Consider the following 42700-nt stretch of genomic DNA (forward strand, 5'->3'; position numbering starts at 1 on the left):
AGCGTCATGCAGTGATCTACGTGCGCCAGTCGACACAGAGCCAGGTCATGACGAACCTCGAGAGCCAGCGTCGGCAATACGATCTTGTCGAGATGGCCCGCGGGTATGGCTTTGCCGGGATTGATGTCATCGACGACGATCTTGGTGTATCAGCCAGCGGCTGCCAGGCCCGGCCCGGCTTCGAACGGCTTGTCTCCATGCTGTGTTCTGGGTCGATCGGTGCGGTCTTCTGCCTGGAGGTGTCGCGCCTGGCCCGCAACGGGCGCGACTGGCATCACATGCTGGAGCTTTGCGGCCTGGTAGATGCGCGTGTCGTGGATCATGACGGTGTCTACGACCCGCGCCATCCCAATGACCGACTGCTTCTGGGCATGAAGGGCAGCATCAGCGAGTTCGAGCTCGGCGTCCTACGCACGCGCATGGTTGAAGCCGCAAGGGCGAAAGCGCGCCGAGGCGAACTGCGGTATACGCCGCCGGTCGGCTACCTATGGGATCGTGACGCCGGGGTGATGTTCGATCCTGATCGCCGCATCCAGGAAGTCGTCCGGCAGATCTTCTGCCGGTTCCGCGAACTCGGAAGCGCCCGGCAGGTTCTTCTGTCCATGTCGAGCGAAGGCATTCATTTCCCCAGGCCTTCCGATGGCATTCGGCTGACAAGTTTCGAATGGCAGCCCATTCGCTACCGCAACGTGATCAGCGTGTTGAAGAACATGTTTTATGCCGGGGTCTACGCCTATGGTAAAACCGGGCGGCAAGCAAAAATCCGAGACGGCCGCGCGCATGTCACCTACAAGAACCGGAAGTCCCCCGAAGACTGGGATGTTGTGATCAGGGATCACCATGTCGGCTATATCGACTGGGAAGAATATGAACGCAATCAGGCACAGCTGGCCAAGAACGCTTTCGGACGTGCTGGCGGGGTCAAATCCGGTCGCGGCGGAGGTGCGCTCCTGGCCGGTCTCCTTTGCTGTGCGAGATGTGGGCGGCGGTTGCATGTGGTCTATACAGGCCGCACTCCACGCCCCGTTTACCGCTGTGACAACCCAAACCTTCTTCTCGGACAGAAACGCTGCATCACCTTTGGTGGGTTCCGGCCCGACAAGCTCATCACAGATGCAGTTCTTGAGGCTGTGGCGCCATTTGCCATCGATGCCGCCATCGAGGCACGTGCCATGTTGAGCCAAGCCATCGAAGACAAGCGGTTGGTGCTCGAGATGGAATTGCAGCAAGCCCGATACGATGCATCCTTGGCGGAACGACGCTATGCCGCCTGTGACCCGGATAATCGCCTTATCGCATCAGAGCTGGAGAAACGGTGGGAAGAAGCCTTGGGACGCGTTCGAAGTTTTGAGCAGCGTCTCGATACGGATATTGCAGCAGCACCGGAGCTCGATGTCTCGCGCCTTGAAGGGCTGGCGCAGGACCTTGAGACCGCCTGGACGGCTCCGGCGACATCCATGCGCGACAAACAACGATTGATCAGAACACTGATCGAAGACATCGTGGCGGATATCGACGACCATACAGGAGAAATTGTTCTCGTCGTTCACTGGAAGGGCGGCCGGCACACGGAATTGCGTGTCAAGAAGCCGAAGAGCGGCGAACACAATGCCCGCACCAGTGAAGAGGCGCTGGGGATCATCCGCGAGATGGCGGGACGTTGGCCGGACGAGTCGATTGCTGCCTGTCTCAACCGCATGGGAATGCCGACCGGTCAGGGCAAGACCTGGAATGCAAAACGCGTTTCCTCCATCCGGCGTGTGAATGACATTCACGGATACCTATCTGCTGACAAGGATGGCCCGTGGCGCACCATGACCGAGGCAGCGAAAGAGCTCGGTGTGACCAATCACGTCATCCGCAAGCTGATAAAGGACGGCATTCTGCCTGCAAATCAGGTGGTCGATGGGGCGCCATACCAAATTCAGACAACTGACCTGCATTCGGATAGGGTCAAAAACGCTCTCGCACGGAAAAGACGCCCGTGTCGCGCTGAGCTCGATGACCAGCTATCAATGTTTCCAAGCACTTACGAAGGGGGTGCATAATGACCAACCAACGGCAATTGGACGGATCGTCCGCTCGACGGCGTTGGAATCCAGTTCGATGCGACCATCGCTGAGGAACAGGATCAGCCCATCCCAGTATTTGGCGATGTATTTCAGGGCCTCATCGGTCGGCGATTTCGCTGAGACGCGTGCGCGGTGTTGGGCGAGCCAAAGCTCGAAAGCGTCGATGATGGGTTTTGATCGCTCCTGCCGTGCAGCACAGCGTTGATCGGCGTTCAGGCCGCGCAGGTCTTTTTCGATGCGATAGAGCGCCTGGATTTGCACCAAGCCCTCCTGCGCTATTGGAGCCGCGCCGGACTGCCGCGCCATCCGTCGCCAGTCAGACACCGTGCTGGGGATCAACTCATACCGCCTCGCAACCGCGTTGACCGTCTCGCCTTCGATCAACGTCTCCGCCACGATCCGAGCCTTCAACTCCGGTGGCCAATTCCGTTTGCCGTCTGAACGGCGCGGCAACATTGCCAGAAACTCGTTTATAGCTCCCATACAGAAACTCCCCACAATTCAAAGACACCTCTGAATCGCAGATCAGGCGTCAGCTCGAAAGTGTGGGGTCGGCGCAGCACTTACGATGAACTTTATGCTTGTGCTGTAAAGAGACAGGAACTTCCTGAAGACACCATTCTTCGGAGTGCGGCAAATGACCAAGCATATGTGTGACGAGGGCCATCTCGTGAAGGAAAAGCGCATTTGCCGATTGATGCGCCTGATGGCTCTGATGCCAATCCAAAAGCACTTCCGGTTCGAGAGAAATCAAGAAGATTGAACGTTTTGCAAGAACCGAATGACCCGTTCAAAGTCTAACGAATTGACCATCTCTACACATTTATTCTGAATATTCAAAACTTTCCCTCCACATTCGATAACCAATATTCTCTCAACTGAAGTACTGGAGACAATTTTCGAAAATTCAAACTGGGTTGGTCTTGTGGCCCGATACTTCGGAGAATTGAGAATAACGGCAGCAGGCGTTTGGGCGTAGACGAACTCCATTACGTTGTAGATATTGAAGCCGCTTTGGCGAATTACTTCATTCGTAAACAAATAGCACCGTTGATCGTAATATGTTCCAAGCTCCGCAATTTTTGTCGCAAGGTCGTTGCGATCGCCGGAAAAGCTAATCGCTACATCAAAGTACCCAAGCGTACTTTCGAGTTTATCGAACCAGTTCGACGACTGCATCCCTAAGCACGCCCTCCAGCACTCCCTGAGTTATAAGGCGTTCTGCGGCTTCGATGGCTTCATTTGACAAGGTAACATCGACGTAGTGACCCATGTCTTTTTCCACGATCACACCACTTCGCCGCATTTGCCGCATCAGCTTTTTAAACGGTATTGAGGGGTTTGACTGACCATAAAACCTCTCAAGGTTTTCAAGGTTTTTCTTCCAAAACGCACCTTGACTATGGAAATCTGAAACGAACGATTTCACGTCTTCGACAACACGCGCTTCATCACTTTGAACCTTCTGATTGCCTACAGAGTAAATCTTTTCGAACACATCATCAAAGATACAGTTTGGCTCAAAGTGTGCATCCATAACACCACTGGCCTTATTGTATACGCCTTCACAATGTTGAAACTTACAACCTGAGAATTTCGTTTCGGAGTCAAACTGGCAGCTCCAAATGTCTACTGAGTGGAATAAACATTGATCCCAATGCCTACCCCGGAAATCAATGCGGATGCGTTCCTCCTCTTTGAAGAAACCGTCCAAAATTGCCATCTTGCGAACAACTCCATCCTCCATAAAGATTTCACACACTCCATTCGTGAAGCGTTCGGCATCAAGGCTTCCGCTTTCGGAAACATAGGTTGCAAGCAAACCAACAATCGCAAATGAGAATTGTGCGATCGCACTGTCGGGCCGCAATATATCAAGGTCAGGCGATGGTAGAGTAGCTTCAGCCACAACCCAAGATTCAGCATTCATTTCAAGTAACCGCACGAAGAACGATAGTTCGTCACCATCAAACCTCTGAACGACGCCCTGTGAAAATAGGGAGTTTGAATTGCAATACTTGTTCATTATTCGAATATCGGCCAGTTCAAGGCTTGCGCCATTCATGCAATTCAAACTCGCGTCAATCATCAAAAAATATTCAGGCAGGAAGTCAAAGCGAAATTCAAAAACCTCCCGCTTGTTGTATTCCTCCTGCGAAATAAAGGGGTGGCTCGTCAAGTGATCTACAAGGTTTTCCACGTCCTTTCGCTCAGTTACCTTTTCGAGTATTTGTCGGATAGTTTCATCTCGCGGCGCTCCATTTCCTGCTTCCTTCGTCCGCGCAATCTCGCAAAACACCCGAACCTGCTGATCTACATTAAGAGATCGAAGAGGGTCGGGAACCTTTGATATTTCGCGATTGCAGAACTGACCGACCACACGATCATTGACGTCTGACTCGTTTAGAAATTCCGAATGAAAATGACGCAAAACAACGCCTTCACTTCCATCGGCGTGCTCAAGAACCAGATCCTTCACGAGGCTGAGAACAAACGGCACGTACCTATTGTCGGGTAGCTTCGCCAATTCCTCACTAATAGTCTTTGCATGGTTGATCCGGTTGGGCATCCCTGGAAGTCCATCTTCAAAGAAGATATCACGTCTCTTTCCGTCGAACGCCAATAGCTCCCAACAATCTACAAAGGGAAAGTCCCACAGTGACTCATCCTGATCAAAAAAGATGTTCCGACACGATATCAAGATTTTTGCAGCGGAACCGTACCGAAAAATTGGTTCTATGTCTGTGAAGAAGTCATATGAGTTAAAGCGGGGTCTATTCCGCGCAATAATTTCATCAAAACCATCAACAAAGACGATCAAGCTGCCAAGCTCAATCGCGTTATAGAAAGTTTCCTTGTTCAAAATCTCGGTAGAAACCGAACTCTGACTCGCTACATACAAATCATAAAGTGTAAGCTCGGCGCGGTGTAGAGATGTCGCAGCCAACACCTTGTTCACATCCGTCGATGCAATGAACAAAATCGTTCGATCACCAGGCCTAGTGAAATTTAACTTGGACAACGATGCCTTTTGCCTCAGGTGAAGCATTGCCCATGTCTTGCCAATGCCGCCCTGTCCTTGCATGACGCGAACTCCAGCATTCACTCCCGTGAGCCATTTTTCGACGACACTGAAGGGTTTTGGAGGAGCATCAGTTGCAATGCCATGTCGCACCTGCGGCTCGACGAACTCACGTTCGCCTGAGGTTGACGAGCCGGTTACTCCGACCTTAACGGAAGTACTTATCAACCTCGACACTATGTTCTCGAGATAAACCGCATGGTCGCACTCAAAGGCTGTTTTTACGTTCGCCAACCTTTCGTTCAGACGCACATGTCCAGGCTCAATTCCCAACAACGCATATTTGTTTTTGGAATCCGAAATTTCCGGGTGGTCCCGTTTTAGTCGATCGGATGTGCGTTTCAGAGAAATGCCTTTGTTAAGGTAAATATAGTAGGTGACAGACTCCTTGATACGGTTCGTCGCTGAGAAAACCTGATAGCCAATTTTCTCAGAGCTTTCGCGCAAACCGCCGACTTTTTCCACATCAGAACCGGGTTCGATGGCCTCGATAATCGAACCAACTTTTTCAAATGAGTAAAGCTCTTCCGGTAGGTGTTCTCTATCTGCGATAGTACGCAAAATGCTCCTTACGCTCTCTCGTTCAATTGGCCCATCTTTGAAGTACTGCAGGTCTTTCAACCATGTATTTTCGATATAGGTCAGCGAGTCGTCGTCGATTACCACTGGAATCAATCGTACTTGTGCCATGTCTGATGCAGCCGAACGAATTGCTTGAAGGGTTTCAGGGGGAATTTTCGTTCGCGTCTTTTTACCTGACGCTGGGAAGAAGTCTGATGAAATGACAAGTATGACAGCACCAACGCTCGGGTTCACTAACTGCTGCGACGAATTCGCTTGTTCGAACCCCTCGAGAGACGGGAAGTTGACTAAGACTGGCAAGCCTACTTCCTTAGTCAGCTTCGCGTACTCATTCGCGACTTTGTGGCCTTCTTGTTGGCATATGATGGAGATGTATGGTGTCATGGTCGTGAGACTGTTCCAACGGGGAAGAAAAATTGACTGATACTGTGAAATCCTACGCAGGACGTCCGGCGCAACTTGAAGCCTATCTAGACCTCTGTCAATCAATCGAAAAGAACATTGACAGGCGGATGGCCGCGAACCGGTTCAATCTATCGATCTTGACAGCTCTCGGCGCGATTGCCGGGCTTGTTCTCTCCTCGGAAGTAGACCTCGATACCGCGATAAAAGCTAAGTCGCTCTCAACGGTCGCCTTCGCGGCCCTGTTCGTATGCCTATCTTGGATTTTTCAGGTTCTACGCTTCAGAGAAGTGTCAAGAGTTAAGCACGAAGTAGCGATTGAATTGGAAACACGTCTCGACCTGGAAAAGGTCAATTTAGAGGATGTAAAGTTCAGAAAAAGCAGTTTGATTGTTGAGCAGACGATCTCAGAGATGCTTCTTCCTCTGCTTATAATGGGAGTACTCATCTGGAATCTGCTATTTTAGCTTCAGCCGCGGCCGTCGTCAGACTTTTCACAGCCCGCTTTCTGCGCATAGCCATCGGGCGACGGGGCGGATGACACGCTAAGCGAAGGTCAACAATATCCCGCACAGTGTAAGTTCGCTTGAACCCAGATTTTGCAGTTGCGGCGAATGGCCGATCTGACGAGCAGCACCGCAGCGACTGCGTACCTTGGTTAATGGCCGGTCAGGGCCGTTTCTATCGGTCTACACGATTGGGGGCATCCCCAGATCCGCTTAGACGATCTCCTGCCGCTGAACTTCACGCCGTCAAGCTGATCCTGAGTGGGGCGCAGACGACGCTTGGATCTGACATGACCGCCTCCAAAATGGATTATTGCGATCCCACCTTGGCACAGCAGATGCCGTCGGGGGGCGGTTACATCATCAGAGCCTCTACTACCCAAAGACACCGCCAAGCTCCTCAGGCCGCATAAATACCTGAAATCAATTGGAAACGACGAGGCACCCCTCCAACCACTCTTTGATGGAGCTCTCGCGCCAGCCTATGGCGCGGAGCCCAAGTTTTTGAGGCGGGGGGAAATCACCACGGTTAATCATCCGGTAAATGGTAGAGCGGCTCAAGCCAATGATCTCCTGAACCTCTCGGCAACGTAGTATCCTGTCCGTCATTGAAATTCCTTCTTCAAATGATTGACAAGAACTTAACGGAACAAGGTTTCGGAAAAATTTATTTTTACGATCATGCCTTTGGGGCTGCCTTATTGGCAGCTTTTCCGGTGACGTAATCCCCCCATCTGGCCATGAGCGGGCGGCGAAGTTCGAGATAGTCGGTCCGGTTGTAGGCGCGCGAGACCTTGTTGCCGGTGACATGCGCCAATGCTGCTTCTGCTACATCCTCCGGTGTGACCGTTTTCTCTGCGCACCATGTTCGAAAGCTCGTTCGGAAGCCATGTGGCCGCGCCTCCAAGCCCCGGCGCTCCATCAAGGCACTCATGGTTGCATCAGAGATCACGCCCCTTCTCACGCCGGGAAATAGGAAGCCATCTCGAGATAGCGGCTTTGCTTGCTCGATCACGGCCAAAGCTTCTTCGGAAAGAGGGACACGAAAATCCTGCTCGTAGCCCTTTTTAGCTTTCATGTTTTCGGCGGGCACGGTCCAGACATCCCCCTCCATCTGGTCCAGACGGCAGAAACGAATGGGCTTCGACCGCAAGGCCGTCAAGATCAGCAAGCGAAGCGCCAGTTGCGCAACCGTGCATTCAGACAAACTTTGATAGAATGCAGGGACATCCTGCCAGGTCAGTGCCGGCATGCACTTGGGCTTATGCCGGGTTTTGCCCAAGAGTGCCTTTGCTTTCTCGGTCGCTTGCGTATCGACATCCAGCCCCATGGCGGCAGCGTGTTGAAGCACGATATTCAACCGGTTCATTGCCTTTCGAGCCGTATCCGCCTTGATGTGCCAAATTGGCTCCAAAGTATTTTTGATGTCTCTCTGATCGAGGTCTTCAACCGGGACTTTCCCGAGCTTGGGAAGGACGTGCAATTTCAGGGGCGAAAACCACCGCCCAGCTTTGCCATCTTCTCTGAGCTGAGATTTGCGAGCTTCGAACGCTTCTGCCGCCACGAAGGCCAGTGAGTGGTCTTTGCGAGCAGCCTGTCGCCTTTCTCGCTCACGCTCTTTGATTGGATCCTTGCCGTCTCGCACTACGGCGCGCCAACGCTCGGCTGCCTCTCTCGCTTTCTTCAGGCTGACACTTTGAAGATTGCCCAGCCCCATCTCTCTCCGCCGACCGTGTACGGTTACGCGCAGAACCCATTGCGCACCGCCGTCCTGGCGCTTGTACAGCCAGAGGCCGCCGCCGTCGCAGTAGCGGCCCGGACCTGCATTCTTCACCTTCGCGGCAGACAGCACATTCAGAGCGCCCAAATCCTATCCCCCTCTCAATCCACCCCAAGATGTAGCATACTATGGGATCAGATGCAACATCCTGAAACAATTGAATTGTTTGTTTTCAGATACTTACGGAATATTCGAAACGCACCGATACGCAATGAAACACAAATTGGATTCCTATCACCGGCACCACTAAAACTGCCACGCAGTTGGATGCCCCGTGACCTCGTTCGCAGAGATGGACAATCACCATCGCAGTGACAGCGATACGGGCAAACGCCGCACACCCGCCCTGAACAATCCCCACTTTCGCCCACTGTCACGGCGGCTTGGCTGACATCCTACATCCTGGACCCCGGCATTTTCGCAGAGCGCTCCGAATCCCGTTGCAATCTTGGCGATTGCGGCTATTTCTGGGTCACTTCGGTCCGGACGGTTCGCCGTTCGGTGAAAAGGGAACACGGTGAGGTGTCACACGCAGGCACCAATTCCGCGACTGCCCCCGCAACTGTAAGCGGAGAGCGAAGCCGGACATGTCACTGCCGCAGGGAAACTGCGATGGGAAGACCCGGCCAAGCCCTGACCCGCAAGCCAGGAGACCTGCCGAAGTGATCACCCTGTCCATACGCGGGGCGCGTTATGGGCAACGGTTCTTTCCGTAGTGGTGGCGATTTCACCGTCTGCGGGGACTCTCATGTCTTCCAATGACTATTGCAGTACATTGCATCCCGAAAGGATGCACGGAGGACATCTCGATGACCCGCCAACATTCCGTTATTTTCGCGACCGCAACCGCCATGCTCGCCGCCCCGGCACTGGCTGAAGAGGTCTATGACCTCGGCACGATCGTCGTCTCAGGCAGCCTTTCACCGACCGAGCGCAGCCATACGGGCGCCACGGTCGAGGTGCTGCAAGGCGAGGATGCCGGCAGCAAAGACACCTCGGTCATCGGTCGGCTCGACCGGCTGCCCGGCGTGAACTCGGCCTCGAATGGCGGGCTTGGAGGCGCGACAGCGATCCAGATCCGTGGCCTGCCGGCGAAATATGTCGGCGTGCGAATCAACGGCATCGACATGGCTGACCCGTCAGGCACGCAGACCCAGTTCGATTTTGGCGGGCTGACCGCATCCGGTATCGGGCGGATCGAAGTGCTGAAAGGATCGCAGTCCGCGCTCTACGGCTCCGAAGCAATCGCAGGCGTGGTGAGCATCACCACCTTTCAGCCGGAAGAATTGGGTTTCTCCGGGCAGGCAACGACAGAAGCGGGCAGTTTCGGCACTTATTCCGGTTCGCTGAGCCTGGGCTATAGGTCCGAGCGCGGCTTTGTCGCGTTCAGCTATGGCCGGATTGAGACCGACGGCATTTCAGCGCAGAGCTTCAACACTGAAAAGGACGGGTTCGAACAGAGCACCACCACCCTCAGCGGCGAATATGACATTTCCGATACCGTCACCATCGGCGGCGCGCTGATCCGTCGCGATGGCAAGGTCGAGATCGACCGGGCGCGACCGGGGCCGTTCGTCGCTGCGGATGCAACAGGGGCCAATGATTTCACCGAAACAGGCGCGCGGGTTTTCTCGACCATTCATACAGGTGCAATCAGCCATACGCTCGCCTTCGATTTCTTTGATATCGACCGCAAGGACCCAACCGACCCATATACCATCGCCTTCAGCGGTGAACGGCGCGGGATCTCCTATCTTGGCACTGCCGAGCTGACCGGCAGGACAACGCTCAATTTCGGGATTTCACACACCGAAGAGAAATACGGCACATTGCCCGGCCCCAACCCCTTTGCCGATCCGGCGGCCAGCGGCTCCGAGGACACCACCTCGGTGAATGCCGAACTGCTGTTCGCCCCGACCGACACGTTGGATATTTCGGCGGCCCTGCGCTACGATGACAACTCCAGCTTTGGCGGCAAGACAACCGGACGACTGGCCGCCGTGTGGCGACCGGTCGAAGATCTTGCCTTTCGCGCCTCTGTCGGCAGCGGCTATCGCGCGCCGTCGCTTTACGAGCGTTTCGGACAGTACGGAGATCCGACCATCCAGCCCGAGGAAAGCATCAGCTATGATTTCGGCGTCGAAAAGTCGTTCGGCGCAGCGGGCTATGTCAAGGCGATGGTCTTTTATGCCGATATCGATGACCTGATCGACTTCGACGGCACCTCTCTGTCCTGCGGCAACCCGTTCCCCGGATGCTACAATCAGGTTCCCGGCACGACGACATCGAAGGGGATCGAACTGTCTGGTGAATACCTGCTGACCGGCGCGCTGACCCTCTACGGCGCCTACACCTACACCGATGCCAGCACCGACGGAAAACGCCTGGCACGCGTGCCCAAGCACGATATCACCCTAGGCCTGACCAACGACTTCACCGACCGGTTTTCGGGCTATGTCGACGTGCGCCATGTGGCCGATGTCGTGCCCAGCGCCGCTGCGCGCCCGACGGACAAGGTGGGCGATTACACTCTGGTTGGCGCCGGCGTCTCCTATGATGTGACCGCCAGCACCGCGATTTATCTGCGCATCGAGAACCTCTTTGACGAAGATTACGAAACGGCGGGCGGATACAACCAGCCCGGCCGCGCCGCCTATGTTGGGCTCCGTGCGAATTTCTGACCGCATAAGACACATCATGGCGCGCGCCGTTCTGGTGGGCGCCATGATGACAGTGGGCATTGCCCACGCCGATCCACCCGCGCGGGTCGTATCCATGAACCTGTGCACCGATCAGTTGGCGATGATGTTGGCAGGCGCGGGGCAACTTCTCTCGGTCTCGCAACTGGCAAGCGATCCGCATTCCTCGGCCATGGCGACAGAGGCACGGGCCTATCCCGCCAATCAAGGACTGGCCGAAGAAATCTATCTGATGCAGCCCGATCTCGTGCTGGCCGGGACCTATTCAAAACGTGCCACAGTCTCCATGCTGCAACGTCTCGGCATTCCGGTGGTGCTGTTCGATCCGGCCAATTCGCTGGCGGATGTGCGCGCCCGGATCAAACAGATGGGCGCGGTGCTGGGCCAGCCCGCCCGCGCAGACGCAGCCCTGGCCGCGTTTGACCAGAGGCTGGCCGCGCTGCACGAAGATGTGCAGACCCGCCCGGATGCCGCGCTCTACTACGCCAACAGCTACACGTCCGGAAACCAGACTCTGGCCGGGCATATCCTGCTCGCCGCCGGGTTCGCCAATGCCGCGGATCGCGCAGGCTACGCGGCAGGCATGAAAATGCCGCTGGAGGTGCTGGCGCTGATCGCGCCCGATCTCGTGATCACCGGACAGCGTTATCCCGGTGCCTCGCGTTCCGAAGAAGTGCTGGACCATCCCGTGGTCGCCACCTTTCGCCAGACCGGCGCGACAGCAGCCATCACCGACCGTGACTGGATCTGCGGCACGCCGCATGTGTTGAACGCGATCAAGGATCTGGGCCAGACCCGCCGCACGCTGGAAGGAGTCCGCGAATGATGCGCGTCCATGCCTGTCTTGCCGGGCTGGTTCTGGCGCTCTTTGCAGGCTCGCTGCTGGTCGGCCCTGCCGGGATCGGCCTGCGCGACAGCCTGTCGGCGCTGATCTTCGGTGACTCCGGTCCCATGACGCTGGTGATGCGTGAAATCCGCCTGCCGCGCGCTTTGCTGGCCATGATGATCGGGGCCAGCCTGGGGCTGGCCGGTGCCGCGATGCAGGGCTATCTGCGCAACCCGCTGGCCGAACCGGGGCTGATCGGCGTATCGGGCTCCGCCGCTCTGGGGGCGGTGCTGGCCATCCAGACCGGGCTGGCGGCCAGCTTTGCGCTCGCGCTGCCGCTGGCCGCGCTTGCCACGGCGTTTTGCGGAATGCTGGTGATCGTCTTGCTGGCCGGGCCGCGCGGCACGTCGCTGACGCTGATTCTGGCAGGGATCGCGGTATCGGCGCTGGCGGCTGCACTGACATCTCTTGTGTTGAACTTCTCGCCCAATCCGTTCGCGGCCAATGAAATCGTGTTCTGGATGATGGGGTCGCTGGCTGATCGCTCGATGACCCATGTCTGGGTGGCGCTGCCGCTGACGCTGTTGGGCTGGGGCATCCTCGCCATGCTGGGCCGGGGTCTGAACGCGCTGACGCTGGGCGAGGATGCAGCCGCAGCCATGGGCATATCGCTGCGGCGGCTGCGCCTGCAATTGATCCTTGGCACCTCACTGGTCGTCGGGGCGGCCACGGCGGTTGCCGGCTCCATCGGCTTTGTCGGCCTCGTGGTGCCGCATGTCCTTCGCCCGCTGGTCGGCGCCCGGCCCGCGCATCTGCTGCTGGCCTCGGCCCTTGGCGGGGCAGCGATGGTGCTGGCCGCCGACATCGCCGTGCGGCTGATCCTGCCCGCCCGCGACCTGAAGCTCGGGGTGGTGACCGCGCTCTTCGGCGCGCCGCTCTTCCTGCATCTGATCGTGAAGCTGCGAAAGGAGCGGATATGACCCTGCTCAGCCTGCGCGATCTGACAATCTCGCTGCGCGGGCGCACGGTATTGCGCGACGTCTCGCTGTCGCTTGACGCCGGAGAGGTCGTGGGCCTGATCGGCCCAAACGGCGCAGGCAAGACCTCGCTGATGCGCGCCGCGCTCGGGCTGGTGCCGTTCGAGGGATACAGCTCTCTGGCCGCACTTCCGGCAGAGGCGCGCGCCCGCGCCGCTGCATGGATGCCGCAAAGCCGGGAAATCGCCTGGCCGGTCTCGGTGGAAACCGTCGTCGGTCTGGGCCGCCTGCCGCACCGCGACACCGCCGGCGCGGTCCGCGCCCATATTGACGCGGCCATCGCGGGGATGAACCTCGAGGCGCTGCGCCACCGCGCCGCCACCCGGTTGTCGGGCGGCGAACAGGCCCGCGTCCTGATCGCCCGCGCGCTGGCTCAGGAAACACCGCTGCTGCTGGCGGACGAGCCGATCGCAGGGCTCGATCCGGCGCACCAGATCGCCACGATGCAGACCTTCTCGCGCCTCGCGGCAGAGGGCAAATCCGTGCTGGTGTCCCTGCATGATCTGGGACTGGCAGCGCGCCATTGCACGCGCCTCATCCTGCTGGGCCAAGGGCGGCTGATCGCGGACGGGACACCGCGCGATGTCCTGACACCTGACAATCTGGGCGAGGTCTTTGGCATCAGCGCGTGGTTTCAGGACACCGAGCACGGGCTGGTCTGTCAGCCACTGGGCGTGACACGATGAGCGCGCTGACCCTTGATCGCCCCTGGCTCGAGTTTGATCTGGGCGCACCTATGCAGGTGCTCAGCTGGGCCCCCAACCGGGCCGGTCTTGTGACCGCGCGGCACATCCTGTGGCGCGAAGTACGCAATGCGGACCTGCCGCCAGAGCTGGACGTGACCGAATGGTTCTCGGCAGAACTGGCGGCGCGTGGCGCGTTCCAGGCGGTGGCGTTTCTTACGTCCCGTGACGTGACGCGCCATCATGACCGCACCGTGCAGGTCGGCGATGTCACGGCCCGCGCCGTGGCCACCGTGGGGCTGTCGAACGCCGAACGCATCGGCCACCGCGTGGACCGCAGCGGCCATGATTGGGGCACCATCAACATCGCGGTCCGGCTTGGCACCGGGCTGACACATGCTGCCATGCTGGAGGCGATCAGCATCGCCGCGCAGGCGCGCACGACCGCGGTGATCGAAGCTGGTCATCACCTGCCCACCGGCGTTGCGACCGGCACCGGCACCGACTGCATCGCGGTGGCGGCCCCGGCCGGGGCTGCAATCCATGCCGGGCTGCACACGCAGATCGGCGAAGCGGTTGGGCGTGCCGCCTACATGGCTGTTTCCGCCGGAATATCGGAATGGATGGCGACCGAAAAAAGGAGCATGAAATGACCCTCTCGGGACTTGACCAGTTCCTGCAACGCGGCGGCCCCGCCCTCTGGGTGATCGCGGGCCTGTCGGTTCTCACCCTGACCATCATCCTGTGGAAAACCTGGCGTCTGGCACAGGGCGGAGCCTGGTCCTCTGCCGCTACCGAGCGCGCGGTGCAGAACTGGCGCAATGGCCAGCGCGATCAGGCCACCGCGCTGCTTGCCCCGCGCCGCGACCTGCGCGCCCGGCTGGCCTTTGCAGCGATGCAGTCCAGCTCGGACAGTGCCATGTCAGAACCCGCCGCGCGCGAGGAAACCACGCGCGTCGCGCGCCAGTTGCTTCATCAGAGCCGCTCGGGCCTGCGCGCACTGGAACTGATCGCGGTGATCGCGCCGCTGATCGGCCTGCTGGGCACCGTTCTGGGCATGATCGAGGCATTTCAGGCGCTTCAGGACAGTGGCAGTCAGGCCGATCCCACAGTTCTGGCGGGCGGCATCTGGGAGGCATTGCTGACCACGGCGGCCGGCATGTGCGTGGCCATCCCCGCCGCCGTCGCGCTGGCATGGTTCGAAAGCGTGATCGAGACGGTCCAGACCGATATGGAGGACGCCGCCACGCGCATTTTCACGACGCCCGCCAAAGCGGCCCACACAGCCCCCGCCAACACCTGATGTTCGCCTTCGCCCCTCCCCGCGCACGGCGCAGACCCGGCCTGACACCGATGATCGACGTGGTGTTCCTGTTGCTGGTGTTCTTCATGCTCGCTTCGCAATTCGGGCGCGAAGGGGCTGTTTCGCTGTCAGGTGGCGGGGCCGGTGCCGAATACAGCGGCCCACCGCGGTTGATCACCATTTACCCCGACCAGATCACCCTTAACGGAGTTGAGTCCGATCTGGCGATCCTGCCAGAGGCACTCGCCCCCCTCACCCAAGCGCCGGACGATCCGATCATCCTGCGAGCGCGCGCAGGCACAGACCTGCAACGACTGACCCAGATCGTCGAGGCACTGACCGCTGCCGGGTTTGACCGGCTCGTGCTGGTGGAGTGAGGCGCATGGATTTCTCCACCCCAAAGCGCCGCAGCCTGATCGAGCCGATCATCCCGATGATCAACGTGGTGTTCATCCTGCTGATTTTCTTCCTGATGACCGCACAGATCAGGCCCGCCGATCGGTGGCCGATTGCGCCGCCCAAAACGGATGCCAACGCGCCCGCCGACGCCGCGCAGCGCCTGACCGTCTCGGCCACGGGCGAGTTGAGCTTTGCCGATCAGACCGGCGATGCGGTCTGGGCTGAGCTGGCGCAATGGGGTGCGGCAGAGCCGGGCACGCTGCTGGTGCGCGCCGATACAGCCTACCCCGCAGCAGATCTGGCGGCATTGCTGGCCCGCCTGTCGGGTCTGGGTATTCAATCCATCTCTCTCGCGACGGTGCGGCAATGACACGCGGGGCGGACTTCTACCTGTTCGGTGGTCTGGCGCTTCTGGTGCATCTGGCCCTTTGGCTCGGCTTTGCCCAGGGCGGCTTGCAATCGGCCGGCGGGGGCGGCACAGCGATAATCTCGCTCAGCGCAGCACCGGAACAGATGGCGCGGATGGTCGCAGAATGGGACCGCCCGGCAGAGGCGATGGACACCCCGCCCCGCATGGCCACGCCCGAGACAGTCGCCGCCGCCCTGCCTCGCGCCGTGGAGACAGAACAGCGCCCTCCGACCCTGTCGGCCCCTGCCCCGCTGGTGGCGATGGCCTCACCGCAACCGCCGCAACTGGCCCCCGAAGTGACGCGCGCCCCGGCCAGGCCGACGGTGGCCGAACCGCCGGTCGCATCGCTGCGCCCGAAGCCGCGCCCGACACAACCAACGCCCAAGGCACAGCCCGCCACAGCCGCACCGCAGCCGCAAATCTCGTCCCGGCAAAGCCAGAAAGCCGCGGGCGGCCAGACCGGCCAGAATGCCGGGAATAGCAAGGTCCGGACCGAAGCGACCGTCTCTGACTCCGCACGCCAAAGCCACGTGGCACAATGGGGCGCGGCCATCCGCGCCCGCGTCGAACGCCGCAAGCAGTATCCCTCCGGCACGCGCGCCTCCGGGCGGGCCGTCATCCGCATCAAGGTCGCGCCGACCGGCCGCCTGATTTCGGCGACACTGACCACCAGAACCGGCGACGCCCGCCTCGATCGCGCCGCGATCAAGGCGGTACAAAGCGCCCGTTTCCCCAAAGCCCCGCGCGCCCTGAGCGCCGCGAGTTATCAGTTCAACCTGCCGATTTCATTCCGTAAATGACCGAAACCGCCCCACGGCGTCTGCGTCAATGGTCACCAAAATTGCGCAAGATACCATCGGCATTGATGATCGACTGTGCAATCTCGAACGTGGTGGTCCGCTTGGCCATCGCCTGTTTGCGGATCACCGCGTAGGCCTCCAGCTCGTCAATGCCGTGATGCCGCATCAGAATGAATTTCGCGTCATTGATCTTTTGCATGTTTTCCAGACGGTCGCGCAGTTTGGTCTGCTCTTTCTGGAACCGCAATTGCTCGGCCCAGTAGCGCCGCGCCATGAGCATGGAGCCCAGAACGCCCGCCGCGCGCACCGGTTTGGTCAGCAGTGAATGCGCCCCGATCTCAAAGATCGTCTCCAGCGTCGAGGGGTTCTCGTAGCCGATCACCGCGATCACCGTGGGCGGCTTGCCGCCGCTGCTGTTCAGAAAAGTCTTGATCCGGCTCGCCGGCTGATCGGTGACATCAATGAATACCAGGTCGAACTTCTCTTGCAGCGTGTCGGGGATCGGCCAGGCATTTTCGTAATTGCAGCCGATCCTGTGGATTTGCTGTACCAGGTCGTCGGCGCTTCGGTCACGCTGGTGTACGACCAACGTGTGCAGATCTCGCAGATCCTGGATGAAATCACTCATGTTTCATACTGTTTGTTGTGCAACCTTCTGGGTTCGCAGGCTCCAGTCATGGATCCCGGGGTAGACCAGATAAGGATCGGGCTTGATGGCACGGCGAACCTTGTTTTCGATGATGAATTCGCCCTGCTCATTCACCCGCGCGATGCGCGATTGCAAATACGTGTGGTTGTTGTCCGGATCGATCTTGATATGCCCCTGCGGCGCGTCGAATGTCGCGCCGAGCAGCGCCTCGCGCAAGCGTTCGGTGTCCATCTCGCCAACTTCTTCCAGCGCGGTGGCGAACATGTGCATCTGGCAATAAGCCGCCTCGCCACAACTGGTGACATCGCGGACCGAGCCGAATTTCTGGCCATATGCCTTCAGGAATTTCCGGTTCGCGGGCGAGTTTATCGCCCGAAAATAAGGCGCGGCGGTGATGTGTCCGACAGCAGCCTCGGGGCCGATGGCGGCAATCTCGGCCTCATTGGTGGTCAGGCTGGCAATCGGGCAGGTGCGCCCGTCGCCGCCCGCCGCGTGATAGGCTCGGTAGAAATCGATGCACATCTGCCCGACCACGGTCGAGAAAATCGCGTCCGGCTGTAGCTCCACAATCTCGCGGGCAACATCGGCAAAGCCTGCCATATCGGTGTCGAACGGGTAAAATCGCTCGCCCACAACCTCGCCACCGCCCTGCCGCAGCACGTTGCGCATCACACGGTTCGATTCACGCGGATAGATATAGTCGGACCCCACGAAAAATATTCGCTTGCCAAAGGTGTTCATAAGATAATTGGCCAATGGCACACTATTTTGATTGGGCGTCGCGCCACCATAGATCATGTTGGGCGAATATTCGAAGCCTTCATAAAGCGTAGGATAGAAAAACAGCACATTGCGCCGCTCGACGACCGGCAGAACCTCTTTGCGCGACGACGACATGTAGCAGCCGAACAACGCGGTGATCCGGTCCTCGACGATCAGTTTTTCGGCCAGCTCGCCATAGCGCGCCACGACCGAGTCGGGGTTGTAGCAGATCGGCTCGATGGGGCGGCCCCGCACACCGCCCGCGGCGTTGATTTCATCGATAGCCAGTAGCGTACCATTGAGCTGTGATTGTTCGATGATGGACGTCACTCCCGACGTCGAGAACAGAACTCCGACTCTCCAGCTCTCCTGATTGCTCACCAAAGCCATCCTTTTTCAAACATACCCAAAAACGATCCCGTCATCGCGCCGTTCCGCAGCAAGCGTGATGGTTCCGCCGCTGTCGGATATCCCCATCTTCGTACCGGGTTCCAGAAGAAAAGTGGCCAGGGGAAACTCCAGATGCCGGCGCATCGCCCGCCTGAGTCCGCGCGCACCAAACCGTTTATCATATCCTTGTTCTGAAAGAAAATCGCGAACCGCATCATTGATCGTGATCGAGACGTCGTGCTTGGCCAACCGTCTGTTCAGGCGGTCCAGTTCGACATCGACAAGATCAGGCATGGTTTCGCGCCCCAGCCAGTTGAACGTGTCCACATGGTCGATCCGGTTGACGAATTCGGGCGGAAACCGCTCCAGCAGGCACTTCATCACGATATCCTGCGCGCGTGTCCTGCGGTCCCCGGTCTGCCCCTTGAGAATGGCCAGCAACCCCGGACGCTCGTCATTCAGCGCCATCAGATCGCGCGCGCCCAGATTGGACGACATGAAGATGATCGCATTGCGGAACGAATAGGTCCGCTCGCCCGAGGCGACGGTCAGCAAGCCGTTGTCGAACACGTTGAGCAGCGCCAGAACCACCTCGTTGCTGGCCTTCTCCAATTCGTCGAACAGAACGATGCCCGGCAGGTTGCGGGTGCCCTCGATCTTTTCCTGGTCAAGGATCGTCGTGCCTTCCTTCGAGCCGACATAGCCCGGAGGCGCGCCGGTAAAGGAGGCCGCGTAATGTTCCTGCGCCAGCGTGTTCATGTCGATCCGGCACATCGCATCGGCATCACCATAAAGCGCGCGCGCGATGGTCCGGACGGTCTCGGTCTTGCCGACGCCGGTGGGGCCGCAGAACAGCAGCGACGCCAGCGGCTTGCGCGGGTCGCCGATATCGGCGCGCACCACCTTGAGGATCTCCAGAACCTCGTCGATGGCGCTGTCCTGCCCGATGATCGAGTCGCGCAGCTCGCGCTCCACCACGGCCATGTCAAAGGAAAACCGGGAATTGAGGAAGCTCGCCTTGGCATTGCCATTGGCATGGGTGATGTCGCGCGTGTTCTCGGCAGCAAGTGCGCTCTTGAGCTGCTCTTCGCGTTGCACGGCCTGCAGGCGGTCGGTCATGAATGGCATTTGCGCGATCCTTCGGTCTTGTATTGCTCGTCAGGTCTTGTCTGTTGGGCGCGGCGCCCGCAGGCACCGCGCCACTGTTGCCGGGATCGGTCAGCCGGCTTCTTTTTCCTTGGCACCCGTGGGCAGGCTGCCCACCGGACATTGCGCCACGCCGATGGTCTTGCGGGTGAATGCCTCGACATCCTCGCGGGTCTTCTCGGCGTCGTTCACCCAGTTACGGTAGAACTCGAACGGGCAATCCGCCACGCCCTTGTCGCCATCGCCCGACTTGTGCATCCCGGTATAACCACGGTGCAGCAGCTTGAAGAGGTGGTTCTGCGACTGGTCGTTGGCACGCGCATCGCGGATCTGCGACACCGACAGCTGCGCATACTGGATGCCGTTTTCCTCGGTCCCGCATTCGCCGAGCGTACGCCCGTCGAACCCGATGAGCGACGAGTGCCCGAAGTAGCAGTAGACCCCGTCGAACCCGGCGGCGTTGGCCACCGCGACATAGCAGTTGTTGGCCCAGGCCATCGTCTGCGCCATGCGGATCTGCTGTTCCTTGGCGGGATACATGTAGCCCTGGCAACGCACGATCAGCTCGGCACCGCGCATCGCGCAATCGCGCCAGATCTCGGGATAGTTGCCATCATCACAGATGATCAGGCTGATCTTCAGGCCCTTTGGTCCCTCGGCCACATGGGTGCTGTCGCCGGGATACCAGCCCTCGATCGGACACCAAGGCAGGATCTTGCGATAGGTCTGCACGATCTCGCCCTTGTTGTTCATAAGGATCAACGTGTTGTAGGGCGTCTTCTTGGGATGTTCCTCGTGCCGTTCCCCGGTCAGCGAGAAGACCCCCCAGACATTGGCCTTGCGGCAGGCGCGGGCAAACACTTCGGTCTCGTCGCCGGGGATCGAGACAGCGGTCTCCATCATCTCGTCGGGGTCATACATGATGCCCTGAAGGCTGTATTCGGGGAACACTACCAGATCCATACCCGGCAGGCCCTGCTTCATGCCGATGATCATCTCGCCGATCTTTTCGGCGTTCTCCAGAACCTCCGCACGGGTGTGCAGTCGCGGCATCTTGTAGTTTACGACGGCAACGCCGACGGTATCGTCGCTGCTTGAAATATCTCCATGTCTCATATCCTGTCCTTTCCTGTTGACGGGGTTGGTTATGTTGAGTGAGCCTGCGTTTTCAGAACGTCAGGTGTTCCTCCACGACGGAGTCCGTGAGCTCGGCAGAGGTGCCGTCCAGAACGACGCGCCCCTTGTCGAGCACGAGAAAGCGATCCGAGGCAGCGCGGGCGAAGGGCACGTTCTGCTCCACGAGGATGATGCCGAGGCCCCGCTCGCGGTTGAGCCGGATGATCACTTCTTCGATTTGTTTGACGATGTTGGGCTGGATGCCCTCGGTGGGTTCGTCCAAGATCAGGATCTTGGGATCCATCGCCAGAGCGCGGGCGATGGCCAGTTGCTGTTGCTGCCCGCCCGACAGATCACCGCCCCGGCGCGCGATGAATTCGCGCAGAATCGGGAACATGTCGAACAGGTAATCGGGAATCTCGCGCTTGCCGTCGGCGCGTGCGAAGGTGCCCATCAGGATGTTTTCGCGCACGGTAAAACGCGGGATGATCTCGCGCCCCTGCGGGATATAGCCGATGCCCTGCAATGCCCGCTGCGGTGTGCTGCATTTCAGCAGATCGCTCTGGCCGAATTTCAACTCGCCCTGACAGCGGTCGGTCAGCCCCATGATGCTTTTCAGCAAAGTGGTCTTGCCAACGCCGTTGCGGCCCAGCACCGACAGGAACTCACCCGGTTTCAGATCGAACGACACCCCCTGCAAGACAGGGCTTTTGCCGTAGAATGAATAGAGATTGGTCGCGCTCAGATGTTCCATCGTCAATGCCCCAGATATGCGGTCTTGACCGCCTCGTTCGCCTCGATTTCCGCAATGGTGCCTTCCGCCAGCTTCGCGCCCTGATCCATGACGATGATCCGGTCCGCCACGGTGCGGACGAAAGACATGTCATGCTCCACGACGATCAGCGTGTGATCGGCACTGAGCGAGCGGAAGATCCGCGCGGTGCGGTCGGTCTCCTGGATGGTCATCCCGGCAGTGGGTTCGTCCATAAGGATCAGATGACTGCCCTGGGCGATCAGCATGGCAATCTCCAGCCACTGGGTCTCGCCATGTGACAGGTTGCCCGCAGGCACGCCGCCCTTGTCGGCCAACCCGACCAGATCGAGGATCTCGCGTGATTTCTGGTTGCGGCGCACCGCGGGCGTCGTCAGCGCGTGCCAGATGCCCGGTCTTGACGACCGCGCAACCGATAGGTTCTCGGCGACGGTCAGTTCCTTGTAGACCGACGGCACCTGGAACTTGCGCCCGATACCCAGTCGCGCACGCCGGAACTCCAGCAACTGCGATATCTCGGTATCACGAAACCGGATCGATCCGCCGGTGGGCTGCGTCTTGCCGCAGATCAGGTCCAGCGTCGTCGATTTGCCGGCCCCGTTCGGCCCGAGCAGGCACAGGATCTCGCCCTGCTCCACATCGAAGTTCATCCCGTCCACGGCGCGCAGGCCGCCGAACACCACCTGCAGATCGCGTACTTCAAGCTGTGCCATGATCAGCTCTCCTGCTTTGTGTTGAGGGGGGTGTCGAAAGACGGGGTTTCCGCGAATTCCTCGCTGCCGCCCCTGCGGCGCAGCGCCCGGCCCGCATCGACGATGACGCCGTAGATCCCGCGCGGCATGAACATGACCACCGCCACGAACAATACGCCCAGCATCATGTGCCAGCCTTCGACAAAGACATCCGACAGCCGACCTTCAGCCAGATTGACTAGGATCGCCCCCATCGCTGCGGCCAGCACGGATTCGCGCCCGCCCACGGCACACCAGATCACGATCGCCAGGCTGAACGACACGCTCATGTAAGTGGGCGATGCGAACTCCAGCACCAGCGCATAGAGCATGCCCGCCAGCCCCGCGAGACCCGCGGAAATGCAGAAGATCAGAGTCTGATAGTTCGCGACGTTATAGCCAAAGTACCGTGTGCGCTCGGCATCTTCGCGGATGGCCCGCAGGACCAGCCCGAACTTGCTGTGCGTCAGGTAGAGGCCAAAGATCAGCGCCGCCATCAGGCAGCCGCCCACCAGATAGTAGAAGGACGTGGCATAGATATCGACGGTCCAGCCGAACAGTTCCAGCTGCGCCAGCCCGGTCAGCCCGTTCTGCCCGCCGGTAAAGCCCTGCTGCTCGATCACCAGCAACTGGAACGCTACCAGAAAGGCCAGGGTGATCACCGCGACGAACACGCCCGCGATCCGCGCCCGGAACATGAAGGTGGCAATCAACCCGCCCACCGCCGCCGGGATCAGCAGCCCCGCCAGCAAGGTGAAGGTCAGCGAATTGAACGGCACCCAGAGCGCAGGCAGCGCCTCGACATTGTTCCAGCCCATGAAGTCAGGCAGGTTGTCGCCGCTTGCCTTCAGTTTGAGGTGCATCGCCATGGCATATGACCCCATGCCAAAGGTCGCAGCCTGCCCGAGGTTCAGCAAACCTGCGGTCCCCCACGACAGCGCCAGCGCCATCGACACGATCGCCAGGCTGAGATAGCGCGCGAAGGTGTTGAGCTCGAACCCGTCGTAGCTGAAGAAAGCGGGTACGCCGAACAGGATCACCGCGCCAAAGAGGCCAAGGCCGATGATGTCATATGAAAGTTTGGAGTTCATCACAGGGCTCCTCAGCGGCGTGTGTCAGCAGGGAAAAGGCCGCGAGGCCGGAAACGGATCAGCAGGATGATCCCCGCGAGGACGGCAATCCGGCCCAGCGTGTCATTGATCACAATCGAGAAGAGCGCCGTGACCTCGCCGATCAGCATCGCTGCCGCGGCAGTGCCCACCAGGCTACCCAAGCCGCCCACGATCACCACGAGGAACGCATCCACCACCAGGCCGGTGCCCATCGTCGGGATGGTACTGAAGAGCGGCGTGATCAGTGCGCCAGCGATACCCGCGAGTCCCGCACCATAGGCGAACGTCAGCGAATAAACCTTCTTGGCCTCGACCCCGTAGCATTCGGAAATGCCCCGGTTCTGGATGACCGCGCGCAGCTTCATTCCGAATTCGGTGCGCGTCATCAGCAGCCAGGTGCCGGTCACGATCATGATAGAAAGGAAAATGACGAAAATACGGTAGTTCGACATCACGAGGGCGCCGATCTCGATATTGCCCGACAGCCACTCTGGCCCCTTCACGAACTTCGATTCCGCGCCGATGCCCATCCGGACAGCCTGTTGCAGAATGATGCCGATGCCCCATGTCGCCAGGATCGTATCGAGCGGTCGCGTGTAAAGTCGCTGCACGATGACCTTCTCGATGACCCAGCCAACGACCGCGACCGCCAGAAAGACCAGCGGCAGCGCCGTGACCACGCCCAGCCCCAGATGTGTCTGAAGCGCCCAGGTGGCATAGGCCCCGAGCATCACGAATTCGCCATGCGCCAAATTGATCACGCCCATCGTGCCATAGATGATGGCCAGCCCCAGAGCGATGATCAGCAGGATCGAGGCAAAGCTCAGCCCGGCAAATATCTGGTTCAAGACTACGTCCATAGGACAGTCTCCTCCGTTGGTCCGGCTCGGGGATCGAGCCGGACATTGTTGGTTTTTCAGATTTTCAGTGTTCGAGTGGCCGGGCGGTCAGGACTTGACCAAACCAGCCCCGGTGCATTCCTGCCCCGGATAGGCCGCGTAGGGTTTCGGCGCGACCCGCTCTTCGGACTGCACGATGACCTTGGCCTGACCGTCCGATTGCCACTGGCCAATCTTGGGCCACAGATGCGTATGCAAGTTCGCATCAATCAGGATTTCGCCCTGTGGTGCCGTCATTGTCATCCCGACAGCGGCATCGCGGATACCCGTCGGCGTGATGTTTGACGGATCAAGTTTCTCCAGCGCAGCCTTGAACTGATACACTTGGAAATACGCCGCTTCGCTGACAAAGTGCGTCACCTCATCGGCCCCAAAGCGCGATTTGTAGGCCTCGACAAACTTTTCGTTTTCAGCCGATTCATGCCCCATGAAATAGGGTGCGGACGAGAAGTGACCCGCCGCCGCTTCACCGCCGATGGCTTTCACCTCGACCTCAGAGCGCGTCAGGCTGCAAACGGGCAGTTTCGCCGGGTCCAACTCTGCCGCGTGATACTGGCGGGCAAAGGCAACATCCGAGTCCCCCACGAGGGTCGAGAAGATCACATCCGGCTCTTCGGCCCGGATACGGTTGATGACCGAACTGAAATCGGAATGGCCCATCGGCACATATTCTTCGTGCACCACCTCGCCATCGAGGACTTTCAGCAATGTCTTGCAGTAGTTGTTCTCTTCTTTCGGATAGACGTAGTTATTGCCGACCATGTAGAAGCGCGAACCGAAATTCTCTGCCAGCCAGGGGATCAGGATATCCTGCTGCTGATTGGCCAGCGCGCCGCCATACATGATGTTGCGCGAGCATTCACGCCCTTCATACAGCGTCGGGTACCAATAAAGGTTGTTGCGCTGCTCTGCGATCGGCAGAACCGCCTGCCGGCTGGACGAGGTGTAAGAGCCGAAAACGCTGACGCATTTGTCGCGGATCATCAGACGCCGCGCCCGGTCGGCATAGGTCGCCGGATCGGATGCCGGATCTTCGATGATCGGGCGCAGTTGCTTGCCATGCACGCCGCCTGCCGCGTTGATCTCCTCAATCGCCATGAGCGCCGCATCATGCAGCGTGTGTTCCACCACAGCCACGGCACCCGTCAGCGAGAACAGCAATCCCACCGGAATATCGTCTCCCGCCGCATAGGCGCGTCCGACGCTGCTCAGCAATGCAGGGGCAGACAAACCGCCCGCCATCCCCAATGTACCGACAGCCCCGGCACGTCCCAGAAATTCACGTCTTTTCATAATTTCACTCCCCTTTTTTTCCACGAACTCTTGTCGCCAAAGCACAAAAAAAAGGCCCTCGACCACAGCTTGCGCTGCGATTGAGAGCCATCTTGCTCGTAATTTTTTTCGAGCTCGCAATTGAACTCGGTTTTATGTTTCTCCGAATGTCGATTCCATGCAACAAAATTATTTCATTGCATAACAGCCGGTTACAAAGTTTCTCGCGCGCCGCGCTGCAGCATCTCGACAAATGTGATCCCGGGCACGCAATCCATTGGCGCGGTCACGCCGGGCATGCCTGATTTTGGCGGCATTTTCTTACCGGCCGCTCGCAAGACCGAATGTCGCGCCGCATTGCCGAACCATGAAATCGACAAAGCATTTCACCTTGGGATCCTGCAGTTTTCGGTGCGGATAGAGGCAGCCAAACATCGTCGCGAGGGGCGGTGTGTCGGCCAGAATTTCGACCAGGGCACCGCTGCGCAGGTGGTCGGCCACGTCAAAGCGCGGCTTGTTGACGATCCCGTGCCCGGCCAGCGCCCAGTCGGTCAAAACGTCGCCGTCATCGGCGTCGTATTTGCCAACCACCTCCAGTTTGCGCGCGCCATCCGAGGTGCGCAGCGTCCAGAAATACTCGGGCGAACGGGGGTATCGCAGCAACAGGCAATTATGCGCGCCCGCCAATAGGTCATCCGGCGTAGCCGGGGTGCCGTGGCGTTCCAGATATTCCGGCGCGGCACACAAGACACGCGCGCAATCTGCAATCTTGCGCATTTTCAGGTTCGAGTCCCCCGGCGTGCCGACAAAGAATGCCATGTCGAGCCCTTCGGCAAGGATATCGACCTTGCGATCCGACAGCCGCATCCTGACCTCGGTTCCCGGATATTTCTCGACAAAGAGCGGCACCAATGGCGCGATTATGCGGCGCCCGACTCCAAGCGGGGCCGTGACCCGAATGACCCCGCGCGGGGTTTCGGAAAAGGTCGCGACGGTCGCCTCGGCATCGTCGATCGCCGCAAGCACTTTTTTTGCCTCTTCGTAGAACACGGTCCCGACCCCGGTGGGTGTCAGCGACCGGGTCGTGCGATTGAACAGACGCACGCCCAGGTGTTTTTCCAGTTCCTTGATTCGCTTGCTCGCAACCGCCGGTGTCAGGCGCAGATCGCGCCCGCCCGAGGTGATGCTCCCCAATTCGATCACACGGGCAAAGACGCGCAGGCTCTCGACATATGGCATGACAATATCCTAAGAGTTTGATCATAAAGGAAGATGCCGTTTCCCCATAATAGCATTTTCAACGATCCGTTGAAAGTATTTTCCGTATGCGGTGCTTTTTCGGCCCAATAGCCTGCGCTACGGTTTTCTGGATCAGATTGTGATCCGACCTGTTGAAGGGGACCAGATGCAACACCGTGATGAGATTCGCTTCATTCTGAATGGCCGCGATGTGGCGCTCAAGGACGTCGGTGCCTCGCAGACACTTCTGGATTTCCTCCGGCTGGACCGGCGCCTGACCGGCACCAAGGAAGGCTGCGCCGAGGGCGATTGCGGCGCCTGCACGGTTCTGGTCGGACGCCTGCATGACGGCACCCTGGAATACGAGCCGATCAATGCCTGCATCCGCTTTCTTGCCTCATTGGACGGCTGTCACGTGGTCACCGTGGAATATCTCTCGGGCCCGGACGGCGCATTGCATCCGGTGCAGCACGCGATGGTCGCGCATCACGGCAGCCAATGCGGCTTTTGCACGCCGGGCTTTGTCATGTCGCTCTATGCGCTCTGGATGGAGATCCCCCAGCCAACCGAGCGGCAGATTGAAACCGCCGTGCAGGGCAACCTGTGCCGCTGCACCGGGTATGAGCCGATCATCAAGGCAGCCCTTGCCGTCAACCAATATGGCAGCCCTGCCGCCGATCACCTGAACACCGAACGCAGCGCGGTCACCGCCCGCCTGCGCGCGCTGCGTGACACCCGGCGCGTGGTCACCGGACCGGCCGACAACCGGGCAATCCTGCCGGCGGATGTCGACGATCTGGCAGCCGTTCTGACAGAGCACCCCGGCGCCACGATCATCGCCGGGGCCACCGATGTGGGCCTCTGGGTCACCAAGTTTCTGCGCCCCATCAGCCCGGCGGTCTTTGTCGGGCATCTGGATGGCCTGAAATCCATCACCCTCACCGACGATGCGCTGGAGATCGGCGCGGGCGTCACCTATTCGGAAAGCCAGGACATGCTGTCCACGGCTTTCCCCCATCTCGTGAACTACTGGGACCGCATCGCCGGCTGGCAGGTCCGCAACATGGGCACCATCGGCGGCAATGTCGCCAACGGGTCGCCGATCGGCGACACGCCTCCTGTCCTTATTGCCCTCAATGCCGAAGTCACCCTGCGCCGCGGTGACGCGACACGCACCCTGCCCTTGCAGGATTTCTTCATCGACTACGGCAAGCAGGACCGCGAAGCGGGCGATTTCGTGCTGGGCCTGCGGGTTCCGCGCCCCCGCCCCGGCCAGCTTGATGCCGCCTACAAGATCTCCAAGCGCCGGGACGAGGATATCTCGTCGGTCGCGGTTGGCATCAGCGTCGAAGTGGCAGACGGGATAATCACCGATTGCCGCATCGCCTTTGGCGGCATGGCCGCCACGCCGAAACGCGGCGCACAGGCAGAGGCGGCGCTGCGCGGCCAGCCTTGGGGTGCTGCCGCGTTCGAGGCCGCCGCCGCTGCCCTGTCGCAGGATTTCTCACCGCTCACCGATTGGCGCGCGTCCAAAGAATACCGCATGACCTCCGCTCGCAACCTGCTGCGCCGGTTCTTCCTGGAACATGACGCGGCGACCACTCACCCCGTGCAACTGGCGACCGCGTAAGGAAAGGGATTGTTATGAAAGACAACCTCACCATCACCGGCGGCGTCCACACCGATCGCCAGCATGACAGCGCCATCAAGCATGTCACCGGACGGGCCGAGTATTGCGACGACATCCCCGAACTGGCGGGCACGCTGCACGCCTATCTGGGGGTATCGGACGTGGCCCATGCGCGGATCATCGGCATGGACCTCAGCGCGGTCGAGGCCGCCCCCGGCGTGATCGGCGTGCTGACCGCCGATGACATTCCCGGCGCCAACGATATCAGCCCCACGGGCCTGAATGACGAACCGGTGTTTCCCACCGACAAGATCGAATTTCACGGCCAGCCGCTCTTTGCCGTCGTGGCCGAAACCCGCGACGCCGCCCGGCGCGCCGCCGAACTGGCGGTGGTGGAATACGAGACGCGGCCGCACGCGCTGGACCCGATCGCGGCACAAAATGCCAGCTACCCACATGTCACCGCCCCGCTCAAGCTGGAGCGCGGCGATGTCGCACCCGCGCTGGCCGCCGCCGCGCACCGCATCAAGGGCCGGATCACCGTCGGCGGGCAGGACCACATGTATCTTGAAGGCCAGATCGCCTTTGCCGTCCCCGGCGAAGATGACGACCTTGTCGTGCATTGCTCGACCCAGCACCCGTCCGAGGCGCAGCACATGGTCGCGCATGTCATGGGCATCCCTTCCAACGCGGTAACGGTGAACGTGCGCCGGATGGGCGGCGGGTTCGGCGGCAAGGAAAGCCAGATGAACCTGTTCTGCGCCGTCGCCGCAATCGCCGCCAGAAAGTGGAACCGCGCCGTCAAGATCCGCCCAGACCGCGATCAGGACATGACCGCCACCGGCAAGCGGCATGATTTCGTCATCGACTACGATGTGGCGTTTGACGACGCCGGGCGCATTCAGGCGGTCGATGGTGTGTTCGCGGCCCGCTGCGGGTTCTCCTCTGACCTGTCGGGCCCGGTGACGGACCGGGCGCTGTTTCACGCCGATAACGCCTATTTCTACCCGAATGCGCGCCTCGTCAGCCACCCGATGAAGACCAACACCGTATCCAACACCGCCTTTCGCGGCTTTGGCGGCCCTCAGGGCGTCATCGCCGCCGAGCGGATGATCGAAGAGATCGCCTACGCCACCGACCAAGACCCATTGGACGTGCGCAAGGCCAATTTCTACGGCGGCGAAGGGCGCAACCTGACACCCTATCATCAGGAGGTCAGCGACAACATCATGGGCCGCCTGATGGACGAACTGGAGTCCACCTCCGAGTATCGCGCGCGGCGCAAGGCCATCGAGGAATTCAACGCCACCTCACCCATCATCAAGAAGGGCATCGCGCTGACGCCGGTCAAGTTCGGCATTTCCTTCACTGCGACATGGTACAATCAGGCCGGCGCGCTGATCCACGTCTACAATGACGGCTCGATCCACCTCAACCACGGCGGCACCGAAATGGGCCAGGGGCTGAACACCAAGGTATCGCAGGTCGTGGCGGACGCGTTCCAGGTGGATTTCGAGCGGATCAAGATCACCAAGACCACGACCGAGAAAGTTCCCAACACCTCCGCCACCGCCGCCTCTTCGGGCACCGACCTCAACGGCATGGCCGCCCTGAACGCCGCCGAGCAGATCAAGGCACGGCTGGTCGATTTCGCCGCCGCCCACTGGAATGTCGGCAAGGAGCAGGTCACCTTCCTCGCCAACGAGGTGCATATCGGTGACGAGCGCCTGCCCTTCGATGCCTTCATCAAGCAGGCCTATCTGGCGCGCGTGCATCTGTCGGCGGCAGGCTTTTACAAGACGCCCGATATTCACTGGGACCGCGCCGCGGGCAAGGGCCGCCCGTTCTACTACTATGCCTATGGCGCGGCCTGTTCCGAGGTGTCTGTAGACACGCTGACCGGCGAATACCGGGTGGAGCGCACGGATATCCTGCATGATGTCGGTCGCTCGCTGAACCCGGCACTGGACAGAGGCCAGGTCGAAGGCGCATTCATTCAGGGCATGGGCTGGCTGACCACCGAAGAGCTATGGTGGGACGATGCCGGGCGCCTGCGCACCCATGCGCCGTCCACCTACAAGATCCCGCTGGCATCGGACCGGCCGCGCATCTTCAACGTGAAACTGGCCGATTGGTCGGAAAACCGCGAAATGACCATCAAGCGGTCCAAGGCCGTGGGCGAGCCGCCCTTCATGCTGGGCATCTCGGTGCTCGAAGCGCTGTCGATGGCCGTCGCCAGCGTCGCAGACTATCGCACCTGTCCCCGGCTCGACACGCCCGCCACGCCAGAGCGTGTTCTGATGGCCGTGGAGCGGCTCCGGGCCGAGGGCTAAGCGATGACGGGCGTCGATCATTCCCTGAAAGAGTTCCTCGCGGCGCATGAGAGCGTCGTGCAGGTGGTGCTGACCGATGTGCAGGGCTCATCCCCGCGCAACACCGGAACGCAGATGTTTGTCGCGCCCGGCGCGCTTCACCGCACCATCGGCGGCGGACAACTGGAATTCATGGTGATCACCCACGCCCGCGCCATGCTGGATCAAGACACCCGGAGCGACACGCTCGATATCCCGCTTGGCCCCGAGATCGGCCAATGCTGCGGCGGGCGCGTCCAGATCACCCTGACCCGCATGACGGCGCAGACCAAACAGACCGCCCTCACGCAGGAAGCACAGGCCAAGGCCGCCCGCCCTCATGTCTATGTCATGGGGGCCGGTCATGTCGGGCGCGCGCTTACAGCACAGCTGCAGCACCTGCCCGTCCATTGCATCCTGATCGACACCCGCGCGGATGAGCTGGCGCAATGCACCGCACAGGTGGAAACCCGCCTCAGCGCGATCCCCGAACACGAGATCAGGACCGCCCCCGCAGGTAGCGCATTCGTCGTGCTGACCCATGATCACGCTCTGGATTTCCTCCTCACCTCCGAGGCGCTTGCCCGCGGAGATGCGGCCTATGTCGGCATGATCGGCTCGGCCACCAAGCGCGCGAAATTCGCCCGCTGGTGCCGGACAGAGTGCGACGGCCTGACGACCCAAGATCTTATCTGCCCCATCGGGGCAAGCGGTAGCCGCGACAAGCGGCCCAGCGTGATTGCGGCCTTCGTCGCTGCCGAAATCATCGCTGATCTGACCTCTGAACCTGCCGCAAACGCTCTGCAAAAGGGCTTTGGCTTGCAAATGCGCAAGCAAACAACCGGGCCAAAGCCGGATGGCACATCCACGCCATTACCGCGCGCGCGTCCAACAGGAGGAGGGACTAACAATGACCGACCGGAGCTATACCTATAAGCTTTTTTCAAGAAACGATTTCAGCGCCTTCTGGGCACTCTTCACAGACAACCTGATCAACCTGATCGTGCTGGCAGGTGTGTGCCAGTTCGTCTTCAACATGCCCGCCGAAATCGTATTCGGGCGCATCCTGCCCGGCGCGGCAGTGGCAATCATGGCCGGCATCGCCGTCTATACATGGCTCGCCAAACGCGTGGCCGAAAAAGAGGGCCGCGACGTGACGGCCCTGCCCTACGGCATCTCTACCCCGGTGATGTTCGTCTATCTCTTTGGCGTGATCGGCCCGATCTACTGGTCAACGCAAGACGCCATGCTGGCATGGCAGGTCGGCATTGGTGCCGGCTTCATGGGCGGCATCGTCGCGGCGCTTGGTGCCATCGTCGGGCCAATGCTCAAGCGGGTGACACCGCGCGCGGGCATGTTGGGCACGCTCTGCGGCATCGCGCTGGTCTTCATCGGCACCGTGCCGCTGGCCACCGTGTTCGAAGACCCGATCATCGGTTTCGCATCGATGATCATCATCCTCTGGGGGCTGGTGGGCCGGTTCCGCCTGCCCTTCAACATTCCCGCCGGTCTGCTGGCACTAATCGTCGGCACCGTCGTGGCCTTGATCATCGGCAAGGCGTCGATCAGTTTTGAAGGGGTCGGTTTCTACCCGCCCGTGCCCTATTTCGGTGACCTGATCGCCGGCATCCAGCATCTCTTTGCCAACCCCGAGCTGTTCCTAGTCCTCGTGCCGGTGCAGATCTACAACTTCATCGAAACCATGAACAACGTCGAAAGCGCCGAGGCCGTGGGCGACCATTACCCCGTCGCCACCTGCCAGGTGACCGACGGTGTCGGCACCATGATCGGCGCGGTCTTCGGCTCGCCCTTCCCGACAACTGCCTATATCGGCCACCCTGCCTACAAACGCATGGGCGCGCGGTCGGGCTATATCATCGGCGTGGGCGTGGTCATCCCGCTGGCGGCGTTCTTCGGGCTGCTGGCGTTCCTCAACAACCTGATCCCGGTGGCAGCCGCCGCCCCGGTTCTGGTCTTCGTGGCACTCAGCCTGATCACCAACACGGCCGCCTGCGTCAAGCCCGAGCATATGGCCGCCGTGACCATCGCCATGATGCCGCATATATCGGCCTTCCTGCTGATCAAGTGGGGCTCGATGCTGAACGCGCTCGGGGCCACCGGCGTCGAAGGCCTGCCACGTCTGGGTGACGAGGCGCTGACCGCCGCCCTGCTACAACAAGGCGCGCATTTCGAGGGCCATCTGGCGCTCAGCCAGGGAGCCATCCTGACCGGCCTGATCTGGGGCGCCATCGTCGCCAGCGTGATCGACGGACGGTTCCGCAACGCCGGCGGGTTCGCCATCGCGGCCTTTGTCATGTCGCTGATCGGCATCATCCATTCCGCCAGCCTGCACATGCCGGTCTTCAGCGGCGTTAGCCTTGGCTACCTGATCGCGGGCGTGTTCCTCTTCGTTTACCCGGCCTTCCACAAGGACGGCGCAGTGCTGAACGAAACGATGGCGGCGGACGAACCGCTGGCCACGCCGGGCGAATAACACACCTCCCGGCAGGGGCCGGTCTGATCCAGCCCCTGCCGCATTTTCAAAGGCACCAGAACAATGACCACCCAACACCTGCTCTTGCGCGGGCGCATCCTGACGTTCACCGCAGAACCCTCCGGCCCCGACGACACCCACGCCTACCACTATGTCGAAGATGGCGCATTGTTGATCGCGGACGGGATCATCATCGCATCGGGCAGCTACGCGACGGTCGCCCCCCAGGCCACGGCCCCCGAGATCGTCGATCACCGCCCCAATATCCTGATGGCCGGTTTCATCGACACGCATATCCACTTTCCGCAGGTACAGGTGATCGCCTCCTGGGGGGCGCAACTGCTCGACTGGCTGAACAGCTACACATTCCCCGAGGAAACCCGGTTTGCCGACCCCGACCACAGCGCGGCAATGGCCAGCCGTTTCTATGACCAGCTGATCGACCACGGCACGACAACCGCCGTCGCCTATTGCTCGGTGCACAAAACCTCTGCCGAGGCCTATTTTGCCGAGGGCCAGCGGCGCAACATGCGGATGATCGGCGGCAAGGTGATGATGGATCGCAACGCCCCCGATGGCCTGCGCGACACCGCCCAGAGCAGCTATGACGACACCAAGGCGCTGATCGACGCATGGCACGGCACGGGCCGCGCGCAATACGCAATCACCCCGCGCTTCGCGATCACCTCGACGCCGGAACAGCTGGAAATGGCCGGCGCGCTGGCCGCCCAACACCCCGATTGCTACGTGCAGACCCACCTGTCGGAAAACCGCGACGAGATCGCCTACACCGCCACGCTCTACCCGCAGGCGCGAGATTATCTCGATGTGTATCAGTCCCACGGCCTGCTGGGCCCAAAGATGCTGCTGGGCCACTCGATCCACCTGCAGCCGCGCGAGATCGACGCGCTGGCCCAGACCGGCGCACATCCGGTGTTCTGCCCCACATCCAATCTCTTTCTGGGCAGCGGCCTGTTTGACGACGCAGGCCTGCGCGCGCGCGGCATCACCAACGCCATCGCCACCGATGTGGGCGCGGGCACCAGTTACTCGATGCTGCAAACCCTCAACGAAGGCTACAAGGTGCTGCAACTGCAAAACCAGCCCCTGCACCCCCTGCGCGCCTTTCACTGGATCACCCGTGGCAATGCCGTCGCCCTGGGCCTTGAGGACAGGATCGGAACGCTCGACGCGGGCACCGAGGCGGATATCGTCGTCCTGAACCCGCGCGCGACAGACGCAATGGCGCTGCGCTGCGACCGGGCCACAGACCTGTTTCAGGAGTTGTTCATCTTGATGATGATGGGCGACGACCGCGCCATCGTGCAGACCTATGCTGCGGGCACGCCGTCAAAGCGGGCCGGCGCGCGAGGCAACCTACAAACCGGCTGATCGCGCGCGTGGTCGGGAATGTTCATGGCACAGGTGCTTGCGCTGCCTTGTGCCATGAACTCTTTCGCGATCAGGTCCGGCGGCGGCGACGCCCCATCAGCCCGAGCCCGGCCATCCCGGCCAGAAGCAAGGGCAGACTGGCGGGCAGCGGCACCGCACTCATGGTTTCAAAATCCCACGTCGTGGTCGTGCCATTGATGGAGAGTGAGATGTTATCGAAATACCCTACCTCGGACGGGTTGTAGCTGCCGATACCAACGCTGACCCCGATCAGGGATGCCTCACCAAAGCCCGCATCGAAGGTCGAGAGCCATTCGTCCAATGTGTTGTTCGGCGGACCGGCAAAGGAAGACCCAATATTGAACATGCCCGTGTTCCACGCCCGGCCCTGGTTCAGATCAATTGTCGTGGTGACCCAGTCGCCCTTTGTCGGGGTGATATAGGAAGTGGGATTCGCTCCCTGGGCGTAGGGCTCGAAAATCAACTGGCCGTACCCGTCGCCGGCGTAACCGGTGTTGACAAACTCCAACTTGACCGAAGGTGCGGCATCGCTTGTTCCTGCGGTGTCATACCATGTGTAGGACAGTTGGAAATCCTTGTTGATAACGTCGCTCACAGAGCCAAAATTCTGGCTGATCCCGATTTCCGCCTTGGCCGCGTTGGTGGCGTCGGTGGTCAGCTTGACCACACCGGTCCCTGCCGGTGCGTTTGCTTCCAGATTGCCGCCAGTACCGCTGACATTGACGATTTCGGCGGTTCCGCCCGGACGCGTATCGTTCTCGTACCACCCCTGCGAACCATCCGTCGCTGTAACAGTTGCCGCATTGGCACCGAACGCCAGACAAATCGCGCCGGTCGTTGCTAAAAATATCTTTTTCACTTCACTTCCCCCACTCTATAAAACCAAAAATGTGTTTTCGATCATGTAGCTTACCTGTTGGTCTCGCCGTCAGGCATTGCACCAACATAATTCAAATGGACTACTGATCGCCCAGACCGTGGACCAACGGACCCTCACCAGTCAAGTACATATACCCGCCTTGCGGGGGCATATGCTCCGTGAGCGTTTGAAGGTGAGTACCGGACGAACCAGCGTATCCGTATCTGCAATGCAGCATCGAGCATTGCCTTTGCTCGGCAAACTCGCTGAACAGGCCTTGGGCGCATCAAGAATGTGCGGCAGGGCCTGTTTGCCATTTGGGCAAGTGTGGTTAGATGGAGCGAGATGTCCGCTTCTATCTTTAAATTTTGTTTTATTGAAAATTGCGCTCATTTTGGCTGTGTTGATAGGGAAAAAAGTGAGGAGATTGCCATGCCCGTCCACCACAGGTGGGTAAATCCCACCGTTCCAGCGGCGTTGTTAGTATTAATTTCGTCAGCAACCGGACACGCTGACCCCATGCACCGCCACCACCTTCATGGCCATCTCTCGTCGATGAGACGGCCTTAAGACTTTTTTCCAAGGGCTTCCTTGAGCAACTCATTCTGCATGCTCATCTCCGCATACATCTTCTTGAGGCGGCGGTTCTGTTCGGCCATGTCCTTCATCTCGGCAATCAAAGATGCGTCCATACCGCCAAACTTAGCCCACCATTTGTAAAAGCTGGCACTGCTCACCCCATGCTCGCGGCACAGCTCAGAGACCGGCACGCCGCCCTCCGCCTGCTTCAAGACAGCCATGATCTGCGCGTCGCTAAATCGTCCGTTCTTCATCGTAAATCTCGTCAGATACCTTGCCGAGAAAATTCTACTTTTGAACACCACTAATTTTAGGGGGGATTACCCTTGGTGGTTACGATGCGCCAGAAACCCTCTCTTATCAAATCACCCTAAACTGGCCCATTGGCGCTGACGTCAGGCAACTCGCTCGGAGTTCACCAACGGAAATGCTAAAGCAGGCGCCTCACATGCGCATGCCGCGGGCGTTGGTTTCTACATAGTTATCGACTTTTTCAGTGAACCTCTCAGCCTTTTTAATATTATTATCGATCATTCTCAGCTCCTCTTTGGTCACGTCGATAACCTTGCGGATGTCCTCTTTTTCCTTCGATCTGAGCGATGACCGATTGATCTCTTTCTCTATGATCTTGACCATGCGGCGCATAGCGTCTCGATCAGCTGACATCTGCCCATGAAGCTCATCAAAATTATCAAGAGCCCCCTTCATTACTTTGAGAGCTTTGACTGCTCTACGGCCGTATTCGCGGGCACCAGTGGCCAGTTTGTTCATCCAAGTCTTCCACTCCCTCGGCCGCCGGCCCGGCGTGCCGTAGTTTACCGATAGTGGTGCCAGCTTCGTGACCAAGCTCCTGCGCATGTCCTCAAAGCTGTCGTCATAGCGATATTTGGAGCTCGACCAGCCCACAGCTCTGTCTCCCGGAGCATTGCGAGCTGCTTCCCGGCGAGCTTCGAATTGCTCTTCGGTCTCGTTCTTCTTGCGGCGACCTGGCAGGCGCTTCTTCTTCTCGTATGTCGGCGCCACCACCGCATGGATATGCGGTGTCGTCTCATCGAGATGCAGATCCGCAAGGACCAGGTCGTCGCCGAACTGCTCTTGCAGCCACTGCATCGCAAGTTCGTTGAAGCGATCTGCATTCGCTGGATCCGCTTTGTAGAAAGAGGGAGATAGCCCTAACACAAGCGTAAGGTATGGCGTCGAGGCTTGTTTGGCAGGTTTCTTAGATTTCGTGCGCTTGAACCATGCAGCCAGCTCTTCGTCTACAGATCCGCTGCCACCATGCAGGCGTCTATTCAGATGCGATCTGGCCGGATCGATCTGGCTCTTCCCGAGAGCTGATCGATTCTGGCAGTGGTTGCTGAGAGCGCGGACGTCCTGGCGGCTGGCTGTTCTTATGTTGAAAACGAGTTCTGTCATGCAGACGATATGCGCGAGATCGTGCAAGCCAGGTTAAGTTCGTGAGCGAAGTTTCATTGCCCATAATGAGACTTCGGCCCCTCCCGCTACGCGGGCCCCTCCGAAGTCCCCTGATGGGTGGGGGCTACGCCCCTCAACCCCAAGCCGTCGTGGCGGCTTGGCACTCATCAATATCGACGATCCCAATGGCTACCTGATGGTCTCGTTATCGCCGATGCCAACGACATCGAAAAAGTCCGGCCGGTTTCATCGTTCTGGAACGCGTGGCCGCACTTGAACCCACGGCAGAGCCCGACATTCAGACGGGGGTCACTGTGAACCCCGTCCAGCCTGCCCCCGGTACGGGGTCCACGGTGAACGGGGTACGGGGTACGGGGTTCACGGTGGACCCCAAACCATCCTAAAACCATCCATAAACCACCTACGCGCAGGCGCGAGGCGGCGGAGGAGGTTGAAGATCTTGAATCTGAGAAAATCTTGGTGGCCTATCCCGAGGACAGGGTCCGAGACCGGCGAACTAGTCTGCGCCTGACCGCTTCGGCCCTAAAGGCCGGGGTGAAGCCCGATGATCTGAAGCAGGCGGTCAAAGCTTATGCCAAGGAAAGCGAGGGCTATACGCGCAGCAAGGTCTGTTTCTCGGACAACTGGCTCAAGATGCGCCGATGGGAAAAGCGACTGGCCCAGATCCAGGTCGACCGCGAAAAGGCGCGAGAGGCCGAAGCCAAAGGCCGTGCCAGCCTCGCCGAATGGATCTACGAGCGCCATCCTCTGTGCCGCCATATCACGAACCGGCAGATCGAGGATTTGATCGCTTCAAAGCTGGTGACGCCCGAGCAGGTGCGCGCTGCGGGGTTGCAGGTGTGAGAGCATTGGCGAAGTCTGGGATACAGCTACCAATGCAGCCAATCTTTATGGTGTTCAGATCATATTGCACCCTTATGATTTGGAGATCATATTGACAATTTATGATCCAGGGGTCATACACAGTGGCAGGAGAACCGCCATGAAGCACCTCGTTCGTACATCAAAAAACTTGGGCCACGCAATTCGCCAGGCTCGGAAGGCCAAGAACCTGACCCAGAAGGAACTCGCCGCTATGAGCGGCGTCTGGCAGGAGACAATTTCCAAGATCGAGAACGGCAGCGGGGGCACAAAGCTGGAAACGCTATTCGATTTGATCGCGGCCTTGGACCTCGAAATCACAGTGACCGAGCGCAGCAAAGGCACATCTGACGGGCTTGAGGACATTTTCTGACATGGGCCGCAAGCGCAGCTACACACCGCTGAACGTGTTCCTGAACTCGCGGCTCGTGGGGCAATTAGTACGTGAACCCTCCGGCGGCGTCAGTTTTGCCTATGCACGAGACTGGCTCGAGTGGGAGCACCGGATGCCGGTGTCGCTATCGTTGCCATTGCAGGAGAACCGCTACAGCGGCGCACCTGTGATGGCCGTCTTTGACAACCTGTTGCCCGACAGTGATCTCATTCGCCGAAGGATCGCAGAGCGCGTCGGGGCCGAGGGCGTCGATGCCTTTAGCTTGCTGTCCCAAATCGGGCGGGACTGCATCGGCGCGCTGCAGTTTCTGCCCGACGGGCAAGAGCCCCAACCAATGTCCGAGTTGACTGGAGAACCTGTCGACGAGGCGCAGATCGGGGCCATTTTGAGCGACCTCGATTTAGCGCCGCTGGGTATCCGCCGCGAGAATGACTTCCGAATTTCTGTCGCAGGCGCGCAAGAAAAAACGGCGCTGCTTCGTAAAGATGGCCAGTGGATAGAGCCAACCGGCACGACGCCAACCACGCACATCATCAAGCCGCAAATAGGCAGACTGCCCAACGGTATGGACCTATCCGACAGCGTTGAAAACGAATACGTTTGTCTAAAGCTGATGAAGGGGTTTGGACTTCGGGCAGCGAATGTCGAAATGGCTCAGTTTGGCGACAAGAAAGCCTTGGTGGTTGAGCGTTTTGATCGGCGCTGGACGTCTGATGGCCGCTTGATCCGTCTGCCGCAGGAGGATTGCTGCCAAGCATTGTCTGTTGTGCCTACCCAGAAGTACCAGAACGAGGGCGGCCCAGGGATCTCAGATATCATGGATCTATTGTTGGGAAGTGATGACCCCAACAAAGACCGGTACGATTTTTTCAAAGCGAATGTCCTGTTCTGGTTGCTGGGTGCAACAGACGGCCATGGTAAGAACTTCAGCGTCAGCCTCTTACCTGGCGGTCGCTTTCGCATGACACCGATATACGACATTTTGACGGCGCAGCCGACTGTCGATGCGCGACAGATCGAACGAAAGTACTTCAAACTGTCCATGAATTTCGGCAACTCAAACCACTACAAGGTTTCGAATATCGTTGGTCGGCACGTCGTGGAGACCGGAGTTCAATCCGGCTTGTCCCGCGCACTCGTGCAGGACCTGTTCGAAGAGCTACAGGAGACCTCGCACGCGATCGTTGAGGCCACATTCAATCAGCTGCCAGAGGGTTTTCCAGAGGAGTTACTTTCTTCGATCGATGCTGCTCTGAAGGCTAGGTTGCACCTGTTGAGTTGAAGCTTAACGGCATGGCTGCGCCCAAATATCCGGCGCAAACCATGATCAGACCGCCTTGGATGAGGCTCCCAGTCTACCCAATCCGCCCCCAAAATCCGGATTTTCGGCCATGGCTTTTTCGAAGCTCAGCCATATACGCCTCATGTTCCATGACGCCTTCCGGAAGGAAAGGATCAGCAGCCACGGCCAGCAGGACGAGTTTTTCCAAATACCTCGCCCCATGCCCATATGCCTTGGATCGCGCCGCCTTGAGGATATCGTCTAAAAGCGCGCGATAGAGGATCGTTGCCGCCGCCTGATGCTCATGTTCCAGCGTTTCTGCCGTTTTGGGCAAGCTGTGCCAGAGGACTCCATCCCAATGAGCGTGATGCTGAAGGATGACCTGCGCAGCGAGGTCAAGGCGTGGCCAATCGAGATAAAACCGCAAGGCTAATTCCGGGACCGAATGGGACAGGCCATACTGCAAAGCCCTTGTCTCGGCTTCAATGTCATCAAAGTCAGGTAAGTTTTTCAGATAATCGCGCAGGATCTCGGCGGAAAGTCGGCTTTCAAAGCACTGCCAGCGCAGCGCTTGCGCTGCTGTTTTGTCATCCAATGCTTCTAAAATAGAAGCTTCAATCTGGACCCTACTGGGTGACAGCGCGTCATCCTGACCTTTGACGCGTGATCCAGGTTTGCGCACCCATTCCAGAGCTTCATCGGCGCGACCCGCAGTCAGCAAACGCACAGCCATACTGCGGATTTCGGAAATACCGGACAGCGATTACGCTAATTCCCGGACAGCCGTTTCAGTAATTCCCGGACAGCTCGGGCACGGCTGGTCATCTGCCTGCGATCATGTTTCGGTTCGGATAGTTTCGGTGTTTTCGGCGGAGGTCAAGGTCGCGTTCCGGTCCTTTCTTCGCATGCTGTCCCCCTTGAGTTCGATGCGGTGTGCGTTGTGGACGATCCGGTCGAGGATGGCGTCCGCAATGGTGGGTTCGCCGATCATGGCGTGCCATCCCGAGACGGGCAGCTGGGCGGTGATGATGGTGGATCGCCGCTGATAGCGCTCTTCGAAAAGCTCGAGCAGATCGAGCCGCTGCTGGTCGGTCAGGCCATGCGTGCCCCAGTCATCCAGCACCAGCAGCTGGACGCGGGCCAGCTTGTCGACGAGGCGGGGGAAGCGCCCGTCGAGGCGCGCCATGGCCATGTCCTCGAAGAGCCGCGGCATCCGGACATAGGAGACGGAATGATCCAGACGTGCCGCCTGATGGCCGAAGGCGCAGGCGAGCCAGGTCTTGCCGGTGCCTGTCTGGCCCGTGAGGATGATCTGCTCGCGGGCCTTGATCCAGTCGCCCTGGGCGAGCGACAGGATCTGACGCCGGTCGAGCCCCCGGCTGGTGGCGAAATCGACATCTTCGATGCAGGCGTTGGGAAAGCGCATCTTCGCATTGCGCAACCGGTTGGCGAAGCGCTTGTCGGCGCGGGCCGTGGCTTCGCGGTCGAGCATGAGGCCGAGCCATTCATTGCGCTCAAGAGCCTGACCCGGATCCTGTTCGGCCAGTGCCTTCCAGGCGTCTGCCATGCCTGTCAGGCCGAGCGCGGCCATCTGGTCGAGCGTGGGGTGTGTCAGCATCTGTTTGTCCTTTCTGGGGTTATTGGTAGTAGCCGGGGCCACGGATGTTGTCGTGGACCGGCGTGGCGGTGATGGGGTCTGGCGGGCTGGGCGCCCGATCCAGACCGGTGATCAGGATGGAGCGCACCGATGCATAATTGACGGTGCCGACTGTCAGGGCGCGTTCGCAGGCCGCTTCCAGCCTGTCCGCCCCGAACTGCCGCTGCAGACCGAGCACACCGAGGGCCGAGCGATAGCCCTGTTCGGGATGCGGCCTGTCGCGCATCAGGCGCTCGACGAGCGCGGCGGCGTGATAGCCGGTGCGGGCGGCCCGGGTGATCAGGCTCTCGGGCGTCATGCCGCCGTAGCGCTGATGCGCCTTGGGCATGTGCTCCTTGATGGTGGTATGGCCGCCGCGCTGGCCCCGGCGGTGATGCAGTGCAACCCTCTCATGATTATGGAAGATCTCGATCACGCGGTGGGTGAGCCGGACATCGACCTGACGGCCGATCAGGCGGTGCGGCACCGAATAGAAACCGTGCAGAACCTCGATATGGTAGTCGGGATGTACCTTGGCGCGCTTCCATTCAGCGTACTCAAAGGGCCTATCGGGCAGCGAGCTGAGTGCGGGGCGCTCGATCTCTTCGAACAGCTCCCGCCGCGAGCGCCCGACCCGGCGCATGGTCCGGGCATTGAGATCATCCAGCAGTTCGGCAATGGCGACGTTCAGCGCCGCGATGGAAAAGAACTGCCGGTTGCGCAGGCGGGCCAAAATCCAGCGCTCGACGATCAGCACCGCACCTTCGACCTTGCCCTTGTCGCGCGGCTTACGCGGCCGCGTGGGCAGCACGGTCGTGTCGTAATGCGTGGCCATATCGGAGAATGTCTTGGTCAGCGACGGCTCGAACCAGAGTGGCTTGGCCACGGCGGCCTTGAGATTGTCACACACAATTGCCTTGGGCACCCCGCCGAAGAACTTCAGGGCCCGGACCTGGGCTTCGATCCAGTCCGGCAGCTTCTGGCTGAGGCTGGCCCAGGCGAAGGTGTAATTGGACGCGCCCAGAACCGCGACAAAGATTTGCGCGCGATGCTCAGCACCTGTGCCCGGATCGATCACCGGGATCGTGTGTCCGGC

The 42700-nt window shown here is 59.8% G+C and carries 39 protein-coding genes, 2 pseudogenes and 1 riboswitch; of the genes and pseudogenes, 19 read left to right on the plus strand and 22 right to left on the minus strand.

The genetic code is table 11. From position 1 onward, the window contains the following. Nucleotides 1-2048: recombinase family protein (locus O3306_RS19855; protein WP_272010567.1), on the plus strand; the 2048-nt coding region annotated here is incomplete at its 5' end. Between the two features lie 9 nt (nucleotides 2049-2057). Here the strand turns inward: O3306_RS19855 and O3306_RS19860 are convergent. The 4 genes and pseudogenes from O3306_RS19860 to O3306_RS19875 all read right to left on the minus strand — a co-directional run. Continuing rightward, nucleotides 2058-2555 (minus strand): annotated as a pseudogene (locus tag O3306_RS19860) (IS66 family transposase); the annotation flags it as partial. A gap of 49 nt (nucleotides 2556-2604) precedes the next feature. Beyond that, nucleotides 2605-2826, minus strand: a complete 222-nt coding sequence (locus O3306_RS19865) for a hypothetical protein (protein WP_272010569.1) — start codon at nucleotides 2824-2826, stop codon at nucleotides 2605-2607. Continuing rightward, nucleotides 2823-3251: a hypothetical protein gene (locus O3306_RS19870; protein WP_272010571.1), complete on the minus strand. Its 429-nt coding sequence runs from the start codon at nucleotides 3249-3251 to the stop codon at nucleotides 2823-2825. The genes O3306_RS19865 and O3306_RS19870 overlap by 4 nt, the downstream gene beginning before the upstream one ends. After that, complete coding sequence (locus O3306_RS19875) at nucleotides 3226-6120, minus strand: hypothetical protein (RefSeq protein ID WP_272010573.1); 2895 nt, start codon at nucleotides 6118-6120, stop codon at nucleotides 3226-3228. Before O3306_RS19875 ends, O3306_RS19870 begins: the two co-directional genes overlap by 26 nt. Nucleotides 6121-6152: 32 nt before the next feature. Between O3306_RS19875 and O3306_RS19880 the strand changes: the two genes are divergently transcribed. After that, nucleotides 6153-6605: a RipA family octameric membrane protein gene (locus O3306_RS19880; protein WP_272010575.1), complete on the plus strand. Its 453-nt coding sequence runs from the start codon at nucleotides 6153-6155 to the stop codon at nucleotides 6603-6605. A gap of 462 nt (nucleotides 6606-7067) precedes the next feature. On the opposite strand, the gene O3306_RS19885 is transcribed toward O3306_RS19880, so the two are convergent. Both O3306_RS19885 and O3306_RS19890 read right to left on the minus strand, forming a co-directional pair. After that, nucleotides 7068-7253, minus strand: a complete 186-nt coding sequence (locus O3306_RS19885; protein WP_272010577.1) for a helix-turn-helix transcriptional regulator — start codon at nucleotides 7251-7253, stop codon at nucleotides 7068-7070. A gap of 70 nt (nucleotides 7254-7323) precedes the next feature. Further along, complete coding sequence (locus O3306_RS19890; protein ID WP_272010579.1) at nucleotides 7324-8511, minus strand: tyrosine-type recombinase/integrase; 1188 nt, start codon at nucleotides 8509-8511, stop codon at nucleotides 7324-7326. 374 nt (nucleotides 8512-8885) lie between these two features. Continuing rightward, a riboswitch (cobalamin riboswitch) is annotated at nucleotides 8886-9100 on the plus strand. A 133-nt stretch (nucleotides 9101-9233) separates the two neighbouring features. Here O3306_RS19890 and O3306_RS19895 point away from each other — a divergent pair. The 9 genes from O3306_RS19895 to O3306_RS19935 are packed head-to-tail and all read left to right on the plus strand — an operon-like array spanning nucleotide 9234 to nucleotide 16580. Then, nucleotides 9234-11105 (plus strand): TonB-dependent receptor plug domain-containing protein, encoded by a 1872-nt coding sequence (locus O3306_RS19895; protein WP_272010581.1) that lies wholly within the window; start codon nucleotides 9234-9236, stop codon nucleotides 11103-11105. Between the two features lie 16 nt (nucleotides 11106-11121). Next, on the plus strand, nucleotides 11122-11949 hold the full coding sequence (locus O3306_RS19900) for an ABC transporter substrate-binding protein (RefSeq protein WP_272010583.1): 828 nt from the start codon (nucleotides 11122-11124) through the stop codon (nucleotides 11947-11949). Further along, a complete protein-coding gene (locus O3306_RS19905; RefSeq protein WP_272010585.1) occupies nucleotides 11946-12929 on the plus strand; it encodes a FecCD family ABC transporter permease in 984 nt (327 codons plus the stop codon). Before O3306_RS19900 ends, O3306_RS19905 begins: the two co-directional genes overlap by 4 nt. Then, complete coding sequence (locus O3306_RS19910; RefSeq protein ID WP_272010587.1) at nucleotides 12926-13672, plus strand: ABC transporter ATP-binding protein; 747 nt, start codon at nucleotides 12926-12928, stop codon at nucleotides 13670-13672. The genes O3306_RS19905 and O3306_RS19910 overlap by 4 nt, the downstream gene beginning before the upstream one ends. Continuing rightward, nucleotides 13669-14322 carry an adenosylcobinamide amidohydrolase gene (locus tag O3306_RS19915; protein ID WP_272010589.1) on the plus strand — a complete coding sequence of 218 codons (654 nt, stop codon included), beginning with the start codon at nucleotides 13669-13671 and terminating at the stop codon, nucleotides 14320-14322. Before O3306_RS19910 ends, O3306_RS19915 begins: the two co-directional genes overlap by 4 nt. After that, the gene (locus tag O3306_RS19920) at nucleotides 14319-14972 is read left to right on the plus strand and encodes a MotA/TolQ/ExbB proton channel family protein (RefSeq protein WP_272010591.1); all 654 of its coding nucleotides are present in this window, start codon (nucleotides 14319-14321) and stop codon (nucleotides 14970-14972) included. Before O3306_RS19915 ends, O3306_RS19920 begins: the two co-directional genes overlap by 4 nt. Next, nucleotides 14972-15349, plus strand: coding sequence for an ExbD/TolR family protein (locus O3306_RS19925; RefSeq protein ID WP_272010593.1), 378 nt, complete (start codon nucleotides 14972-14974; stop codon nucleotides 15347-15349). The genes O3306_RS19920 and O3306_RS19925 overlap by 1 nt, the downstream gene beginning before the upstream one ends. Before the next feature lie 5 nt (nucleotides 15350-15354). Further along, entirely contained in the window at nucleotides 15355-15741 is a 387-nt protein-coding gene (locus tag O3306_RS19930) for an ExbD/TolR family protein (RefSeq protein WP_272010595.1), read from the plus strand. Beyond that, complete coding sequence (locus O3306_RS19935) at nucleotides 15738-16580, plus strand: energy transducer TonB family protein (protein ID WP_272010597.1); 843 nt, start codon at nucleotides 15738-15740, stop codon at nucleotides 16578-16580. The genes O3306_RS19930 and O3306_RS19935 overlap by 4 nt, the downstream gene beginning before the upstream one ends. Nucleotides 16581-16605: 25 nt before the next feature. Here O3306_RS19935 and O3306_RS19940 read toward each other — a convergent pair whose 3' ends face one another. The 10 genes from O3306_RS19940 to O3306_RS19985 all read right to left on the minus strand — a co-directional run bounded on the left by O3306_RS19940 (nucleotide 16606) and on the right by O3306_RS19985 (nucleotide 26668). Further along, entirely contained in the window at nucleotides 16606-17208 is a 603-nt protein-coding gene (locus O3306_RS19940) for an ANTAR domain-containing response regulator (protein WP_272010599.1), read from the minus strand. Nucleotides 17209-17211: 3 nt separating this feature from the next. After that, entirely contained in the window at nucleotides 17212-18372 is a 1161-nt protein-coding gene (locus tag O3306_RS19945; protein ID WP_272010600.1) for a transporter substrate-binding domain-containing protein, read from the minus strand. A gap of 15 nt (nucleotides 18373-18387) precedes the next feature. Further along, complete coding sequence (locus O3306_RS19950) at nucleotides 18388-19500, minus strand: AAA family ATPase (protein ID WP_272010602.1); 1113 nt, start codon at nucleotides 19498-19500, stop codon at nucleotides 18388-18390. A gap of 99 nt (nucleotides 19501-19599) precedes the next feature. Continuing rightward, nucleotides 19600-20643 carry an aliphatic amidase gene (locus O3306_RS19955; protein ID WP_272010604.1) on the minus strand — a complete coding sequence of 348 codons (1044 nt, stop codon included), beginning with the start codon at nucleotides 20641-20643 and terminating at the stop codon, nucleotides 19600-19602. A 52-nt stretch (nucleotides 20644-20695) separates the two neighbouring features. After that, nucleotides 20696-21397, minus strand: a complete 702-nt coding sequence (gene urtE, locus O3306_RS19960) for an urea ABC transporter ATP-binding subunit UrtE (protein ID WP_272010606.1) — start codon at nucleotides 21395-21397, stop codon at nucleotides 20696-20698. Between the two features lie 2 nt (nucleotides 21398-21399). Continuing rightward, nucleotides 21400-22128 carry an ABC transporter ATP-binding protein gene (locus O3306_RS19965; RefSeq protein ID WP_272010608.1) on the minus strand — a complete coding sequence of 243 codons (729 nt, stop codon included), beginning with the start codon at nucleotides 22126-22128 and terminating at the stop codon, nucleotides 21400-21402. Between the two features lie 2 nt (nucleotides 22129-22130). After that, on the minus strand, nucleotides 22131-23237 hold the full coding sequence (urtC, locus tag O3306_RS19970; RefSeq protein ID WP_272010610.1) for an urea ABC transporter permease subunit UrtC: 1107 nt from the start codon (nucleotides 23235-23237) through the stop codon (nucleotides 22131-22133). A gap of 11 nt (nucleotides 23238-23248) precedes the next feature. Further along, nucleotides 23249-24118: an urea ABC transporter permease subunit UrtB gene (urtB, locus tag O3306_RS19975; RefSeq protein WP_272010612.1), complete on the minus strand. Its 870-nt coding sequence runs from the start codon at nucleotides 24116-24118 to the stop codon at nucleotides 23249-23251. 87 nt (nucleotides 24119-24205) lie between these two features. After that, nucleotides 24206-25450, minus strand: a complete 1245-nt coding sequence (locus tag O3306_RS19980) for a transporter substrate-binding domain-containing protein (protein ID WP_272010614.1) — start codon at nucleotides 25448-25450, stop codon at nucleotides 24206-24208. Nucleotides 25451-25750: 300 nt separating this feature from the next. Next, a complete protein-coding gene (locus tag O3306_RS19985) occupies nucleotides 25751-26668 on the minus strand; it encodes a LysR family transcriptional regulator (protein ID WP_272010616.1) in 918 nt (305 codons plus the stop codon). Between the two features lie 166 nt (nucleotides 26669-26834). On the opposite strand from O3306_RS19985, the gene xdhA reads away from it, so the two are divergent. The 5 genes from xdhA to guaD all read left to right on the plus strand — a co-directional run bounded on the left by xdhA (nucleotide 26835) and on the right by guaD (nucleotide 34535). After that, the gene (gene xdhA, locus O3306_RS19990) at nucleotides 26835-28298 is read left to right on the plus strand and encodes a xanthine dehydrogenase small subunit (RefSeq protein ID WP_272010617.1); all 1464 of its coding nucleotides are present in this window, start codon (nucleotides 26835-26837) and stop codon (nucleotides 28296-28298) included. A gap of 14 nt (nucleotides 28299-28312) precedes the next feature. Then, a complete protein-coding gene (gene xdhB, locus O3306_RS19995; protein WP_272010619.1) occupies nucleotides 28313-30631 on the plus strand; it encodes a xanthine dehydrogenase molybdopterin binding subunit in 2319 nt (772 codons plus the stop codon). A 3-nt stretch (nucleotides 30632-30634) separates the two neighbouring features. Next, nucleotides 30635-31585 carry a xanthine dehydrogenase accessory protein XdhC gene (gene xdhC, locus O3306_RS20000; RefSeq protein ID WP_272010621.1) on the plus strand — a complete coding sequence of 317 codons (951 nt, stop codon included), beginning with the start codon at nucleotides 30635-30637 and terminating at the stop codon, nucleotides 31583-31585. Further along, nucleotides 31560-33143 carry a xanthine/uracil/vitamin C permease gene (locus O3306_RS20005; protein ID WP_272010623.1) on the plus strand — a complete coding sequence of 528 codons (1584 nt, stop codon included), beginning with the start codon at nucleotides 31560-31562 and terminating at the stop codon, nucleotides 33141-33143. The genes xdhC and O3306_RS20005 overlap by 26 nt, the downstream gene beginning before the upstream one ends. 63 nt (nucleotides 33144-33206) lie before the next feature. Then, nucleotides 33207-34535, plus strand: coding sequence for a guanine deaminase (gene guaD / locus O3306_RS20010; RefSeq protein WP_272010625.1), 1329 nt, complete (start codon nucleotides 33207-33209; stop codon nucleotides 34533-34535). A gap of 70 nt (nucleotides 34536-34605) precedes the next feature. Here guaD and O3306_RS20015 read toward each other — a convergent pair whose 3' ends face one another. The 3 genes and pseudogenes from O3306_RS20015 to O3306_RS20025 form a co-directional block, all read right to left on the minus strand. Next, complete coding sequence (locus O3306_RS20015; protein WP_272010627.1) at nucleotides 34606-35415, minus strand: VPLPA-CTERM sorting domain-containing protein; 810 nt, start codon at nucleotides 35413-35415, stop codon at nucleotides 34606-34608. 507 nt (nucleotides 35416-35922) lie between these two features. Continuing rightward, nucleotides 35923-36248: pseudogene (locus O3306_RS20020) on the minus strand (transposase); the annotation flags it as partial. Nucleotides 36249-36438: 190 nt separating this feature from the next. Then, entirely contained in the window at nucleotides 36439-37410 is a 972-nt protein-coding gene (locus tag O3306_RS20025; RefSeq protein WP_272010628.1) for a plasmid recombination protein, read from the minus strand. Nucleotides 37411-37890: 480 nt separating this feature from the next. Here O3306_RS20025 and O3306_RS20030 point away from each other — a divergent pair, with 480 nt between their 5' ends. The 3 genes from O3306_RS20030 to O3306_RS20040 all read left to right on the plus strand — a co-directional run bounded on the left by O3306_RS20030 (nucleotide 37891) and on the right by O3306_RS20040 (nucleotide 39968). Then, nucleotides 37891-38274, plus strand: a complete 384-nt coding sequence (locus tag O3306_RS20030; RefSeq protein WP_272010631.1) for a hypothetical protein — start codon at nucleotides 37891-37893, stop codon at nucleotides 38272-38274. A 139-nt stretch (nucleotides 38275-38413) separates the two neighbouring features. Next, nucleotides 38414-38665 carry a helix-turn-helix domain-containing protein gene (locus tag O3306_RS20035; protein WP_272010633.1) on the plus strand — a complete coding sequence of 84 codons (252 nt, stop codon included), beginning with the start codon at nucleotides 38414-38416 and terminating at the stop codon, nucleotides 38663-38665. 1 nt (nucleotide 38666) lies between these two features. Beyond that, complete coding sequence (locus tag O3306_RS20040; RefSeq protein ID WP_272010635.1) at nucleotides 38667-39968, plus strand: type II toxin-antitoxin system HipA family toxin; 1302 nt, start codon at nucleotides 38667-38669, stop codon at nucleotides 39966-39968. A gap of 73 nt (nucleotides 39969-40041) precedes the next feature. Here O3306_RS20040 and O3306_RS20045 read toward each other — a convergent pair whose 3' ends face one another. From O3306_RS20045 to istA, 3 genes are all read right to left on the minus strand, one after another. Then, nucleotides 40042-40701 (minus strand): DUF6880 family protein, encoded by a 660-nt coding sequence (locus O3306_RS20045; protein ID WP_272010636.1) that lies wholly within the window; start codon nucleotides 40699-40701, stop codon nucleotides 40042-40044. A 102-nt stretch (nucleotides 40702-40803) separates the two neighbouring features. Then, nucleotides 40804-41586 (minus strand): IS21-like element helper ATPase IstB, encoded by a 783-nt coding sequence (istB, locus tag O3306_RS20050; RefSeq protein WP_272010638.1) that lies wholly within the window; start codon nucleotides 41584-41586, stop codon nucleotides 40804-40806. Between the two features lie 19 nt (nucleotides 41587-41605). Beyond that, nucleotides 41606-42700, minus strand: a 1095-nt coding sequence (istA, locus tag O3306_RS20055; RefSeq protein WP_272010640.1) for an IS21 family transposase, incomplete at its 5' end; no start/stop codon positions are given.

Source organism: Roseovarius sp. ZX-A-9, from assembly GCF_028369135.1.
GTDB lineage: Bacteria > Pseudomonadota > Alphaproteobacteria > Rhodobacterales > Rhodobacteraceae > Roseovarius.

Bases quoted from the DNA above. Each gene is read 5' to 3' on its own strand.
- O3306_RS19925 (WP_272010593.1), top strand. From the start codon at position 14,972: ATGTTCGCCTTCGCCCCTCCCCGCGCACGGCGCAGACCCGGCCTGACA.
- O3306_RS19980 (WP_272010614.1), bottom strand. From the start codon at position 25,450: ATGAAAAGACGTGAATTTCTGGGACGTGCCGGGGCTGTCGGTACATTG.
- O3306_RS19885 (WP_272010577.1), bottom strand. From the start codon at position 7,253: ATGACGGACAGGATACTACGTTGCCGAGAGGTTCAGGAGATCATTGGC.
- O3306_RS19950 (WP_272010602.1), bottom strand. From the start codon at position 19,500: ATGACCGACCGCCTGCAGGCCGTGCAACGCGAAGAGCAGCTCAAGAGC.
- xdhB (WP_272010619.1), top strand. From the start codon at position 28,313: ATGAAAGACAACCTCACCATCACCGGCGGCGTCCACACCGATCGCCAG.
- O3306_RS19875 (WP_272010573.1), bottom strand. From the start codon at position 6,120: ATGACACCATACATCTCCATCATATGCCAACAAGAAGGCCACAAAGTC.
- O3306_RS20045 (WP_272010636.1), bottom strand. From the start codon at position 40,701: ATGGCTGTGCGTTTGCTGACTGCGGGTCGCGCCGATGAAGCTCTGGAA.
- xdhA (WP_272010617.1), top strand. From the start codon at position 26,835: ATGCAACACCGTGATGAGATTCGCTTCATTCTGAATGGCCGCGATGTG.
- O3306_RS20040 (WP_272010635.1), top strand. From the start codon at position 38,667: ATGGGCCGCAAGCGCAGCTACACACCGCTGAACGTGTTCCTGAACTCG.
- O3306_RS19985 (WP_272010616.1), bottom strand. From the start codon at position 26,668: ATGCCATATGTCGAGAGCCTGCGCGTCTTTGCCCGTGTGATCGAATTG.
- O3306_RS20005 (WP_272010623.1), top strand. From the start codon at position 31,560: ATGACCGACCGGAGCTATACCTATAAGCTTTTTTCAAGAAACGATTTC.
- O3306_RS19895 (WP_272010581.1), top strand. From the start codon at position 9,234: ATGACCCGCCAACATTCCGTTATTTTCGCGACCGCAACCGCCATGCTC.
- guaD (WP_272010625.1), top strand. From the start codon at position 33,207: ATGACCACCCAACACCTGCTCTTGCGCGGGCGCATCCTGACGTTCACC.
- O3306_RS20025 (WP_272010628.1), bottom strand. From the start codon at position 37,410: ATGACAGAACTCGTTTTCAACATAAGAACAGCCAGCCGCCAGGACGTC.
- O3306_RS19965 (WP_272010608.1), bottom strand. From the start codon at position 22,128: ATGGCACAGCTTGAAGTACGCGATCTGCAGGTGGTGTTCGGCGGCCTG.
- O3306_RS19870 (WP_272010571.1), bottom strand. From the start codon at position 3,251: ATGCAGTCGTCGAACTGGTTCGATAAACTCGAAAGTACGCTTGGGTAC.
- O3306_RS19905 (WP_272010585.1), top strand. From the start codon at position 11,946: ATGATGCGCGTCCATGCCTGTCTTGCCGGGCTGGTTCTGGCGCTCTTT.
- O3306_RS19930 (WP_272010595.1), top strand. From the start codon at position 15,355: ATGGATTTCTCCACCCCAAAGCGCCGCAGCCTGATCGAGCCGATCATC.
- urtC (WP_272010610.1), bottom strand. From the start codon at position 23,237: ATGAACTCCAAACTTTCATATGACATCATCGGCCTTGGCCTCTTTGGC.
- O3306_RS19915 (WP_272010589.1), top strand. From the start codon at position 13,669: ATGAGCGCGCTGACCCTTGATCGCCCCTGGCTCGAGTTTGATCTGGGC.
- O3306_RS19955 (WP_272010604.1), bottom strand. From the start codon at position 20,643: ATGAGACATGGAGATATTTCAAGCAGCGACGATACCGTCGGCGTTGCC.
- O3306_RS19940 (WP_272010599.1), bottom strand. From the start codon at position 17,208: ATGAGTGATTTCATCCAGGATCTGCGAGATCTGCACACGTTGGTCGTA.
- O3306_RS20035 (WP_272010633.1), top strand. From the start codon at position 38,414: ATGAAGCACCTCGTTCGTACATCAAAAAACTTGGGCCACGCAATTCGC.
- urtE (WP_272010606.1), bottom strand. From the start codon at position 21,397: ATGGAACATCTGAGCGCGACCAATCTCTATTCATTCTACGGCAAAAGC.
- urtB (WP_272010612.1), bottom strand. From the start codon at position 24,118: ATGGACGTAGTCTTGAACCAGATATTTGCCGGGCTGAGCTTTGCCTCG.
- O3306_RS19935 (WP_272010597.1), top strand. From the start codon at position 15,738: ATGACACGCGGGGCGGACTTCTACCTGTTCGGTGGTCTGGCGCTTCTG.
- xdhC (WP_272010621.1), top strand. From the start codon at position 30,635: ATGACGGGCGTCGATCATTCCCTGAAAGAGTTCCTCGCGGCGCATGAG.
- O3306_RS19910 (WP_272010587.1), top strand. From the start codon at position 12,926: ATGACCCTGCTCAGCCTGCGCGATCTGACAATCTCGCTGCGCGGGCGC.
- O3306_RS19900 (WP_272010583.1), top strand. From the start codon at position 11,122: ATGGCGCGCGCCGTTCTGGTGGGCGCCATGATGACAGTGGGCATTGCC.
- O3306_RS19920 (WP_272010591.1), top strand. From the start codon at position 14,319: ATGACCCTCTCGGGACTTGACCAGTTCCTGCAACGCGGCGGCCCCGCC.
- istB (WP_272010638.1), bottom strand. From the start codon at position 41,586: ATGCTGACACACCCCACGCTCGACCAGATGGCCGCGCTCGGCCTGACA.